General features: G+C 65.1%; 55 protein-coding genes, 2 pseudogenes and 2 riboswitches (2 of these 59 running past the window's edge). Of the genes and pseudogenes, 28 read left to right on the top strand and 29 right to left on the bottom strand.

Features of this window, described 5'->3' with window-relative positions:
• From MTX23_RS04010 to MTX23_RS04000, 3 genes are all read right to left on the bottom strand, one after another.
• Positions 1–617 carry the 5' portion of an electron transfer flavoprotein subunit beta/FixA family protein gene (locus MTX23_RS04010; protein WP_280975342.1) on the bottom strand. Its footprint begins 133 nt before the window's first position, so the window shows 617 of its 750 coding nt (coding positions 1–617); the start codon lies at positions 615–617; the stop codon falls past the left edge of the window.
• A gap of 117 nt (positions 618–734) precedes the next feature.
• Complete coding sequence (locus MTX23_RS04005; protein WP_280975341.1) at positions 735–1,307, bottom strand: cob(I)yrinic acid a,c-diamide adenosyltransferase; 573 nt, start codon at positions 1,305–1,307, stop codon at positions 735–737.
• Between the two features lie 159 nt (positions 1,308–1,466).
• A complete protein-coding gene (locus tag MTX23_RS04000) occupies positions 1,467–1,661 on the bottom strand; it encodes a twin transmembrane helix small protein (protein ID WP_280975340.1) in 195 nt (64 codons plus the stop codon).
• Positions 1,662–1,792: 131 nt separating this feature from the next.
• Here MTX23_RS04000 and MTX23_RS03995 point away from each other — a divergent pair, with 131 nt between their 5' ends.
• On the top strand, positions 1,793–2,686 hold the full coding sequence (locus MTX23_RS03995) for a YihY/virulence factor BrkB family protein (protein ID WP_280975339.1): 894 nt from the start codon (positions 1,793–1,795) through the stop codon (positions 2,684–2,686).
• Here MTX23_RS03995 and MTX23_RS03990 read toward each other — a convergent pair.
• Complete coding sequence (locus tag MTX23_RS03990; RefSeq protein WP_280975338.1) at positions 2,613–3,869, bottom strand: ATP-binding protein; 1,257 nt, start codon at positions 3,867–3,869, stop codon at positions 2,613–2,615. The two genes, MTX23_RS03995 and MTX23_RS03990, sit on opposite strands and share 74 nt — an antisense overlap.
• A gap of 194 nt (positions 3,870–4,063) precedes the next feature.
• On the bottom strand, positions 4,064–4,933 hold the full coding sequence (gluQRS, locus tag MTX23_RS03985) for a tRNA glutamyl-Q(34) synthetase GluQRS (protein ID WP_280977969.1): 870 nt from the start codon (positions 4,931–4,933) through the stop codon (positions 4,064–4,066).
• Positions 4,934–5,075: 142 nt separating this feature from the next.
• Here gluQRS and MTX23_RS03980 point away from each other — a divergent pair, with 142 nt between their 5' ends.
• Complete coding sequence (locus MTX23_RS03980; RefSeq protein WP_280975337.1) at positions 5,076–5,729, top strand: DNA-3-methyladenine glycosylase 2 family protein; 654 nt, start codon at positions 5,076–5,078, stop codon at positions 5,727–5,729.
• Positions 5,730–5,737: 8 nt separating this feature from the next.
• Here MTX23_RS03980 and MTX23_RS03975 read toward each other — a convergent pair whose 3' ends face one another.
• A complete protein-coding gene (locus MTX23_RS03975; RefSeq protein WP_280975336.1) occupies positions 5,738–6,625 on the bottom strand; it encodes a LysR family transcriptional regulator in 888 nt (295 codons plus the stop codon).
• Between the two features lie 182 nt (positions 6,626–6,807).
• On the opposite strand from MTX23_RS03975, the gene MTX23_RS03970 reads away from it, so the two are divergent.
• From MTX23_RS03970 to MTX23_RS03950, 5 genes and pseudogenes are all read left to right on the top strand, one after another.
• Entirely contained in the window at positions 6,808–7,779 is a 972-nt protein-coding gene (locus tag MTX23_RS03970) for a nitronate monooxygenase family protein (RefSeq protein ID WP_280975334.1), read from the top strand.
• A 30-nt stretch (positions 7,780–7,809) separates the two neighbouring features.
• Complete coding sequence (locus MTX23_RS03965; protein WP_280975333.1) at positions 7,810–9,336, top strand: acyl-CoA synthetase; 1,527 nt, start codon at positions 7,810–7,812, stop codon at positions 9,334–9,336.
• A gap of 95 nt (positions 9,337–9,431) precedes the next feature.
• Positions 9,432–10,521: pseudogene (locus MTX23_RS03960) on the top strand (DUF2855 family protein).
• Between the two features lie 97 nt (positions 10,522–10,618).
• A complete protein-coding gene (locus MTX23_RS03955; RefSeq protein ID WP_280975332.1) occupies positions 10,619–12,406 on the top strand; it encodes an NAD(P)/FAD-dependent oxidoreductase in 1,788 nt (595 codons plus the stop codon).
• A gap of 120 nt (positions 12,407–12,526) precedes the next feature.
• Positions 12,527–13,498, top strand: a complete 972-nt coding sequence (locus MTX23_RS03950; RefSeq protein ID WP_280975331.1) for a peptidyl-alpha-hydroxyglycine alpha-amidating lyase family protein — start codon at positions 12,527–12,529, stop codon at positions 13,496–13,498.
• Between the two features lie 24 nt (positions 13,499–13,522).
• Here the strand turns inward: MTX23_RS03950 and MTX23_RS03945 are convergent, their stop codons facing one another.
• Positions 13,523–15,286 (bottom strand): chloride channel protein, encoded by a 1,764-nt coding sequence (locus tag MTX23_RS03945; protein WP_280975330.1) that lies wholly within the window; start codon positions 15,284–15,286, stop codon positions 13,523–13,525.
• 193 nt (positions 15,287–15,479) lie between these two features.
• Between MTX23_RS03945 and MTX23_RS03940 the strand changes: the two genes are divergently transcribed.
• A complete protein-coding gene (locus tag MTX23_RS03940; RefSeq protein WP_280975329.1) occupies positions 15,480–16,037 on the top strand; it encodes an HNH endonuclease in 558 nt (185 codons plus the stop codon).
• A gap of 194 nt (positions 16,038–16,231) precedes the next feature.
• Here the strand turns inward: MTX23_RS03940 and MTX23_RS03935 are convergent, their stop codons facing one another.
• From MTX23_RS03935 to MTX23_RS03920, 4 genes are all read right to left on the bottom strand, one after another.
• Entirely contained in the window at positions 16,232–17,443 is a 1,212-nt protein-coding gene (locus tag MTX23_RS03935; RefSeq protein ID WP_280975328.1) for a trypsin-like peptidase domain-containing protein, read from the bottom strand.
• 178 nt (positions 17,444–17,621) lie between these two features.
• Positions 17,622–19,082 carry a PQQ-binding-like beta-propeller repeat protein gene (locus MTX23_RS03930; protein ID WP_280990750.1) on the bottom strand — a complete coding sequence of 487 codons (1,461 nt, stop codon included), beginning with the start codon at positions 19,080–19,082 and terminating at the stop codon, positions 17,622–17,624.
• A gap of 137 nt (positions 19,083–19,219) precedes the next feature.
• The gene (locus tag MTX23_RS03925; protein ID WP_280975326.1) at positions 19,220–19,546 is read right to left on the bottom strand and encodes an antibiotic biosynthesis monooxygenase family protein; all 327 of its coding nucleotides are present in this window, start codon (positions 19,544–19,546) and stop codon (positions 19,220–19,222) included.
• Between the two features lie 19 nt (positions 19,547–19,565).
• Positions 19,566–20,756, bottom strand: a complete 1,191-nt coding sequence (locus MTX23_RS03920) for an NADH-quinone oxidoreductase subunit D (RefSeq protein WP_280975325.1) — start codon at positions 20,754–20,756, stop codon at positions 19,566–19,568.
• A 584-nt stretch (positions 20,757–21,340) separates the two neighbouring features.
• Here MTX23_RS03920 and MTX23_RS03915 point away from each other — a divergent pair.
• Both MTX23_RS03915 and tal read left to right on the top strand, forming a co-directional pair.
• Positions 21,341–22,396 (top strand): NAD(P)-dependent oxidoreductase, encoded by a 1,056-nt coding sequence (locus tag MTX23_RS03915; protein ID WP_280975324.1) that lies wholly within the window; start codon positions 21,341–21,343, stop codon positions 22,394–22,396.
• Positions 22,397–22,448: 52 nt separating this feature from the next.
• Positions 22,449–23,573 carry a transaldolase gene (tal, locus tag MTX23_RS03910; protein WP_280975323.1) on the top strand — a complete coding sequence of 375 codons (1,125 nt, stop codon included), beginning with the start codon at positions 22,449–22,451 and terminating at the stop codon, positions 23,571–23,573.
• Between the two features lie 249 nt (positions 23,574–23,822).
• On the opposite strand, the gene MTX23_RS03905 is transcribed toward tal, so the two are convergent.
• Genes MTX23_RS03905 through MTX23_RS03885 form a run of 5 tightly spaced genes read right to left on the bottom strand, consistent with a single transcriptional unit; the run spans position 23,823 to position 25,451 of the window.
• Positions 23,823–24,044 carry a hypothetical protein gene (locus MTX23_RS03905; protein WP_280975322.1) on the bottom strand — a complete coding sequence of 74 codons (222 nt, stop codon included), beginning with the start codon at positions 24,042–24,044 and terminating at the stop codon, positions 23,823–23,825.
• 11 nt (positions 24,045–24,055) lie between these two features.
• On the bottom strand, positions 24,056–24,547 hold the full coding sequence (locus MTX23_RS03900; RefSeq protein WP_280990749.1) for a hypothetical protein: 492 nt from the start codon (positions 24,545–24,547) through the stop codon (positions 24,056–24,058).
• Positions 24,525–24,782 (bottom strand): hypothetical protein, encoded by a 258-nt coding sequence (locus MTX23_RS03895; RefSeq protein ID WP_280975321.1) that lies wholly within the window; start codon positions 24,780–24,782, stop codon positions 24,525–24,527. Before MTX23_RS03895 ends, MTX23_RS03900 begins: the two co-directional genes overlap by 23 nt.
• A gap of 2 nt (positions 24,783–24,784) precedes the next feature.
• A complete protein-coding gene (locus tag MTX23_RS03890; RefSeq protein ID WP_280975320.1) occupies positions 24,785–24,967 on the bottom strand; it encodes a hypothetical protein in 183 nt (60 codons plus the stop codon).
• A gap of 37 nt (positions 24,968–25,004) precedes the next feature.
• On the bottom strand, positions 25,005–25,451 hold the full coding sequence (locus tag MTX23_RS03885; RefSeq protein ID WP_280975319.1) for a DUF2267 domain-containing protein: 447 nt from the start codon (positions 25,449–25,451) through the stop codon (positions 25,005–25,007).
• Positions 25,452–25,818: 367 nt separating this feature from the next.
• On the opposite strand from MTX23_RS03885, the gene MTX23_RS03880 reads away from it, so the two are divergent.
• From MTX23_RS03880 to MTX23_RS03870, 3 genes are all read left to right on the top strand, one after another.
• Positions 25,819–26,253 carry a CBS domain-containing protein gene (locus tag MTX23_RS03880; protein ID WP_280975318.1) on the top strand — a complete coding sequence of 145 codons (435 nt, stop codon included), beginning with the start codon at positions 25,819–25,821 and terminating at the stop codon, positions 26,251–26,253.
• A gap of 66 nt (positions 26,254–26,319) precedes the next feature.
• Positions 26,320–26,784 (top strand): YbhB/YbcL family Raf kinase inhibitor-like protein, encoded by a 465-nt coding sequence (locus MTX23_RS03875; protein WP_280975317.1) that lies wholly within the window; start codon positions 26,320–26,322, stop codon positions 26,782–26,784.
• 259 nt (positions 26,785–27,043) lie between these two features.
• A complete protein-coding gene (locus tag MTX23_RS03870) occupies positions 27,044–27,235 on the top strand; it encodes a hypothetical protein (protein WP_280975316.1) in 192 nt (63 codons plus the stop codon).
• Positions 27,236–27,409: 174 nt separating this feature from the next.
• Here MTX23_RS03870 and MTX23_RS03865 read toward each other — a convergent pair.
• From MTX23_RS03865 to cobU, 8 genes and pseudogenes are all read right to left on the bottom strand, one after another.
• Positions 27,410–28,125, bottom strand: a pseudogene (locus MTX23_RS03865) (IS5 family transposase).
• A 239-nt stretch (positions 28,126–28,364) separates the two neighbouring features.
• Positions 28,365–29,846, bottom strand: coding sequence for a PepSY domain-containing protein (locus MTX23_RS03860; protein ID WP_280975315.1), 1,482 nt, complete (start codon positions 29,844–29,846; stop codon positions 28,365–28,367).
• Between the two features lie 2 nt (positions 29,847–29,848).
• A complete protein-coding gene (locus MTX23_RS03855; protein ID WP_280975314.1) occupies positions 29,849–32,116 on the bottom strand; it encodes a TonB-dependent siderophore receptor in 2,268 nt (755 codons plus the stop codon).
• A 106-nt stretch (positions 32,117–32,222) separates the two neighbouring features.
• Positions 32,223–32,421, bottom strand: a riboswitch (cobalamin riboswitch).
• A 77-nt stretch (positions 32,422–32,498) separates the two neighbouring features.
• Complete coding sequence (locus MTX23_RS03850) at positions 32,499–33,248, bottom strand: CbtA family protein (protein ID WP_280975313.1); 750 nt, start codon at positions 33,246–33,248, stop codon at positions 32,499–32,501.
• Positions 33,249–33,258: 10 nt separating this feature from the next.
• The gene (locus MTX23_RS03845) at positions 33,259–33,444 is read right to left on the bottom strand and encodes a CbtB-domain containing protein (protein WP_280975312.1); all 186 of its coding nucleotides are present in this window, start codon (positions 33,442–33,444) and stop codon (positions 33,259–33,261) included.
• A gap of 2 nt (positions 33,445–33,446) precedes the next feature.
• On the bottom strand, positions 33,447–33,737 hold the full coding sequence (locus MTX23_RS03840) for a hypothetical protein (protein ID WP_280975311.1): 291 nt from the start codon (positions 33,735–33,737) through the stop codon (positions 33,447–33,449).
• 74 nt (positions 33,738–33,811) lie between these two features.
• Positions 33,812–34,444 (bottom strand): 5,6-dimethylbenzimidazole synthase, encoded by a 633-nt coding sequence (gene bluB / locus MTX23_RS03835; protein WP_280975310.1) that lies wholly within the window; start codon positions 34,442–34,444, stop codon positions 33,812–33,814.
• Positions 34,445–34,571: 127 nt separating this feature from the next.
• Complete coding sequence (gene cobU / locus MTX23_RS03830; protein WP_280975309.1) at positions 34,572–35,075, bottom strand: bifunctional adenosylcobinamide kinase/adenosylcobinamide-phosphate guanylyltransferase; 504 nt, start codon at positions 35,073–35,075, stop codon at positions 34,572–34,574.
• 127 nt (positions 35,076–35,202) lie between these two features.
• On the opposite strand from cobU, the gene cbiB reads away from it, so the two are divergent.
• Both cbiB and cobD read left to right on the top strand, forming a co-directional pair.
• Complete coding sequence (gene cbiB / locus MTX23_RS03825; RefSeq protein WP_280975308.1) at positions 35,203–36,144, top strand: adenosylcobinamide-phosphate synthase CbiB; 942 nt, start codon at positions 35,203–35,205, stop codon at positions 36,142–36,144.
• A 12-nt stretch (positions 36,145–36,156) separates the two neighbouring features.
• Complete coding sequence (cobD, locus tag MTX23_RS03820; RefSeq protein ID WP_280975307.1) at positions 36,157–37,122, top strand: threonine-phosphate decarboxylase CobD; 966 nt, start codon at positions 36,157–36,159, stop codon at positions 37,120–37,122.
• 4 nt (positions 37,123–37,126) lie between these two features.
• On the opposite strand, the gene MTX23_RS03815 is transcribed toward cobD, so the two are convergent.
• Complete coding sequence (locus tag MTX23_RS03815) at positions 37,127–38,575, bottom strand: cobyric acid synthase (protein ID WP_280975306.1); 1,449 nt, start codon at positions 38,573–38,575, stop codon at positions 37,127–37,129.
• 25 nt (positions 38,576–38,600) lie between these two features.
• Positions 38,601–39,251, bottom strand: coding sequence for a cob(I)yrinic acid a,c-diamide adenosyltransferase (cobO, locus tag MTX23_RS03810; protein WP_280977968.1), 651 nt, complete (start codon positions 39,249–39,251; stop codon positions 38,601–38,603).
• A 42-nt stretch (positions 39,252–39,293) separates the two neighbouring features.
• A riboswitch (cobalamin riboswitch) is annotated at positions 39,294–39,503 on the top strand.
• Between the two features lie 90 nt (positions 39,504–39,593).
• On the opposite strand from cobO, the gene MTX23_RS03805 reads away from it, so the two are divergent.
• From MTX23_RS03805 to cobJ, 7 genes are read left to right on the top strand one after another with little or no spacing between them, the layout of a single operon-like run.
• Positions 39,594–39,968, top strand: coding sequence for a DUF1636 domain-containing protein (locus MTX23_RS03805; protein ID WP_280975305.1), 375 nt, complete (start codon positions 39,594–39,596; stop codon positions 39,966–39,968).
• Entirely contained in the window at positions 39,965–40,999 is a 1,035-nt protein-coding gene (gene cobW, locus MTX23_RS03800) for a cobalamin biosynthesis protein CobW (protein ID WP_280975304.1), read from the top strand. The genes MTX23_RS03805 and cobW overlap by 4 nt, the downstream gene beginning before the upstream one ends.
• Positions 40,999–44,247 carry a cobaltochelatase subunit CobN gene (cobN, locus tag MTX23_RS03795; protein ID WP_280975303.1) on the top strand — a complete coding sequence of 1,083 codons (3,249 nt, stop codon included), beginning with the start codon at positions 40,999–41,001 and terminating at the stop codon, positions 44,245–44,247. The genes cobW and cobN overlap by 1 nt, the downstream gene beginning before the upstream one ends.
• Positions 44,244–45,407, top strand: a complete 1,164-nt coding sequence (gene cobG, locus MTX23_RS03790; RefSeq protein ID WP_280975302.1) for a precorrin-3B synthase — start codon at positions 44,244–44,246, stop codon at positions 45,405–45,407. The genes cobN and cobG overlap by 4 nt, the downstream gene beginning before the upstream one ends.
• Positions 45,407–46,036 (top strand): precorrin-8X methylmutase, encoded by a 630-nt coding sequence (locus MTX23_RS03785; protein WP_280975301.1) that lies wholly within the window; start codon positions 45,407–45,409, stop codon positions 46,034–46,036. The genes cobG and MTX23_RS03785 overlap by 1 nt, the downstream gene beginning before the upstream one ends.
• 2 nt (positions 46,037–46,038) lie before the next feature.
• On the top strand, positions 46,039–46,770 hold the full coding sequence (locus MTX23_RS03780; RefSeq protein WP_280975300.1) for a precorrin-2 C(20)-methyltransferase: 732 nt from the start codon (positions 46,039–46,041) through the stop codon (positions 46,768–46,770).
• A complete protein-coding gene (gene cobJ, locus MTX23_RS03775; protein ID WP_280975299.1) occupies positions 46,767–47,501 on the top strand; it encodes a precorrin-3B C(17)-methyltransferase in 735 nt (244 codons plus the stop codon). The genes MTX23_RS03780 and cobJ overlap by 4 nt, the downstream gene beginning before the upstream one ends.
• Here the strand turns inward: cobJ and MTX23_RS03770 are convergent.
• Positions 47,477–48,226: a cobalt-precorrin-6A reductase gene (locus tag MTX23_RS03770; protein ID WP_280975298.1), complete on the bottom strand. Its 750-nt coding sequence runs from the start codon at positions 48,224–48,226 to the stop codon at positions 47,477–47,479. The genes cobJ and MTX23_RS03770 overlap by 25 nt on opposite strands.
• Here MTX23_RS03770 and cbiE point away from each other — a divergent pair.
• The 6 genes from cbiE to cobF are packed head-to-tail and all read left to right on the top strand — an operon-like array spanning position 48,225 to position 53,354.
• Complete coding sequence (cbiE, locus tag MTX23_RS03765; protein ID WP_280975297.1) at positions 48,225–49,418, top strand: precorrin-6y C5,15-methyltransferase (decarboxylating) subunit CbiE; 1,194 nt, start codon at positions 48,225–48,227, stop codon at positions 49,416–49,418. The two genes, MTX23_RS03770 and cbiE, sit on opposite strands and share 2 nt — an antisense overlap.
• Positions 49,415–49,783 carry a cobalamin biosynthesis protein gene (locus tag MTX23_RS03760; RefSeq protein ID WP_280975296.1) on the top strand — a complete coding sequence of 123 codons (369 nt, stop codon included), beginning with the start codon at positions 49,415–49,417 and terminating at the stop codon, positions 49,781–49,783. The genes cbiE and MTX23_RS03760 overlap by 4 nt, the downstream gene beginning before the upstream one ends.
• The gene (cobM, locus tag MTX23_RS03755) at positions 49,780–50,562 is read left to right on the top strand and encodes a precorrin-4 C(11)-methyltransferase (RefSeq protein WP_280975295.1); all 783 of its coding nucleotides are present in this window, start codon (positions 49,780–49,782) and stop codon (positions 50,560–50,562) included. The genes MTX23_RS03760 and cobM overlap by 4 nt, the downstream gene beginning before the upstream one ends.
• Positions 50,562–51,872, top strand: a complete 1,311-nt coding sequence (locus MTX23_RS03750) for a cobyrinate a,c-diamide synthase (protein WP_280975294.1) — start codon at positions 50,562–50,564, stop codon at positions 51,870–51,872. Before cobM ends, MTX23_RS03750 begins: the two co-directional genes overlap by 1 nt.
• Positions 51,869–52,597, top strand: a complete 729-nt coding sequence (gene cobA, locus MTX23_RS03745) for a uroporphyrinogen-III C-methyltransferase (protein WP_280975293.1) — start codon at positions 51,869–51,871, stop codon at positions 52,595–52,597. Before MTX23_RS03750 ends, cobA begins: the two co-directional genes overlap by 4 nt.
• 7 nt (positions 52,598–52,604) lie before the next feature.
• Positions 52,605–53,354, top strand: a complete 750-nt coding sequence (gene cobF / locus MTX23_RS03740; protein ID WP_280975292.1) for a precorrin-6A synthase (deacetylating) — start codon at positions 52,605–52,607, stop codon at positions 53,352–53,354.
• A 35-nt stretch (positions 53,355–53,389) separates the two neighbouring features.
• Here the strand turns inward: cobF and MTX23_RS03735 are convergent, their stop codons facing one another.
• Together MTX23_RS03735 and MTX23_RS03730 are read right to left on the bottom strand one after the other, a co-directional pair.
• On the bottom strand, positions 53,390–54,319 hold the full coding sequence (locus MTX23_RS03735) for a GTP-binding protein (RefSeq protein WP_280975291.1): 930 nt from the start codon (positions 54,317–54,319) through the stop codon (positions 53,390–53,392).
• A gap of 2 nt (positions 54,320–54,321) precedes the next feature.
• A protein-coding gene (locus tag MTX23_RS03730) for an amidohydrolase family protein (RefSeq protein ID WP_280975290.1) crosses the window boundary here: on the bottom strand, positions 54,322–55,539 show its 3' portion. 276 nt of this gene lie beyond the right edge of the window; the window shows 1,218 of its 1,494 coding nt (coding positions 277–1,494); its start codon lies off the right edge, out of view; the stop codon is at positions 54,322–54,324.

The following is a 55,539-nucleotide window of genomic DNA, read 5'->3' as shown; positions in this document are numbered from 1 at the left end:
TCAGCCGCCGCCTTCTCGTCGATCGGCTTCTTCTTCGCCTTCATGATGTTGGGCAGCGAGGCGTAGCGCGGCTCGTTGAGGCGCAGGTCGGTGGTGACGATCGCCGGACCCTTGAGCTTGATGGTCTGGAGGCCACCGTCGACCTCGCGCGTGACCTTGAAGTCGGAACCGTCGACCTCGAGCTTGGAGGCGAAGGTCGCCTGCGAACAGCCGAGCAGCGCGGCCAGCATCTGGCCGGTCTGGTTGGAATCGTCGTCGATCGCCTGTTTGCCGAGAATGACGAGGCCGGGCTTCTCTGCCTCGACCACCGACTTCAGGATCTTGGCGACCGCGAGCGGCTCGACATTACCCTCGGCCTTGACGAGGATGCCGCGGTCGGCGCCCATCGCAAGCCCGGTACGGATGGTCTCGGAGGCCTGCGCCGGTCCGATCGACACCACCACCACCTCGGTCGCCTTGCCGGCTTCCTTCAGCCGCAACGCTTCCTCGACGGCGATTTCGTCAAACGGGTTCATCGACATCTTGACGTTGGCGAGCTCGACGCCCGATCCGTCACTCTTGACGCGGACCTTGACGTTGTAGTCGACGACCCGCTTTACCGGCACAAGAACCTTCATCGATCCTCTTTCGCTTTGATTTTGTGGGTTTCGGTTGGCTGGCGCGGAACCTAAAGGTCCGGATACCCCCGGTCAACGCGCGAAAGCCAAAAAACCGGCCTCCCGATTTGAGGCAGTCTAACGGTTCTGGCCGGGCACCCACAACACGTCTCCCGCCCCCTTGTTGTTCTGGAAGCGGCTGGCAACGAACAGGAAATCCGACAGGCGGTTCATATACTGGATGCCAGCGGCGTTGACCGGTTCGTCGGGCCGGGCGGCGAGTTCCACCATCATGCGTTCCGTCCGGCGACATATCGTGCGAGCAAGATGCAGATATGCAGATGCGGCTGTCCCGCCGGGCAGCACGAACGAGGTCAGCGGCGCGAGTTGGTCGTTCAGGCTGTCGATGTCGCGCTCGAGCCGCTCGACCTGGCTCGCCCGCATCCGCAAGCGCTCGGCCTTGCCTTCGCGCTCGGGTACCGCGAGGTCGGCGCCGAGATCGAACAGATCGTTCTGGATCCGCCCGAGCATGGCGTCGAGTTCGGGACTATCAGCCAGATGCAGCCGCACTACGCCGATCGCGGCATTGGTCTCGTCGACGGTGCCATAGGCGGCGACGCGCAGATCGTATTTCGGACGGCGTTCGCCGGAGCCGAGCGCAGTGGTGCCGTCATCGCCGGTGCGCGTGTAGATCCGATTGAGAACGACCATGGCTAGCTCCAGCTTCGTGAACATCTCTCCCATGGGGAGAGGTCGCGAGCATCTTGCGAGCGGGTGAGGGGTTACGATCTCACGATAGCCTGAACCCCTCACCCGGGTCGCCGATGGCGATCCGACCTCTCCCAATGGGAGAGATACAGGTTAGCGCATCTATCGCCCCATCGCCCAGACCGCGAGCATGGCGATGACGATCGCGACGAACTGCAACAACACGCGCAGCCGCATCAGCCTCTGTGATGTGTTCGGCGAGCCGCCCTTCATCATATTGACGAGGCCGAGCAGCAGAACCAGCGCCACAGCGGCGACGGCGACGGGAAGGATGAACGAGCTCAGAAAGGATGCCATCGGCGGTACATAACACCGTGTGGGGCGGACTTCCACCGACCCCCGCGATGCAACCAACTGGCTTTTCACGGCGTAATATCAGAAGCTGGCCCCGTTTCGGGTCGAACCTGTTCGACAACGCCGGGTGGAATGTGAAACAGCTTCGTTACGTCTACCACGTCGTGATGGATGCCCTTTACACGTTCCTCGCCGACGACGGCTGGGCGATCGCAAGCCACATCGCGCTGTCGACGCTGATGGCGCTGTTTCCGTTCCTGATCGTGCTGACCTCGCTGGCCGGCTTCTTCGGCTCCAAGGAGCTTGCCGACCAGGCCGTCGGGCTGTTGTTGCAGGTTTGGCCGCAGCGGGTCGCCGACGCGCTGTCCGGCCAGATCCACGACGTGCTGACCACGACGCGCGGCGACATCCTGACCATCGGCGCGGTGCTTGCGGTCTACTTCGCCTCCAACGGCGTCGAGGCGCTGCGGGTGGCGCTGAACCGCGCCTATGCCGTGGCCGAACCGCGGCGCTGGTACTGGCTGCGGCTGGAATCGATCGGCTACACGCTGGTCGCAGCCTTCACCTCGCTCGCGATGGCATTCCTGATCGTGCTCGGGCCGCTGATCATCGAAGCTGGGCGCCGCTACATTCCATTTTTCGTCGAATCGAACGAGAGCCTGCTCGACACCGCCCGCTACGGCATCACGATCCTGGCCCTGATCATTGCGCTCTTCATCCTGCACGCCTGGCTGCCGGCGGGCCGCCGCAGCTTCCTGCAGATTCTGCCCGGCATCATCTTCACCATGGTGGCGTCGCTGATCTCGGGCATCGGGTTCGGCATGTATCTGGCGCGCTTCGCCAACAACTACGTCACGATGTATGCGGGACTGGCCTCGGTGATCATCGCGCTGGTGTTCCTGTATTTCATCGCCGCGATCTTCGTGTTTGGCGGCGAGCTGAACGCCGCGATCATCAAGTCGCGGTTGCCGCGCGGCGTGTCGCTGCAAGCAGCGCAGTCGCTAGAGCCCGCGGAGAGACAGGCTTGACCAGGAAGGCGTCGGCGCCGGCGGCGCGCGCGGCGGCCTCATCCTCGCTGCGGCCGGAAATCCCGATGATCGCGACGCTTCCGTGCGGCGGCGGCAGCGCGCGGATCCGCTTGATTGCCTCGACCCCGCCGATGCCTGGCAGCACCATGTCCATCAGCACCGCGTCGAACGCGCCCTGGCCGAGCCGATCGGCCGCGGCTTCGCCCTGACCGATGAATTCGGCGTGGTGACCGAGCTCGGTCAGGATGGTGTTGAGCACGACGCGGCCGAATGGATTGTCCTCCACGCTGAGCAGCCGCAGCCGCCGCGACGCGCGCGCCGCGGCGCCGTCGTCCGACATGGTGCTGATGGGCCCCTTGGCCGATGCGAGCACCACGCTCAGCGTGAAGGTGGTGCCGCCGCCCTCGCGCTGGGCTGCGACGATGTCGCCGCCCATGGCGCGGGCAAGCTGCTTGACCGAGGACAGGCCGAGCCCGGCGCCGCCGAATCGCGAGGCGATCGAGACATTGGCCTGCGAGAACGGCCGGAACAGGCGCTTCACCTCCTTGAGCGTGAGCCCGATGCCGCTGTCGGACACGGCAAACGCGACGCCGATCTTGCCCTTGGCTACGCGAACCGGTGCGACGTGCAGCGCGATGCCGCCGTGCTCGGTGAACTTGACGGCATTGTCGATCAGGTTCTCCAGTGCCGCCCGCAGGCGGACGGGATCACCGACCGCGAAGGCAGGCAGTTCGTCCGAAATCTCGACTGTGGCTTCCAGCCCCTTGGCCGCGGCACGGCCGGCCAGCGAATCGCCGGCGGTGCGCGCCAGCGTGCGCAGATCGAAGAAATCCTGCCGGACCGCGAGCCCCGGCCCCTCGCTGCGGGCGGCATCGACAAACAGGGTCGCAAGACTGGCCAGATGCTCCGCGCCCGCCTTGATGGTATCGATCCAACGCCGCTCGCGCTCGCCGAGATCGGAGGTCGCGAGCAGGTTGCTGATCGCCAGAATCCCGGTCAGCGGCGTCCGCACCTCATGGGCAAAGGCGGCCAGCGCGGTTTCGACCGTCCTGGGGCCGGCCTTCCGGGCCGGCTTGGGCGCAGCCCGCTTGCGGCGCGACTTGGCCGCCGCCTTGAGGGCCCTCTTGGCAGCACCAGTCTTGGAAGCGCCAGTCTTGGAAATGCGCGTTCGGGAGGCGCGCATTTTGGACGGCGCCCGCTTGGGTCGCCGCTTGTTGCGCCGTGCGCGCGATATCGCCGCCATGGTCTCCGTAATCCCCCTCCCGGGAGCCAGCATGGCATGCCTAGAGTGCCCGAGTCACGGCGCCGTTTGCGGCTCGCCACCGCAAAGCGCCATGATGGTAACCGGGTTTCCCCGCGACCGAACGCGGGCCAAGTCTACGGCAGGCCCACGAGGCGGCGGATGTCGGCCGGACTCGCGCCCTCCGCCCGCAACTCGCGCAGTCCCGTCGCTCGCGTCGATTTCGACAGCTTCTGGCCCGCCTCATCCCGAATCAGCCGGTGGTGCCGGTAGGCCGGTGGGGCCAGGCCGAGCAGTTCCTGCAACAGGCGATGGACGCTGGTCGACCAGAGCAGGTCGGCCCCCCGGACCACGTCGGTGACGCCCTGCAGCGCGTCGTCGATCACGACTGAGAGATGATAGCTGGTCGGGGTTTCCTTGCGCGCCAGGATGACGTCGCCCCAGTCCTCCGGCCGCGCGGCGACCTCTCCGGCCTCGCCGGCCGGCCCCTCACCCGATTCGCACCAGCGCAGATCGCCGGTGCGCATGCGCGCCGCAGCCATATCGAGCCGCAGCGCGAACGGTGCGCCCTGCCTGATCAGCCGATCGCGCTCCTCTGATGACAGCGATTTGGCCGTACCCGGATAGAGCGGCGCACCGTCCGGGTCACGCGGCCAGCCGCCCTCGGCTTCCTTTTCGGCGACCAGTCGCGCGATCTCCGCCCGGCTCTCGAAGCTTGGATAGACGAGCCCCTGCGCGGACAGGCGTTCGATTGCCTCGCGGTAGGCGGCAAAGTGCTCGGACTGCCGCCGCACCGGCGTCTCCCAGGCGATGCCGAGCCAGGCGAGGTCCTCGTAGATCGCCTGCTCGAATTCCGGCCGGCAGCGCGTAGCGTCGATGTCCTCGATCCGCAGCAGCAAGCGCCCGCCCGCCTGCCGCGCCAGATCGAAGTTGAGCAGCGCCGAGAAGGCATGGCCGAGATGCAGGTAGCCGTTCGGGCTTGGGGCAAAACGGAAAACGGGTGGCATGGCGATTGGTCGCGCGTCATTGCCGGGCTCGATCCGGCCATCCATCTGGGAGAGACTCTGTTACGATAGGAGATGGTGCGGGTCATCCCCAATCAAGTTAGAGACTCATCCCGATACGCCACACGTCGATGCCAATCCCACGATGCTGATCCATCTCGAAACCCAGGCCGACCTCGACGACGCGGTTCACAAGCTCGTCGATCAGGACCGCCGTCTGAGACCGATCCTCGAATTGACCGGCATGCCGGCGATCCGCCAGCGCGAGCCGGGCTTTGCCGGGCTTGCCGCGATCATCTGCGGCCAACAGCTCTCGACCGCGAGCGCCGCGGCGATCTGGGGGCGGGTCAGCGCAGCGTTCGATCCGTTTCACCACGATGCGATCCGAAAAGCCCGTGCCGACCGGCTTGGCCGACTCGGCCTGTCCGCCGCTAAGATCAAGACGCTGAAATACATCGCGCGCGAGCTCGCCGAGGAGCGGCTGAACCTCGAAGTGCTCGCCAATGAGGAGGCGGACGCCGCCCACAACACGCTGACCGCGCTGCCCGGCATCGGGCCGTGGACCGCCGACATCTATCTCCTGTTCTGCCTCGGCCATGGCGACGCCTGGCCCGCGGGCGACCTCGCCGTGCAGGAAGCGGTCAAGATCGGCCTCGGGCTGAAGGACCGGCCGACGCCGAAGCAGATGGCGCCGCTCGCCGAACCGTGGCGCCCGCTGCGCGGCGCCGCCGCGCACTTGTGGTGGGCCTATTATCGCGTGCTCAGGAAACGCGAGGGCGTCATCGCGGGCGCGAAGTAGAAGACGACCTACCCGCGCAGCCTCACGCGGTCCTCGCGCGCGCAGTCGGTGACGAAGGCGATCACGGCCCGCACCGCCGGCAACTCGACGAGATCGGGGTGGGCCAGCAGCCAGAGATCGGAGACGCTGCTGAGCTTTTGCGGCGCCACCCGCACCAGCTCGGGATAGTCGGCCGCCACCAGGCAGGACAGCGCTGAGATCCCGAGCCCGGCCCGCACCGCGGCGAGCATGTCGCCTTGCGAGGAGCAGCGCATCACCATCGTGCCCTGCCCCGTGATGAGATCGCTCCAGCGCGCCAGATGCGCATTCGAGGCCTGGTCGGCAAAGCCGATCACATGGTGGCCCTTCCACTCTTCCCGCCGCTCCGGCAGCTTGCGCCCTGCCGCATAGTCGCGCGAGGCATAGAAGCCGGTGCCGAGCCGGCCGATCTTGCGCCCGATCAGGTTCTCCTCCCCCGCATCGACCGGACGCAGCACCACGTCGGCCTCGCGGCGGCGGACGCTCGCCGGAAACGGATGGGTGATGATCTCGAGCTGGACATTGGCATGGTCGCGTAGGAACGGGCCGAGACGCGGCATCAGCCAGTGCGCGGCGAGCGTCGCGCCGATCGACAGCTTCACGACGCCGCGGGCCTGCTCGCCGGTGGCCGACGCCGCCGCCTCCGCACGCAGGGCCGCGGCCGCCATCGCCTCGGCGTGCTCGCGGAACTTGCGGCCCTGCGACGTCAGCGACAGGCCGTCGTTGGACCGGGCAAACAGGCGGGTGCCGAGCTGCTTCTCCAGCGCCGCCACGTTGCGGCCGATGGTCGGGTGGCTGATGCGCAGGCGGCGCGCCGCGCCGGCGAGGCTCCGCGTCTCCGCCACCGCGATGAAGGTCTTGCAAAGCTCCCAGTCCATGGCGCTCCCTGCAGCGACGCGCGTTCATTCCTGATGGAATGGTCGTTCAATATTGAACGTCATCGCGCGATCGTCCAGCCTTATATTGCCGGCAAAAGAGAGCTACCGCTCCAGCCATCACGACAAGCACGCGATCCGCCCGGCGGCCGGCCGGCTGGCATCCGCATGGAGGACCCCGAAAGATGCCACTGCCCGCTTCGCTCGCCAACAAGCTTGAACTGCCGGTCGTCGGCTCGCCGCTGTTCATCGTATCGGGGCCCGAGCTCGTGATCGCGCAATGCAGAGCCGGCATCGTCGGCTCGTTCCCGGCGCTGAACGCCCGCCCCGCCGAGAAGCTCGACGAGTGGCTGACGCAGATCGAGAATGAGCTCGGCGAGTACCAGGCGCTGCATCCGGAGAAGAAGGTCGCGCCCTACGCGGTCAACCAGATCTGCCACGCCTCCAACGACCGGCTGATGCGCGACATGGAAACCTGCGTGAAGCACAAGGTGCCCGTGATCATCACCTCGCTGCGCCCGCCATCCGAGATCGTCGAGGCCGCGCATTCCTACGGCGGCGTGGTGTTCCACGACGTCATCAATGTGAAGCACGCGCGCAAGGCCGCTGAGCAGGGCGTCGACGGACTGATCCTGGTCTGCGCCGGCGCAGGCGGGCACGCAGGCACGCTGTCGCCGTTCGCGCTGGTGCGCGAGGTCAAGCAATGGTTCAAGGGCACGATCCTGCTGTCGGGCGCAATCTCCGACGGCTGGAGCATTGCATCCGCGCTCGCGCTCGGCGCCGACCTCGCCTATATCGGCACCCGCTTCATCGCGACCGAGGAGGCCAACGCCGATGTCAGGTACAAGCAGGCGCTGACCGAGTACGCCGCGCACGACATCGTCTATTCGAACCTGTTCACCGGCGTGCACGGCAACTATCTCGGGCCGTCGATCGCGGCGGCAGGGCTTGATCCCGCCAATCTGCCGGTCGCCGACAAGTCCAAGATGAATTTCGGCTCCGGCGGCAACATGAAGGCCAAGGCCTGGCGCGACATCTGGGGCTCCGGCCAGGGCATCGGCCAGATCGCCGACACCCCGCCGGTCGCCGAGCTGGTGGCGCGGCTCAAGTCCGAGTTCGCCGCGGCGCGCAGCGATTTCCTGCGCGCCAGTGCCTGACGTCTCGCCAAGCGCCAAGAGAAACGCGACATGATCATCAGCGGCGACAGACAGATCAGCTACGCCGACATTCACGCCCGCATCGCGCGGGCGGCCAGCGGCTTCCGGGCGCTCGGCGTGCGCGACGGCAAACCTGTCGGCATGATGCTGCGCAACGATTTCACACTGTTCGAGGTGGTGGCCGCCTCGGCCGCGCTCGGCAGTCCGGTGGTGCCGATCAACTGGCATCTGAAGGCCGAGGAGGTCGCCTATATCCTCTCTGACAGCGGCGCCGACACGCTGGTCTGTCACGCCGACCTGTTGCCGCAGATCAGGGATGGCCTGCCGGCCGGGCTCAAGCTGCTGATCGTGGCAACGCCGCCGGAGATCGCCGACGCCTATGGCGTGACGCCGGCACTTGCAGAGGTGCCTGATGGCATGACCGACTGGGACAATTGGCGCGACACGCATCAGCCCTTGACCGACGCCCCGATCGGTGCCGCACCGATGTTCTACACGTCGGGCACCACGGGCCTGCCGAAGGGCGTGCGGCGCAAGCCGATGCGGCCCGAGCAGCAGGCGGCCGCGGCGCGGGTCGGCGCCATCAGCTACGGCATCAAGCCGAACGAGGATCAGGTGATCCTGATGAACGGGCCGATGTATCACTCGGCGCCGCACTCCTACGGCATGCTCGCCTTCCGCAACGGCTGCACCATCGTGCTCGAGCCGCGCTTCGATCCCGAGGACCTGCTGCAACTGACCGAGCGCCACGGCGTCACCCATATGCACATGGTGCCGACCATGTTCGTGCGGCTGTTGCGCCTGCCTGAGGAAACCCGGCGCCGCTACGATGTCTCGTCGCTGCGCTTCATCGTCCATGGCGCCGCGCCCTGCCCCGCGGAGGTCAAGCGCGCGATGATCGACTGGTGGGGGCCGGTGGTGAACGAATATTTCGGCTCGACCGAGACCGGCATCCCGGTCTGGCATTCGGCGGCGGAAGCGCTGGCAAAGCCCGGCACGGTGGGTCGCGCCATCGAGGGCGGCATCGTGAAGATCTTCCGCCCCGACGGCTCGCTGTGCGACGTTGGCGAGCCCGGCGAAATCTTCATGCGCCAGATGGCGACGTCGGATTTCGACTACCACGGCAACGCCAAGGCGCGCGCCGAGGCCGACCGCGACGGCCTGATCAGCGTCGGCGACGTCGGCTATCTCGACGCGGACGGCTATTTGTTCCTGTGCGACCGCAAGCGCGACATGGTGATCTCGGGCGGCGTCAACATCTATCCCGCCGAGATCGAGAATGCGCTGATCGGCATGGACGGCGTGCGCGACTGCGCGGTGTTCGGTGTTCCCGACTCCGAATATGGCGAGCGGCTGTTCGCCTGCATCGAACCGGAAGCGGGAGCCACGCTGTCGGTTTCCGCCGTGCAGGATTTCCTGCGCGGCAAGCTCGCCAATTTCAAGGTGCCGCGGGACATCCAGTTCATGGACGCGCTGCCGCGCGAAGCTACCGGCAAGATCTTCAAGCGCAAGCTGCGCGATCTCCACCGCGACGGACAGCTCCACGCCGCACGCTGACGGCGAAGCGAACAGCGTTTCAAACTTTGTTGCTGTTGCAAAAGGATCATCGCTCGACGCAATGATGAGGACGCATCCGGAGCCGGGAGCGCCCCATGAAATCCAGCGACTTCATCGTCATCCGCAACGATTTGCAGCATTGCAAGGTGATCGAGACACAACTGCCTGATCCCGCGGCGCTGCCCCCCCGACGCGCTGCTGGTGAAGGTCACACGCTTCGCATTCACCGCCAACAACATCACTTACGCAGCGGTCGGCGAGGAACTGAAGTACTGGCAATTGTTCCCGGCGCCGGAGGGCTATGGCAACATCCCGGTCTGGGGTTTCGGCGAGGTGATCGCCTCGCAACACCCGAATGTCGCGGCCGGCGAAACGCTGTTCGGCTATTTCCCGATGGCGACCCATCTCGTCATCGAGGCCGCCGACGTCAGCAAGCGCGGCCTGCGCGATGCCGCCGCGCACCGGCAGGGCGTGGCGCCGGTCTACAACGCCTATGCCCGCGTCAGCGGCGATCCCGCCTATGCCGGCCGCCTAGGCGACTACCAGGCGCTGCTGCGGCCATTGTTCATGCTGTCGTTCCTGGTCGATGATTTCCTGGCCGAGAACGCGTTCTTCGGCGCGCGCAGCGTCATCCTGTCGTCGGCCTCGAGCAAGACGGCGTTCGGTCTCGCCCACCTCCTGCACACGCAGCGCCCGGGCCTTCGCGTGATCGGACTGACTTCGCCGGGCAATGTCGATTTCGTTGCCTCGCTCGGCTGCTACGACGAGATCGTCACCTACGACCACGTCACCGCGATGCCGTCGGAGCCTGTCGCCTATGTCGACATGGCCGGCAGCAGCGCGCTGCGCGAGACGCTGCATCGGCACTTCGGCGTGCAGATGGTCTATTCCGGCCGGGTCGGGCTGACCCATCGCGCCAGCCATCCGGACGAACCCGCCCTGCCCGGTGCCAAGCCGGTCTGGTTCTTCGCCCCCGACCAGATCCGCAAGCGCGCCAAGGAATGGGGACCGGGCGGCATCGAGCAGCGGTTCGGCGCGGCCTGGGCCGGGCTGGTGCCGCAGCTGCCGGAGTGGCTCGAGGTGATCGAGCGGCGCGGGCCGGCCGCGGTGCGAGAGGCGTATCTCGATACCCTGCAGGGCCGCGTTCCGCCGAAGCAAGGTCTAATCCTGTCGCTGGCCGAATAGGCGGCATCCCGTCACGCGCGTTCTGCAAGGCGGCGAAATGGGTATAGGCTTTGGCTAAGTGAATGCCGCCCAGACGGCCGATGACGAGAAACGCCCGATGCTCGACAAGACGGACGACATTTCGGTTGCCGCCGACAACTGGCTTGTGCAGTTCGAGGACGCGCTGGCAAGCCCCGACGATGTGCTGCTGAAGCCACTGTTCCATCCCGACAGCTACTGGCGTGACGTGCTGGCGCTGAGCTGGAACATCCAGACCGTCAATCGCGCATTTGCGATCCTCGAGGAACTGCCCGCGCATGCGCGGCGCAGCGCGCCATACAACTTCCGCATCGACGCCGATCGTGCGGCGCCGCGGCGGGTGATGCGCGCCGGCACGCAGGCGATCGAGGCGATCTTCAAGTTCGAGACGTCCGTTGGCCGCGGTCACGGCATCGTGCGGCTGGTTCCCGATGCTGCCGACGACAACCGGCTGAAGGCCTGGACGCTGCTCACCGCGCTCGAGGAGCTCAAGGGTTTTGAGGAGCAGCAGGGCCACACGCGGCCGCGCGGGCAGGCCTATTCCCGCGACTTCCGCGGACCCAACTGGCTCGACCAGCGCAAGACGTCCGCCGAATATGCCGACCGCGACCCTGATGTGCTGGTGGTCGGTGGCGGACAGGCGGGGCTCGCGATCGCGGCACGGCTCAAACAGCTCGGCGTCGACACGCTGATCGTCGACCGCGAGGCGCGTATCGGCGACAATTGGCGCAAGCGCTATCACGCGCTGACCCTGCACAACCAGGTGCAGGTCAATCACCTGCCCTATATGCCGTTCCCGCCGAACTGGCCGGTCTATATTCCGAAGGACAAGCTCGCCAACTGGTTCGAAGCTTACGTCGACGCCATGGAGCTGAACTTCTGGACCGGAACCGAATTCGCGGGCGGCAGCTATGACGACGCAAAGGGACGCTGGAACATCGAACTGCGCCGCACGGACGGCACGACGCGCAGAATGCAACCGCGCCATGTCGTGATGGCGACCGGCGTCAGCGGCATTCCGAACCTGCCCGACATTCCCGCACTGAAGAACTTTGCCGGCAAGGTCATGCATTCCAGCCGCTATGAGGACGGCGAGGACTGGCATGGCAAGCGCGCGCTCGTGATTGGCACCGGCAACAGCGGCCACGACATCGCGCAGGATTTGCATTCGTCCGGCGCCGAGGTCACGCTGGTGCAGCGCTCCTCGACCCTGATCACCAATATCGAGCCGTCGGCGCAGCTCGCTTATGCCGCCTACAACGAGGGCACGCTCGAGGACAGCGATTTGATCGCGACCTCGATGCCGCTCGTGCTCGCCAGGCGCAGCCACGTGCTGATGACCGAGCGGTCGAAGGAGCTCGACAAGCCGCTGCTCGACGGCCTCGCCCGCGTCGGCTTCAAGCTCGATTTCGGCGACGGCGGCACCGGCTGGCAGTTCAAATACCTCACCCGCGGCGGCGGCTATTACTTCAATGTCGGCTGCTCCGATCTCGTCGCGAGCGGCGCGATCAGGCTCAAACAGTTTACCGACATCGAGACCTTCGTGCCCGAGGGCGCGCGGCTGAAGAGTGGCGAGACGGTTGCGGCCGACCTCATCGTGCTCGCGACCGGTTACCGGCCGCAGGAAGAGCTGGTGAAAAAACTGTTCGGCGAGGCGATGGCCGCGAAGGTCGGCCCGATCTGGGGCTTCGGCGACGGCCAGGAGCTTCGCAACATGTACACCCGCACGCCGCAGCCCGGTCTGTGGTTCATCGCCGGCAGCCTCGCGCAATGCCGCATCAACTCGCAATACCTCGCGCTGCAGATCAAGGCGATCGAGGCCGGCCTGTTGCCGCGCGACGTCGGGCCGCGCGCCGAGTTTCCCTAAACCCGCGACCGGTTCGGGAGGGTCGCGCAACGACGAACTATGGTGCGCACTTGCGCACCTGAGAATCTCGAGGTTCCGGGTTCGCTTCGCGCCCGGAACGAGGCCCCAGGGAGAAACGATATGACTGCCATCCTCGGCACCGGCGAGCATCGCTACCGCGTGGTGGAGAATTTCGCGAAGCTGCCCGACGGCTGGAGCTTGACCGACGTCGCGTCCGTCGCGGTCGACAGCAAGGACCGCATCTATGTCTTCAACCGCGGCGCCCATCCGATGGTGGTGCTCGACCGCGAAGGCAACTTCATCCGAAGTTGGGGCGAAGGCGTGTTCTCGCGCGCCCACGGCCTGCATATCGACGCCGCCGACAATCTCTATTGCACCGATGATGGCGACCACACCGTGCGCAAGTGCTCTGTTGACGGCAAGGTGCTGCTGACGATCGGCATCCCGAACAAGCCCGCGCCGTTCATGAGCGGCGAGCCGTTCCATCGTTGCACCCATACGGCCCTCTCGCCGAAGGGCGAGATCTATGTCTCGGACGGCTACGGCAACGCCTGCGTCCACAAATACACGCCGGACGGCAGGCTGATCAAAACCTGGGGCGAGCCCGGCACCGATCCCGGCCAATTCAACATCGTGCACAACATCGCGACCGACGCCGACGGCTGGGTCTATGTCGCCGACCGCGAGAACCACCGCGTGCAGGTGTTCGACGGCAACGGCAAATACGAGACGCAGTGGAACAATCTGCACCGGCCCTGCGCGCTGTGCTGCTGTGGGAGCGGCAAGCAGCCGAACTTCGTCATCGGCGAGCTCGGCCCCGGCATGGCCGTCAACCGCAAGGTGCCCAATCTCGGCCCGCGGCTGTCGATCGTCGATACCAAGGGCAACCGCATCGCCCGCCTCGGCGGCGAGCACGGTCCAGGCGTGGAGAGTGGAAAATTCCTGGCGCCGCACGGCATCGCGCTCGATTCGCGAGGCGACATCTATGTCGGCGAGGTCGGCGTCACCGACTGGAAGACCAGCTTTCCGGATGCCGAGATGCCGACGGCGGTGCGCGTGACGCGCTGCTTGCAGAAGCTGGAGAAGGTTTGAGCGCAATCGTCCCGCGCTGCTCCGTCAAACCTCGCCGATCACCTCGCGCCGGCGCTGCTCCGATTCTTCCGCATAACGCCGCATCGCGTGCGCCTCGGTGAGCAGGCCGATCGGCCGGCGGTCGCCGTCGCCCTCAACCACGGCAAGCGACTCCGCCTCGGCGGCATCGAACACCGCGATCGCCTCCTGGATGTTCATCACCGGATGCAGCACCACATCAGCGTAGCGCAGGATGGACGCAAGCCCCTTGTCGGCCGCTATATCGGGCGCATGAGCGTCCGCGACCAGGGCCAATCCCGCGTAACACCCCTGACCATCGACCGCGACGACCTGCGTCTTCGAGCCCGGCGGGAATTTCTCGCGGAACAGCTTGATCGGCATCGCGGCGTCCACCGTCGCCATGTCCTGCCGCATCATCTTGCCGACAGTGAGATCGCGGATCCAGCCGACATCGGCGGCGCTGCGAATGGTCTCGCCGCGCAGATGCAGCCGCCAGGTCGCGAACGAATAGCCGAACAGTTCGCGCGTGATCATGGTCGAGATGATGACCGCGGCCAGCACCGCGGCGGAGAGCCACAGATTGCCGGTCGATTCCAGCGCGATGAATGACATCGTCAGCGGACCGCCGATCACCGAGGCCGACAACGCACTCATGCCGATCACCGCATAGGCGTTGGGATCAAGGCTCAGTCCCGGCCACACGACGTCGACGCCGGCGGCGAACAGGCGGCCGCCCAGCGCACCCATGAACAGCGTGGCGAAGAACAATCCGCCGCGGAAGCCGGTGCCGAGCGAGACGATGGAAGCCATCGCCTTCAGCACGAAGATGCCGGCGATGACGGCGAGCGGCATCGCCACGATGCCCGCGACATGCAGCGCGCCGTGGCCGGACGACATCACCTGCGGCGTCACCAGCGCCATCGCGCCGACGGCAAGCCCGCCCAGCGCCGGCCGCAGCGGCGGCCAGAGCCGGATCTTCGTGAGCAGCCTCTCGCACAGCGTTACCCCGCGCATGATCGCAATGCCGGTCAGGGCTGCGATGATGCCGAGCAGCGTGGCGATCGCGATATCGCGCCCGAGCAGATCGCCGACGGTGCCGACGCCAACGCCGAGTGGCAGCAGCGCGAAGGCATGGGCGACGAAATAGCCGGTGACCGCGGCCACGCCGACCGGGGTCAGGCTGGCCGGCGTATAGCCGCCGATCACAAGTTCGAAAGCATAGAAGGCCCCCGCCAGCGGCGCGCCGAACGCGCCGGCGATCGCCGCCGCCGCGCCGCATCCGACCATGATTCGCTGGTCGTTGCGGCGGAGGTGGAAGCCGCGGCCGAGCGAGGCGGCTAGGCCGCTGGCGAGCTGGGTGTAGCCCGCCTCCAGCCCGACCGAGGCGCCGACACCGCTCGACCAGATCGTCTGCAGCGCCACGATCACGCTGCCGCGGAACGACATCCGCCCGCCATAGAGCGCGTTGGCCTCGATCGGGTCGATCTCGCGCGCTGGACGGACCCGGAGCAGCAGGAGAAACGCGATGCCCAACAACAGCCCGCCGACCCCTGGAACCACGATCGCCCGCAGCGGATCGATGCTCGGCTGGCTCGACAGCCGCTCACCCCACGGCAAATTGAACAGCACGGCATGCAGCATTGTGACCAGTCCGCTCATGGTCGCCACCACGAGCCCACCCACGGCCCCGATTAGCGCGGCCAGCACCACCAGGCTTGTTTCGTGCGCGCGCACGAATGCGCGCAGCCGGCGCGGCGCCTCTATATAGCTGGACGTCGTGGTCGTCATCGGCAGGATCCGTCGTGGCCCACAAAGGCCTCCTGGCTCCCTTTAGCGGGCCTGACGGGCCGGATGCAATCGGGGCAGGAACATGGCAAGCGCAGGGCGGATAAGCCGAGCAACGCTCTTCACAATCCCGTCACGCTGCCTGTAGTATGTGAGTGCATGCTGCTTCGCAGCTAATGGGAGTCAGGAGCGTTATTTGAACGCACATGTCTCGCAAGGCGGATGGCCGGTCCTGGTGCTGAACGCGGACTTCCGGCCGCTGAGTTACTACCCGCTGTCGCTCTGGTCCTGGCAGGACGCGATCAAGGCGGTGTTCCTCGATCGTGTCAACATCGTCGAGTATTACGACAGGGCGGTACGAAGTCCTTCCTTCGAAATCCAGCTGCCGAGCGTCGTATCCCTCAAGTCCTTCGTCAAGCCGTCCACCCACCCCGCCTTCACCCGCTTCAACGTCTTCCTCCGCGACCGCTTCGTCTGCCAATACTGTCTCTCGGCCGACGACCTCACCTTCGATCACATCATTCCGCGCAGCAAGGGTGGCCAGACCACCTGGGAGAACGTCGTCGCCGCCTGCTCGCCCTGCAATCTGCGCAAGGGGAATTTGACGCCGCAGCAGGCCAAGATGTTTCCGAAGCAGGCGCCCTACGCCCCGACGGTGCACCAGCTCCACCGCAACGGCCGGCTGTTTCCGCCGAACTATCTGCACGAAAGCTGGCTCGACTATCTCTACTGGGATACAGAGCTCGATCCGTAGTGCTTGGATCGAGGAGGCTATTGCTGACCCGTTCGCCCGCATCGAGACCTTGCTTGACCTCGACCTCTGGCAATGTGCCCAAGGGAACGCCCGGGAGCCCGCGGACAGGCGCCTCGCGATGCAGCGTTTAAGGTCATCGCGATGCACCGGGCCTGCACGGGAGAAGCGGGCCAATCAGATGCTTCGACCGCCGCTTATCGTGGATTGGCTGGCGAAGAATTGGATTGATCGGGCAGCCGGTCCAAGGTCACATTTAATGAACTCTCCTGCCCATCTCGAACCATCGCCAGTTGGACCGAGGAGCCGGGCGACATCGCATGGATCTTCCTTGTCAGATCGTTGGCAGTCTTGATCGGCTGCCCGTCGACTGACGTGATCACATCACCCCTCTTTAGTCCGACTTTCGCGGCAGGGCCGCCGTCGCGAACGTTCGCAACAATCGCACCATGGGGATTGCTCATGCCGAGACTGTCCGCAATGTCGGGAGTGACCGATTGAACCTCGGCCGCTATCGATCCGCGCGTTACGCTCCCCTTGTCCTTCAGTTGGGGTATCACTGATTTGGCGGTACCGGCCGGTATTGCAAAAGCCACTCCCGCCCAGCCTCCGGATGGCGAAACGATCATGCTGTTGACGCCGATGACCTCACCGCTGGTATTGAAGCTCGGTCCGCCCGAGTCACCGGTGTTGATAGGTGCGTCGATCTGGATGAATCCTTCGGTCGGGCCAGTCTCGATTTCACGCTCGCGCGCCGAAACGATACCCGCTGTGACTGTTCCGCCGAGCCCGAACGGGCTGCCTGCGGTGAGGACCCAATCCCCCACGCGAGGAGGCTGGTCGGCGAGCCGGACGTAGCTGAAGTCCGTGCGCCCATCGACCTTGATTAGGGCAAGATCGCTGAGCGAATCCGTCCCGACGACTCGCGCCTGATAGGTCTTGTCATCATTCGTCCGGATCTGGACGGTCTTGTTGTGTTCAATAACGTGGCTGTTCGTCACGGCATAGCCGTCTGATGAGATGAAGAAGCCTGATCCAACCGAAAGCGATTCGCGAGTATTCGGTGCCTCCCCTGGGCCCGACCCGTCAGGTTCCGGGACCTTTTCGTCCTTTGGAGCACGTTGACCGGGGACGCCAAACTGGAAGGGTTGACCGGGAAGCATCTTCCGCGTCGCTGTGGTCCTGGAGATAACGCCAATCACCGCGGGTTGCACTTTTTCCGCGAGTTCGGCAAAGCTAGGTAGGCCGTCACGCTTGGTATCCCCGGTATCCGCGACATGATGCATCCACGCCGGCGCCCCCGTGGATCCGGCGAAATCGGGTTGCGCCTGCGCGATACTTGCGCTCACCAGGATTGCAGGAGCGACAATGCTCCCTATGACCGATGCTCGGCGGTAGCTAAAGGACAAGTTTGGGTACTCCATTCTCATGTCCGTTTCTCGTTGCTGCCCAGCCGCCTACCATTGTTCCCGAGGTCCAACGATTTGCCGAGTGGGCTGTTCCTATGGCGCTCACTGAGACCAGTCGCGTGAGCGTGTGCAAAATGCGCGTGCCACACAGCGCCGCGAGGCTCAGAACGTGCGAGGCTCAGAACTTGAAAGCGTAAACGCGTTCATCGGCGGCGACGTACAGACGGTCCTTTGTCGCGATCGGCGTCTGGAAGCGTCTAAGACCGCGCAAGGTCTCGCTGGCATAAATCTGCTCGCCCGTATCGCCGCGGAACGCGTGCAGCCGATCGTCGCCTTCAGCGCCAAGTATCCACACGATCGGATTGGAATGCCCGTCCGTGGTGGTCACAATGGGGGAACCACGGCCGCGGAGCGCGCCGCACCACGCCGTGGCCACCGCCGGCCGAGCGTCAGCCGTGATCTTTAGCACCGTCAGTTCATGACCCCGATTCGACGGGCACTGCGCTCCTGAAGCCCGGAACGCAACAAAGACATCGTTGCCGGCGCGATAGGAGGCAGGCGAGGTGATGATCGATGACTGCGATACTTCCTTGACCGCCAACTGGCCACCAATGCCACCGAGATCATGTCGATCCAGAAGATAAGCCTTGCCGTCCTTGCCCAGCGCCAGGATCAGGGCTCGGTCGCCGCCCGCGCCGGGAACATCGAGAGGAAGCGGATTGCTACCTCCGAGATCGACATCGCCGGCATCGAGTGTTTTCCAGTCTGATGGAGCGAAATAATTCCTCTTGTCGTCACTGCGGCGCAGGTCTGCTCCGACATGAAACACAGCTTCGCCGTCGCTCCAGGTTTGCGCGCCCATCGTGTTGCCGGTCGTGAAATAGATGTCATGTCCGATCACGCTGAGCCCGCCAGGCGACCAGCTGCCACCTCCACGCGCCCGCGTCGCGAAGCTCGTCAGCTTGCCCGGGTCGCGCAGGGAAATTCCGACAATCCAGCCATGATAATTCCCGCAATCGCCGAAATGGCCGCCGAAGGCGACGTAGAGCGTGTCGTCAAGCAATGTGAGCGCCGCGCGCTGATTCTGCACGCGCGGATCGAAATGCCGCCCCGACCTTTGCAGCGCGCCGGCGACATCGACCGGCCAGCCCGGAAGAACGCTGCCATCCTTTGTCGAAAGCGCGAACACCTCATGGCTCGGCCCGCTTGCCCGCTCGACCGCCGCATCGAAATAGATGGCTTGCGTTGCAGGATCGATCACCGGTGTGCCGGTGATGCCAAGCGGATTGATATTCCCGCACGGCAATGACGACGCTCGTACGGGACGCCCGACCGCGCGTCTCCACAGTTCCTTTCCGGTCGTCGCGTCCAGGGCATATACGACGTTGTCCTCAGTCGCCACGAACAGCATCCCGGTGTTCGCTCCGGAAGGACGCCAGTAAAGCGGCTGGGCATACGTCGATCCCGCGATACTCGCCTTGAACGTCTCGTCGATCTGGACCGACTTGGCTTTCTCCCACGAGAGCGCCGGGACGACATAGTGGCCGCTTCGGCTGTTATCAGCGTGGTAGGTGAGGACTGAACTGTCTTGGGCGCGGGCCGATGGCGGTGGCGGCGCAAGCGAAAGTACCGCAGCCATCAGAGCAACTGAGATTGAGGGGGCGCGCAGGCTATTCGGGTGCGCGACCACCCCAGTGCTCCGCGTCCACCAACGTTGGGAGCCGTTCGCATCGTCCTGACGCGTCGCTCGTGCGTCCATGCCCGTGAAACGCGAGCTCACCGTCGATCACCAAGGACCTCGGCAATTTCATAGAGATGCGGATCGATCACGTCGGTCACGCTCTCGAACTGGCTCCAGGCTTTCCGAAATTCCGGCGATTGGTGCGCCGCTCGGAGCAGGTCGCGCGTTTCCCATTGAACATAGTTCACGATCCGGCGCCCATCGAGGCTTCGATGCAAGCTGATTGAAATGAACCCCGGCTGACGCTGCATGAACCGAGCGCGCTCCGTCATGACCGACAGTGCCTCGGCCTGCTTCTCCGGTTCAGCTTCGATGATGGTGATTTGCGTGACTGGCCGTTGCTTGATTGCGGGACGCGGCATGATGATCTCCTTTCCAGCATTAACGATCGATCTCTCCGAAAACGATATCCAGCGAGCCGATGATCGCCGCGACGTCGGCAAGCAAATGGCCGCGACAGAGCAGGTCCATCGCCTGCAGATGTGCGAACGAGGGCGCACGGATCTTGCACCGGTAAGGCTGGTTCGTCCCGTCCGAGACCAGGTAGACGCCGAATTCGCCCTTGGGGGCTTCTACGGCCGCATAGACCTCGCCGGCGGGCACGCGAAAACCCTCCGTGTAAAGCTTGAAGTGATGGATGAGGGCTTCCATCGAACGCTTCATCTCACCGCGGCGCGGGGGAAAGACCTTGTTGTCTTGCACGGCGACCGGCCCCTGCCCATCCGGCTCGCGGAGCTTGCTGATACACTGTCGCATGATGCGCACCGACTGACGCATCTCTTCCATGCGAACCAGATAGCGGTCATAGCAATCGCCGTTCTTGCCGATCGGAATGTCGAAATCCATTTCCGGATAGCACTCGTAGGGCTGCGCCTTACGCAGATCCCAGGCTGCGCCAGAGCCGCGCACCATGACACCCGAAAAGCCAAGCTCCCAGGCTTGCTTCAGCGTTACCCTGCCGACGTCGACATTGCGTTGCTTGAAGATGCGAAGTCCCGTCAACAAGCGATCCAGATCATCCACCACGTGCAAGAACGGTTCGCAAAATGCTTCAATGTCATCAATCAGCTTCGGTGGCAGGTCCTGATGCACACCACCGACGCGGAAATAGTTGGCGTGCATGCGCGCTCCAGATGCCCGTTCGTAGAACACCATCAGCTTTTCGCGCTCTTCAAATCCCCACAAGGGCGGGGTAAGCGCTCCGACATCCATCGCCTGGGTCGTGATGTTGAGAAGATGGGACAGCAGGCGTCCGATTTCACAGTAGAGCACGCGGATCAGCTGGCCACGGCGCGGCACTTCGAGGCCAAGCAGCCTTTCGGCAGCAAGGCAGAATGCATGTTCCTGGTTCATCGGTGCGACGTAATCGAGCCGGTCGAAATATCCGATCGCTTGCAGATAGGTCTTGTGCTCGATCAGCTTTTCGGTGCCACGATGAAGCAAGCCGATGTGAGGATCGACGCGACGGACCACCTCACCATCAAGCTCCAGCACGAGACGAAGCACTCCATGAGCTGAGGGGTGTTGCGGACCGAAATTGACGGTGAAATTGCGAAGGCCTGCTTCAGCCATGGCAAACTCGCGGTTATGACGCCGGCGGATCCGCGGACCGGCGTAGCTTGATGCATGGTACTGCTTGGCGCGGGAACCTCGGAGCACCTGGCGCCGCCATGTGCGTTTCAATGGCGCCGACGGCTAAAGGTCGCTTGCGGACCGTACAACGTAACCCCATCCGGACACGGGTCGTCGGATGAGCAGCATGCGTCGAACGCGGCCCAGCCCTGGTTGTTCCTAAAGCCACGCACGGCTCGCGCGGGAGTTGCGCAGCCTCACCACCCTCCAGATGGAACTCAGGAACGCCTGCACCTGCATTCCGTTAGCCGGGTGCAAGACGCACAAGATTTTGAGCACGATTGGCCGCGAGATGGTTTCTGTTGGACGCAGACGCGGCGGTCGTCAGGCTGAGGCTTCGGAGGACATCGTCGAAAAAGGCGACGTCTTTTTTGCCTACCGACCGCGGGTCGGGGAACACAGGGCCGAAGGTTCGGCTGACGTCCAGCGCTTTTACATGGTGATGAAACCGGAAAAGCAGCCGCGGCTTCGCGTGGCTGTGCTCGGTCGCAAGGGCTGCCCGAAGCCCGTGATCATGGGCGCATATGGGCTTCATCGAGGCGATCGAGACCGAGCACGAAACCGCCCGTACCGAGATCTTCCGGCAGCTCAAGATCGCGCCGCGCGAGCATCCGATCGGTCCACTGATCAGGGGTGAATGCGATAGCCGAGGCTCCTGCGGAGCGAGGACTTGCGGAGGAACAAGAATGGAAGTTGGCTTCATCGGGCTGGGGGCCATGGGATCCGCCATGGCGCATCGCCTCATCGAACTCGGTCACCATGTGCGGGTCTGGAATCGCTCGCCTGAGCCCATCGACAGCATCGTGCGAATGGGAGGGCATCGCGTCGACGCGCCGCAGGATGCGCTTTCCGCACCCGCCGCCATCACGATGCTGGCCAATGATGACGCCGTGCGCTCCGTGCTGCTGGAGAGCGGCGCGCTGCGCGCATCCCCGCGCGGGCTCGTCCACGTGGTGACCGCCACGATCTCGGTCGATCTGGCGAAGCAGCTGGAGAAGGTTCACACCGAGTGCGGGCTCGCTTATGTGGCGGCACCGGTGCTCGGCCGACCCGACGTTGCGGCGCAAGGCGGGCTGCATGTGCTTGCGGCGGGAGACGGATCGGCAATTGCATGCGCCCAACCGCTGCTCGATGCCATAGGCAAGAAGACCTGGCACGTGTCAGACCAGCCGCATAAGGCCAACGTTGCAAAGATCGCCGCCAACCTGCTGCTTGCATCCGCGATTGAGACAATGGCTGAGGCGATCACGCTTGCGGAGCGCCATCAGCTTGATCCAGCGCGCATGATGACGGCGCTCACGGGAAGCTTGTTCTCGGCTCCCGTGTATCGGACATACGGCGAGCTCATCCTGAATCGGACATTCGAACCGGCACTCTTCAAGGCGAGTCTCGGCCTCAAGGATGTGAACCTGGCCGTATCCGCGGGCGAGTCTGCCGGTGTTCCATTGCCGGTCGCCGGCCTGGTGCACGATTCTCTCCTCGACGCCATCGCACACGGCCACGGTGAATCCGACTGGGCCGCCTTGGCCACTGCGTCGTCCCGTCGGGCAGGTCTCGGCGGCAACACCAGACGAGATTGATGCAGGATGGTACGCCCGCCCCTGCTCGTGATCGAACTAGGAGAACGAACACATGAACCGAACGGTCGAGCTCTTGGCGCAGGGACAAAGCTGCTGGATGGATGATCTCACCCGGCGAATGATCCGCAGCGGCGAACTGGCGCGGCGGGTTGGCGAGCAAGGCCTGCGCGGCATTACATCGAACCCGGCGATCTTCGAGAAGGCGGTCGCGGAGGGTGCGGACTATGACGAGGACATCGCCCGGGCATCCGCTGCGGGCCAATCCCCGGCTGGCATCTACGAACGGCTGATTACCGCGGACGTCCGGGACGCCTGCGACATCCTGCTTCCGGTGTACGAGGAGACCGACGGCGTCGACGGCTTTGTCAGCCTGGAGGTGTCGCCTCACCTCGCTCACGACACCGAAACCTCGATGGAGGAGGCGCGCAGACTGTGGAAAGAGGTCGACCGGTCCAATCTCTTCATCAAGATCCCGGGCACTTCGGCAGGCGTTCCCGCCATAGAGCAGTTGCTGTTCGAAGGCATCAACATCAACATCACGCTCTTGTTCTCGATCGCGCGCTACGAAGCGGTGGCCGAGGCCTACCTGCGGGCGCTCGAACGGCGGCTGGCGGCCGGCCGATCGGTCAATCGCGTCGCGTCGGTCGCAAGCTTCTTCCTCAGTCGCATCGACGTGCTAGTGGATCGGCTGTTGCGGCAGCGCATCGTGCCGGACCGTCCTCCTCTTCATCCTGATCCACGCGCACTTCTGGGCAGGGTCGCGATCGCCAACGCCAAGCTCGCCTATCAGGCCTTCGTCCGTCACGTGACGAGCAACCGCTGGATGGCGCTTGCCGAGAACGGCGCGCGTCCCCAACGAATGCTGTGGGCGAGCACCAGTACCAAGAACCCGGGCTATCCGGATCTGATGTACGTCGAACCGTTGATCGGCCCGATGACCATCAATACGATGCCGCGCAAGACGATTGCGGCGTTCCAGGACCATGGCACGGTGCAGGCAACAGTTGAGCAGGGCGTGCCGGACGCGCAACGCGTGATGGCCGACCTCGAGCGACTCGGAGTGTCGTTCGATCTTGTTGCCGCACAACTCGAGAACGATGCGGTCCAGAAATTCATCGATCCCTTCGATTCGCTGCTCAAGCAGCTCGCCGCCAACAGCGAACGGGCCAGGGCCTAGCGATCAAGCCAGGGGCAAGGGTGAGGCGAGAAGCGATCGGATCTTCTGGCCTTGCTCAGCGCACTCGGCAATCAAACCAAGGATGCCCAAGCCAAGGATGCCGTGAATTCGACCGCTCCGCGCTACGCCGTCACATGGGACGAATCCCATATATCATCGTCGTAACAGCCAAGTTAAGCGATCTGGCGATTGACTCCGAGGACGAATTAATCGCCGCCTGGCGGCGCTGGCTTCGGCGCAATGCTCTCCCTAGCCGCGCCCCTTGTTGGCGACGTGGTCCTGCAGTTGCTCGGTCTCGATCCATTTCCTGTCCTGGCCCCGCTCACGCGAATGCTTAGCCTTGTCGCGATTGGACAGAACCGTGTTCTCACCGATCAGATCGTCCCGTAGATTGCTCAAACCTCCGCTCCCGGCTCCTTTGCCCTTGCTTGTTGCTCCGGATCCGAAATGCTTTCCCGCTTTGTTGGTCATGCGCTCGACCCTCACAGCTTCGGCCGTCCTTTCATCGTCCCGTTTCCCATTTTGGGGTGGTTGTGCTTGTTGTGCCGGCTCTCCTGATTGAGACCGCCGCGGCTCACCGGAAATTCAGACTGCCGCGCATTCCGTTTGGGACGCCGAGTAGCACTGTTTTCCTCCAGGCGGGCAATATCCTGCCCGACTTGCCGCGCATCAGGAATGTCAGGCTTACGTTCCAGAATCCGCAACTGCTGCTCGTGAGTAATCCTTCCCTGCAGCTCGATCGAGCGGGAAGGACCGCCATGGTCTGAGCCGCGACGCGAGCGGCCTGCGCGCCGTCGCCGTTTCTCGACACCACCTTGCGGATTGGTATCGTTCTCGACGTCGCCTTCGAAGGTATTTTCGCCTTCCAATGCATCGACATCGTCGGGCCGCGCCTGCGCCATTGTGACGCCCTTCGATCCGCCAATCAGCGGATTGCGATGGAGATCTGTATCAATCGGCTTCTTCAGTTTCACATGCCTGCTCATGAGACCCTCTTTGCGGTCGCCGCGTTCCTCCGCCCTTGTCCGAAGGGCGATGAGCATGATGGTGGTCGCGTTCGCCACCACCACCAGACACCTTACTACTGTGCCGCCGCAGAGGATCGTCCGCGGTCGGCTTCCTGATTTCGAATGCGGCCTTTGCGTTCTCGTGCGCGGCCCCAGGGCCGCCCTGCCGGATGCTCGCGCGTGTCTTCGTGGAAGTCGACATTGCTACCGGTCCTGCTGGTACCCTTGGTGGGTCGTGTTCTGCCTTGTGTTGCCCTGGTGCGCCTGTTGGTCGGGCTTTTCGATCTGCTTTTTTCCGGCTTGAGCCTGATGCGGATTTCCCGATTTCGGATCGCCGGGACCCTTGTGGCTTTGATTTTCATAGGGAACCGGAGGAGGCTTCGTCATCGTTAGCTCCCGGAGCTTTTCCTTGGCTTCGTGCGCGTCACGCGGCTGACGAAACACCTTGCGCCGGCCATAGCGCACGAACCTCCTCGGGCAGCGAATGCCGGACCTTCTCGGCCTGATTGGGATCGATGTGGTGGTTCAACACGCGGAACACCGCACGTGCCGCATCGGCCGCATTGACCGGCTTATCGGAATTCATTTGCGCCGTTATGAGCGCAAGGAACTCCTCTTGCGAGCGCCACGTTCGTGGCGTCTCGCTCGGCCGCCACTGTTCGAAGTAGGTACCGCGCACCAGGATCGGTAGTTGCGCTCCAAGATGAACAGCGAGATTGAGCGGGACGCGATCGCGCACCGTTCGCAATACCGCACCCAGGACATGCCATGCCAGCTGCTTGTCGCGAGGCAGCGACGCCATCATTTCATCCAACCATACGTTCGTGAGATGGATCGTTCTGTCGAATACATCGAGACCCGTCGCGCTCATCGGATTCATCCATCGTTGGTCCAACATGGGGCCAATACGACTTTCGCGAATAGGTTCCGAAGTGTTGATATTGGAGTGTCGATATTTGGGTGTTGATATTCGGGGGAGATGGACAAAATAGAAGTCGTAGCCAATCGATGTGCCAGTTCTTCATGGATTGCCGGCCTGCCCCATCCTTTGGTTCCTTCGAAGCACACTTTGCTCGTTCGAAAATTCGCGCCAATGCCGGAACGGCTCCCTGGAGGAGATCGAGTCACCTCACTTGACGCGCTCTTGGCGCGAGGGTCGGCGACAGAAACCGGGCGGCGCGCAGGACGTTGATTGGGCAACCGGAGAAAATCGTCGATGCAGGCTTGAGGAGACAGATATGCAGGTACACGAAATCATGCAGCGGAAAGTAGAGATTGCCGATCCGAACATGACGATTCGCGACGTTGCCCGAAAAATGCGCGCAGGGCATATTGGCTGCTTGCCCGTCGGTGAGAACGACCGACTGATCGGCATGATCACCGATCGCGACATCGCGGTACGGGCAGTCGCCGATGGCCGCGCGCCGGGAAATACGTCGGTTCGCGATGTTATGTCGGAAGGTGTCGGGTACTGCTTTGAAGATGATGATGCAGAAGCGGCGGGGCAGATCATGGCCAAGCATCAGGTCCGACGCTTGCCGGTACTCAATCACGACAAGCGGCTGGTGGGGGTGATCGCGCTTGCGGATCTCGGCCGATCTGAGGCGCGCTCGGCGCACGGCGCCTTGCACGGCGTCTCCCAGCCGACCGACAAGGAACGTCGCCACCTCTAGGGAGGTTAGCGGCGGCAAAGCCGTTGGCGACGGCGATACGATTGACTACAGCAGAAGGAGACGGTCATGACGTTCAGCTTGACAAGTCCTGCGTTCCGCGACGGCGATCAGATTCCGACGAAATACACCGCGGACGGCGAAAACGTCTCTCCGCCTCTGGAGTGGTCCGACCCGCCGGCGGAGACCAAAAGCTTTGTGCTGGTTGTCGAGGATCCCGATGCGCCGTCCGGTACGTTCCGCCATTGGGGTCTCTACAACATTATGGGCGAGCGATCGATGTTGCCGGAGGGCGTTGGCCACGGCGCGAAAACGGAGAAACTGGGAAAGGGTGTCAACGATTTCGGCGAACCGCGTTACCGCGGCCCCGCGCCGCCCAAGGGACACGGAACACATCACTACCATTTTAAGCTTGCCGCGCTGGATGTTGACGCGTTGTCACGAGCGCCCAAGATGTCCGTCGAAGACATCTGGAAAGCCGCCCAAAAGCACACACTCGCTCAAGCTGATCTGGTCGGGACTTACAGCCGCTGACGAGTCCTTATGGAGAGAGATGGTCGCCATAGAGAGAGAGAGAGAGAGAGAGAGAGAGAGAGAGACGGTTGGCACTGGTCTCTATTGGCCTTCGGACAACGATTCGCTCCAAGCTGCGGCGTGCGGGGATGTGCCAATCAGCTCTCGGCAGGGGGGTCGCGATGATAGGCGATCAGCCGCCGCAATTTCTGGCCGCCTGTCCTGCAACTCATCAGCGGGGCTGCGTCTCGATAGAGGCTTGGTGTGCCGGAGTGGGATTATGAATGCAAAACACGAGCGGAGTTTTGAAGAGGCCGCGGACCTTGTCCTGCATGCAGAAGCAGCGAACCGCTATTTGAATGAGCTCTGCGCGGCTTGTGCAGATGGCGACAAGTCCGCGGCGCGAAGGTATCTGCGCGAAGCGATCAGCGAGCTTGATATTGCCCGAGCCCTTCTACGCACCGGGCTCTAATGACTCTCCGCAACGCCTTCGGAACTTGTCTGCGCGTCGGATGACGGCCGAGCTCTGCGAGGTCCCCCCGATGGGGCCGGCAATTTATTCGTTGACGAGACTGCCGCCGCACAAGGGAAGCTCGGAGAGGGAACCTGTTCGCGACCGAAAATCGCGCCTAGGCAGTGTGGACACTTATCGCATCCATAGGACGATGGCAGCGAGAGTGACGACGGCTCGGTAATTTCGGGCGGTTTTTTCGAAGCGGGTAGCGACGCGACGGAACTGCTTGAGTTTGGAGAAGCAGCATTCCACGAGATGGCGCTGGGCATAGAGATGCTTGTCGAGCGGATATTTGAGCGCGCGTGACGGGTTGTTGGGGATGACGGCGAGCGCGTTTTTGGCGGCGATGTGTTTGCGCAAATGATCGGCGTCATAGGCCGTGTCGGCGATGACGACCTCGGCAGGCAGTCCCTCGATTAACGCAGCGGCTTGCGGTGCATCGCCCTTCTGGCCTGCGGTGAGCGTGAACCGGACAGGACATCCCAAGCCGCGAACGGCCATATGGATCTTCGTGCTCAGGCCGCCGCGCGAGCGGCCAAGCGCCTGATCTTCAGGCCCCCTTTTTTCGCGCCGGCGGCGTGCTGATGCGCCCGGACGATGGTGGAATCGACGATCAGGTATTCGAAGTCCGGATCATCGGACATCGCCTCGAAGATCCGCCACCAAACACCCTTGGCGCTCCATCGGCTGAAGCGCCGGAACACACTGTTCCAGTCCCCGAACACCTCCGGAAGATCACGCCAGGGAGAGCCCGTGCGCACGATCCAAAGCACACCTTCCACGAACATCCGGTTGTCTCGCCCGGTCGAGCCCTTCTGGTCGGGCCGGCCGATGATCAGCGGCGCCATGCGCTCCCAGGCCGCGTCGCTCAATACCAAACGATCCATCACACCCAAGACTGCCTCCCCAAAAGCAGCCTTGAATCTGATTTGCTCTCAAAAGGGAATCCTTAGAGTCCACACTGCCTAGAGCATGATCCGGAAAAGTGTGAAGTGGTTTTCCGAAAAGACCATGCTTAAACGAGAAGGTAAAGCGCGATGACGATTCAACGCAATCTCATCGCGCTTTAGGCGTCGCGCTGCATGCCTTACGGCCGGTCTCGATCGCCTGCGGGCGCCAGACGCCGTCGCAGCCGTCGGCAGCCGATCACAATGCCGCTGATCGACACGATCGTGCCGATCAGCGAGAGCAGCCAGACCACGATGTCGCGCGATGGGGCGCAGCGCAGCAGCAGCGGAAAATCGAGGCTGTGCAGCGCGTTGAAGAGCCAGCGATAGGTGCGGCGTCCATCATCGCTGCGATCGAGGATCTCGGCGGTGGCGGGAGAGATGTGCAGCCAGGTGTGGACGGGATCGGCGAAGCCGATCCGCAAGACGGGAAACTCGCGCTCATGGTGGAGCGTGTACCAGTAGGCGTCTGATACATCGATCCGACGCGAGAACGCCATCGTCGCGTCGGAGATTGCGCGGCGCGCGGCTTCGATGATCTGATCGTGCGATAATGTTGTCGGCGCGGCCGTCGTCGGCTCCGCAAGACTCCGACGGCCGTTGTTATCCTCGAGCACCATCAACGGCCGCCCACCGACCCAGACAAATTTCGCCTCCACGGCCGCCGTCGAGGTTGTCGATTGGAAGCTGGTGGCGATGTCAAGCGCGTCGTGCCCGCTATATCTGGCGGCGATATCCCTGGTGATGCCGCGGCGGGAGAATGCCTCTCCGGGATTGAGCGACAGCCAGCCGCTGAACATCCAGGTGAACACAAAGATGCCGCCGATCAGGCCGGCGATGTGGTGCGAGGCCATCCAGCCGCGATACGGCGAGACGGCGCGGCGCGCGTAACGGCGCGTCAGCCGCAGCCGGAGAATGCCGATCCAGAAGCCGGTGACCGCCACGACGAGGCATATGCCTGAGATCCACAGCACGACCTGCCGCCACAGCGGACCGTCCTTGCGCAGGACAGTCGGATAGATCCAGTGCGGGATCGCGCCGGGCCAGTTCCAGACGCGCTCCTGCCGCGTCGTGTCGAGCGCGATCTCGCCGGTGCGGGACGAGACGTAAAGCTCGGTGCCGTCACGATCGCCGAGCGCGATCAGATAGAACGGCCGCAAGGGATCGAACCGCACCGTGACGGACCATTGATCGCGCGTCACGGTGTCGAGCAAATGCGGCTGCGCCGCATGAGGGTGATGGCCGGCAATCGCAAGGGCCTGGTCCGCCGTGATCCGGTCAATGACGCTGCCATCGGTTGCTGAAATGGTGATCGGGTGCTGCCCCCACCCGGTCACCCGATAGATCGGCATGTCAGACATCATCGAGAGGCGCAGGTCGCGCGGATAATGCTCCATACCTGCGATCGCCATGGCGCGATCCGGTGCGATCTGCACCTTGTTCCAGGCAATGACGGGAAGCGCGGCGAGGCGCTCCCGGTCGGTGAGGCGCGGAAAGGCCACGTACATCATCACAAGGCCGGAGATGAACCACATCGCGAACAGCAGGCATGTCGCGATGCCGATCCAGCGATGGATGACATAGAGCCATCGCCGTCCGCGCCGGATCAACGCGCTGCGCATGCTCAGAACTTCAAGTTGACGGACAGTTCCGCGGTGCGCGGCATGCCCAGGAGCCACTGCCCTGTACCGTTCGAGGTCACCGCGTAAACCTTGTCGAACAGATTGTAGACACGAAACGCGACTGTGGTGCGGTCATCGGGCTTCCACCTGATACCACCGTTGACCACGTTGTAGCCCGGCCGCAACTGGGTGTTGGCAAGATCGGAGTACATCTGACCAACGAATTGCACGCCGCCATAGACCGACCAGTTGGGCGCGAAGTCCCAGGTGAGCCAGATGTTGGAGACCTGCTGCGGCACGTTGACCGGAAGATTGCCGTCATAGCTCACGATCCTCCCGCCGACCACCTGGCTGTTGTTGTCGTATCTGGCGCGCAGCAGCGCTAGGTTGGTGTCGAGGCGCCAGCCGTCGTTCAGCGCGAGCCCGATCGATCCCTCGATCCCGCGGGATGATTGCTGGCCGATCTGCAGCGCCAGGCCGGTGGGATTGCTTGGATCGGGAATCGTCAGGCCGGTCTTGACGATTTCATAGGCAGCCAACGTCCATTCGCCGCGGCCGCCCCAAAACGACTGCTTGACCCCGATCTCGGTCTGCTTGCCGGTGGCGAGCTGGAAGGTCTTTTGCGTGGTCGGCAGCGAGATGAGATTGGTGACGGGATCGACGCCGACCGCATATTGACCATAGAACGCGAGGTTCTTGATCGGCTCATACACGAGGCCGGCGCGCCAGCTGGTGCCCGACAGCGAAACGTCGAAGCTGTTCGATGGCACCTTGTCATCGGTGCGATCGACTTCGGGACGATCATACCGGACGCCAGTGACGAGTGACAACTGATTGGTCAGCGAGAGCCGGTCCTCGGCGAACAGCGCGTATTGATTGACGATCGCGTTGAAGCCCGGCGCGGTCGCCGTCGTTGTCGCGAAGAACGATCCGGGATCGAAGACATAAGGATTCACCGACGACGCACCGCCATAGGGCGAGTTGTTGGTGTGGGTGAAGTCGATCCGGTTGACGTCGAACCCGGCAACGAACTGGTTCGCGAGGCCGACGATGTGCCCGCTGAAGGTCGTGTCCATCCGGTTGCCGAGCTGCTTCTGGTCGTGGAAGATTTCGATATAGCTGGAGCGATCGATCAGCTGCGTCTTCGGGTTCCAGGTGTAGTTTTCGATGTCGCGCCAGTGCCGCTCGCTGGTCAGATAATAGAGCGTATTGTTGGCCTTTACGCCGTCGGCGACGTCCCATTCGGTCTTGAACTGGGTCCAGCTGTCCTGATAGCGGATGGTGCTGTCCGAGGCGTTGTAGTTCTTGAAGCGCAGCGCATCCCGGATTGTGCCGTTGATCAGCGGCGTGCCGAAATAGCGCGACGGGCTGCGGTCGCCATAGTCCTCGGAGAGCGTGAAGACGAGATTGTCGGACGCCTGCACCCGCACAGCGGCGGAGACCACCGCATTCGAGGTCTTGTCGCGATCGACCCAGCCGTCCGACATGTTGCCGGTGGCATTGACGCGGTACGATACATTGGGATTGATCGGACCGGTGCTGTCGACCGCAAGCCGCCGCGTCATGTTGCTGTCGAGCGAGACCTCGGCTTCGTTGTAGGGCGTCGCGAGCGGCTTTTTCGGGATCACGTTGATGACGCCGCCGATCGCGCCTTCGCCGTACAGCACCGAGGCCGGACCGCGCAGCACCTCGATGCGTTGCGTCGACCAGGTGTCGTATGGGAACGTCAGGGTTCCGGAGCCGATATAGAAGCGCGTGCCGTCATACAACGTCATCACCGAATTGCTGCCGGCGAAGCCGCGGGTGCTGAACGACAGGCCGCCATTGCCGGGAGCGGGCGTTGCGATGAAGCCGGCCGCGTTCTGAGTGACGGCATCGATCACATTATGCTGACCGCGTTCGGCGACGGTCTCCGACGAGATGACCTCGACACTGGCTGGCGTCTGCAGCGGCGTGAGATTGAGGCGGCTGCCAGTTCCCTCCGGCTTGGTGGCATTGAGCGTCGGTGATGCCCATGCGGACGACGCGGCTGATTCCGATGTCCCGTGCGCTCCCGGATTTGTTGCCGGCCTCGGCCGCGACCGCGCGGCGACGGTGCTGTTTCGCACAAAACGCTTCGGCTTTGCGGCGGCGGGAGGCGAGACCTCGATCGGATCCAGCCTGGTTGACGGAGCGGTCTGCGCCCAGCCTTCAGCCGGCAACAGCAGCGATGACAATGAGCAAACGAGGCCAAGGCGCCATCCAAGCGCGATGGAGGAAGATCCGGACATGAAAAGACTCGCGGTTAACGTGGCACGTCACCGCGAACGCGGACACCGCATACCCGAAAGGCAATGCGCCAACCCCCCACCAGGACGCCCCCGCCCGATGTGCTCGCGTGTGACCACGACTGACGGCAGGTCTCCTGGCTCACGGGTTATCGCCTGTCGACGCCTTCCCGGGCAGCTTGGCCCAGTGGCACATTGACGAAAGGCTCGCCGTTTACAGTTGCGGGGACAGCTGCGGCCTTGGGCTGACGCCCGCACCGCATTCCCTTTTGATCTCCCGAAGGAGAACCGTCAGCGAAGCGAATAAGAGCTCATAACCCAACTGTCAATTCAACGTGATTGCTGGATTGTCATGCGCGCCGACATGACGCGCGCTTCACTTCAGTCACGAGTCACGCAAATGGCCGGAGCGGTCGAAATAAGCAAACGCGACGCTCGTCAGACTCCCCAACATGGACCAAAAGAGCAGGCTCGTTAGTGTGACCGCGACCACAAACTGATGGGACAGCGAGGCTGGAACGTTCGTCTCGACGTGCTCCAGCTCGGGCGCGCCGATCAAGTGGGGTAACATGATCAGGATCACGCCCGCGATTGCGGCCGCGATGGACCGCCGAAAGACGATCAGCCCGAGGCCCGCGGCAGTCGCCAGCGCCGACGTCACCCACCAAATCTGACGCGAGAGCAGCGGAGCCGCGGGCACACCCGGCAATTCGGGTGGCAACCCAAGCCCTGGGGCAATCGTAAACACGGCAAAACCTGCCAGCCCCCACATCAACCCCTGGTGCCATGAGGTCGGCTCGCCGGTCGCGCCGCTGCGGACCGCAAAAAAGCCGCCGAGCAGAAGCGAAAAGCCGATCGCGGTCAGGATGTTCGCGGCAGCCGTGTAGGCGTTGCGCTCCAATCCGTCCCGCGGCTCCCATGCCGCTGCGCCGTGATCGTGATCCGCGTGATCGTGGCCAGCGGCCGCCTGCTGCGCCCCTGCAGCGGCCTCATGCTGGTGCTCCGCCGCCGTCTCGAAGACTTCGGCTCTTAATATCAGCGGCACCGTACCGAACTGCTGCGCGACCGTGACGATCAGACCAACGATGAAACCGGCAATGACCGACGAAAACACAATCGCGCGAAAGGTACTCATGCCACCCCAATCAGTGGCAGGGGAACGCGTTCGAATGGCGCACGTCGTGCGCGGCGTTGTGGATCACGTCGATATGCGAGAACCCGACAACCCCAACAATGAACAAGCCGAGCATCATCGCCATCAGGGATTGGGTGAGCCGTCCCACCTGCTGGCCGGCGGCGACCGGCAAATGCGTGACCTGGGACTGGCTCATGGCTATTCTCCGCGTTCGATGTGACCGCCTTCTAGCAGCTTTCGAGCGATGTCGCGACTAGTAAGATGCAAATTGGTGCCCGCCGGAACGCGCTTGCGTGCAATCTTGGCACTCGCCGCCGCTCTGAATGCATTTTCGAAGCGTTCGAAATAGCCGAGGCAGGCATCCGGCGTCGGATCCGTGCGGAGCAGTGTCCGGAACGCTCCCCGATGGACTGCGCAGATTGCGGCATGCTCCCGGATCGGGAAGACCAGGGACGCGATGTCGTCGCGCCAACAAACACCGCCGTCCATGGGAGGTCTCCTCGGTCGGGCATCTTAGTGCATCTCCACTGGCGAGAACAGTGTCGTGGCCTCGAAGCAGGATCTCAGCGTCGAACAGTGAACTCGCCCGAGCTTCGTCGCGATTCCCACTTCGCCTGTTCGAGCTCCGGCCGGTCACATTCTGCCTCGGGATAACCGATACAGAGATAGCCGATGAACTTCCAGGACTCCGGCACCTCGAGAATGTCGTTAACGCGCGCTGGATTGAGGATCGACACCCAGCCCAGCCCAATGCCTTCCGCACGGGCAGCAAGCCACATCGAGCAGATGGCAGCGACGACCGAATATTCGGTGGTTTCGGGCATCGTCGCGCGTCCGAGGCCCGAACCAATGCTGCTCGTCTTTTCCGCAAATACGGCCAGATGGCCCGGCGCCTCCTCCAGGCCCGACAGCTTGAGCGCCGCATACTTTGCTGCGCGCTCACCCGAATAGGATTGCAGGGCATCTGCATTGCAAGCCCTGAAGTCCTCGATCACCGCGCTGCGCCTCGGCTTGTCCTCGACGATGACGAACCGCCACGGCTGGCTCAGCCCGACCGACGGCGACAGGCAGGCCGTCTCGATCAGCCGCTCCAGGGTGCCGGCCGGCAGCGGATCTCGTCGAAAACGTCGCACGTCGCGGCGCCACACGAACAATTCGTGCAGTTGCCGGCGAAACGTATCGTCGAATGAGATCATCAGGATCGTCGTCCGGTCTTGAGGAGAGCAGCCAGCAGCGGGATTGTGATCCTGCCAAGCCGCGCGAACGCACCAAGCATATCACCGATCGGGCACGCCGGGCTTTTGCGAGGCGCGATGCGATGCCTCATTTGAGCTTCATCGGCAAGCCTGCCACGACAAATTCCACCTCGTCTGCCACGCCGGCAATGGTCTGATTCATGAGGCCGGCAGCATCGCGAAAGGCCCGCGCGAGCGCATTGTCGGGCACGATGCCGAGGCCGACCTCGTTGGTCACCATGACGACAGGGCTGTGCTGGCGCGGCAGCGCGGCAGCAAGGCGATCAATCTCCCGTGACCAGTCGCGCTCCGCATGAAGGAGGTTTGAGAGCCACAGCGTGAGGCAATCGATAAGCCTAGCGGCGCCACCGTCGGTCTCGACCAGTGCCTCGACGAGGTCGAGCGGCACCTCCCGTTCGATCCAGTCGTTGCCTCGCCGCGCGCGGTGGCTCGCGATGCGCTCAACCATCTCCGCATCGAGGGCTTCTGCCGTGGCAATATAAACGGGCTGCCCGGAAAACGAGCGCGCGCGGAGCTCGGCGCGCCGGCTTTTTCCCGATCGAGCTCCGCCCGTTATCAGAATGACGGCCATCATGATCTCCTGTCGGGCCAGCACTAATCACCAAACGCGGTGAAAGACAAAGCCGAAATCGGTCGCGCAGGGCTTGCGCTCACGCGGGGTCTTGCGCATCAGGAGAGGTCGAGGCGGGAGATGGTGCGTGAGCTTTGCGGGAGCGATGGCGGTGGCCATGGTTGTGGATGCTCTGATCGGCTGGCCGGCGTGGCTGTTCGCGCGCGTCGGCCATCCCGTGACCTGGCTTGGCCGGCTGATCAGCGCCGTCGACACCGGCTGGAACCGGACATCTGCTCCGCCCGCGCTGCGTCGCGCGGCAGGTATCGCGGCCGCAACTCTGGTGATCGCGGCGGCAGCGGGACTCGCTTGGGCGATTGAGATCGTGCTCCCCACTGGCTGGACCCGCATTGTCCTGGTCGGAATTCTGGCATGGCCGCTGGTTGCCTTGCGCTCGCTTCACGACCATGTCGCTGCGGTCGCAAGTCCGCTCGAATCCGGCGATGTTGCCGGTGCGCGTGCGGCGGTTTCGCGCATCGTCGGACGCGATCCCGCAACGCTTGATGATGCCGGCATTGCGCGCGCGACGATCGAGAGCCTGGCCGAGAATGCGTCCGACGGCATCGTCGCGCCGATGTTTTGGGGCGCGCTGTTCGGGCTGCCCGGCATTGTCGGCTACAAGGCGATCAACACGCTCGATTCCATGATCGGCCACCGCACCGCGCGGCACGAGGCTTTTGGCTGGGCCGCGGCCCGCATCGACGATCTCGCCAATCTCATCCCGGCGCGCCTCACCGGCCTGATGTTCGTGCTGCTCGCTCCGCGGCCCGCGCAGGCGTGGTCATGCATGTTGCGAGACGCGAGCCGCCATCGCTCGCCGAACGCCGGCTGGCCGGAAGCCGCCATGGCCGGCGCGCTCCGCGTACGGCTCAGCGGTCCGCGCATCTACCACGGCAGCACGGCGAACGAGCCCTGGCTGAACGAAGCGGCGCACGATCCCGGCGCCACCGACATCCGCCGGGGACTGAAACTCTATCGTCGCGCCATGCTGCTGTTGACGGGCGCGCTCGCGATCCTGGCTTTCGTGTGAGGGAGCGGCTCGATGCCTGAGCATGGCGGAAATCTTGATGTCGCGCAGCGACGTTTCGGTGGCCGGCCGGAGGACTGGATCGACCTGTCGACCGGGATCAACCGGCAGCCCTATCCCTCGCTCGACGTAGAGCCGCGACTGTGGAGCGCGTTGCCGTCGCGGACCGACATCGAATCGCTCTGTGACGCGGCACGATACGCCTACGCCACCGATGCGCCGATCGTGGCGCTGGGTGGTGCGCAAGCCGCCATTCAGTTGCTGCCGCATGTGTCGTCTAACGGCCGGGCGCGCATACTTGCGCCGACGTATAATGAGTACGCCGCAGTTCTTTCGGCCTCCAGCTGGGACGTCACCGAGGTGTCCGATCTCGAAGCGCTCGCGGGTGCCGATCTCGCCGTGGTCGTCAATCCTAACAATCCGGACGGAAGACGTCGCGGTAGCGGCGAGTTGCTGGCGCTGCTGCCGCGCGTCGGCCGGCTCGTGATCGACGAGAGTTTCGCCGACGCCGTTCCCGGCCTGTCGCTTGCATCAGAGGCTGGGCGCGAGGGACTCCTGATCCTGCGTTCGTTCGGAAAATTCTACGGGCTCGCCGGCCTGCGGCTCGGCTTCGCGATTGGCGGCGAGCGGGAGATTGCAGCGCTTGCGGCGATGGCCGGCCCATGGCCGGTGTCGGGTGCCGCGATTGCTATCGGCCGGCGCGCGTTGCGCGACAATGCGTGGAAAATGGCGACGTCGACGCGTCTGGCGAGCGATTGCCTCAGGCTCGATGCGATGGTCCAATCGCAGGGCTGGACATTGGTCGGCGGCACGCCCCTGTTCCGGCTCTACGAGACCGGCGACGCCCTGGCCGCGCAGGAGAAGCTGGCGCGCGGGCAAATCTGGTCACGCGTCTTCGAACAACGTCCGGGATGGCTGCGTCTCGGCCTGCCCGGAAGTGAAGCGGAATGGTCCCGACTTGCCGCGATCTTGTCGCGCTGACGATTCACCGCGCCAATGCAAGCAGCCCGTCGACGTCGAGATGGGCTTCGATGTGATCGGCGAGCGCATCGAGCGCGCCGTCGACCCTGGCGCCGTACGCCTGATCCGCGGCGGGAATGTCGAGTTGCGCGAGGAAAGCCTTGCGGAAATCGTCTGACGCGAACAGGCCGTGCAGATAGCTGCCGTGGACGCGTCCATCGCCGGACACAGCGCCTTCCGGCGCGCCGTCAACAAACGCGAACGGCCGGGCCCGATCCGGGCCGTCGGTTCGCCCAATGTGGATCTCATAGGCGCTGATCGGTTGACCGGTGGCGGCACGGACGCCGTCGACGCGCGTCAGCGTCTTCTGCTCGGTCATGACGGTCGCAACATCAAGAAGTCCGAGGCCGCGCGTTTCGCCGGCGGAGCCTTCGATCCCGTCGGGGTCGGCCACGCTCTGTCCGAGCATCTGGTATCCGCCGCACAGCCCCAACACATGCCCGCCGCGGCGATGATGTGCCAGAAGATCGATGTCCCAGCCCTGTGCGCGCAGGAAGGCGAGATCGCCGCGCGTCGATTTCGAGCCGGGCACGATGACGAGCCTGGCGTCGCCCGGAATGGCGTCGCCGGGACGCACCATCACGAGATCGACGCCCGGTTCGAGCTTCAGCGGATCGAGATCGTCGAAATTGGCGATGCGTGACAGCGCAAGAAACGCGATCTTGCACTGGCCGGGCTTGCGCGCCTCGCGGAGCCCAAGCGCATCTTCGGCCGGAAGCTCGCCAGCGCGGACGAAGTAAGGCAGCACGCCAAACCCGCGCCATGACGTGCGGGCTTCGATCAGCCGGTAGCCGTCATCGAACAGCGTTGGATCGCCGCGAAACTTGTTGATGACGAAGCCACGGATCATCGCGGCGTCCTCAGGATCGATCACCGCCTTGATGCCGACGAGTTGCGCAATGACGCCGCCGCGATCAATGTCGCCGATCAGCACGACCGGGACCTCGGCCTTGCGGGCAAAGCCCATATTCGCGATGTCGGCCTTGCGCAGGTTGACTTCCGCAGGACTGCCGGCCCCTTCGACCAGCACGAGATCGGCGCGATCCTTCAGCCGCGCGAAACTCTCCAGCACGGCATCCATCAATGAGGGCTTCATCGCGGCATATTCCCGGGCGCGCGCCGTTGCGGCGCGCTTGCCCTGCACGATGATCTGGGCGCCGACATCGCTCTCCGGCTTCAGCAGCACCGGGTTCATGTCGGTATGCGGTTCGACGCCGGCGGCAAGTGCCTGCAGCGCCTGCGCGCGTCCGATCTCGCCGCCATCGACGGTCACGGCCGCGTTGTTCGACATGTTCTGCGGCTTGAAGGGCAGCACGCGCAGGCCGCGCCGCTTCGCCGCGCGCGCGAGGCCCGCAACGATCAGCGACTTGCCGACGTCCGAGCCCGCCCCCTGGATCATCAATGTGCGCGCCATCGCCTTTGCGTGCCCGGCTATGCTGTCAGAACTCGACGCCCGGTTGGGCCTTGATGCCGGACCGGAACGGATGCTTCACAAGCGTCATCTCGGTGACGAGGTCGGCGATCTCGATCAACTCCTCCTTGGCGTTGCGCCCGGTGAGCACGACATGCGTCATCGGCGGCTTTGACGTCTTCAGAAAATCGACGACATCGGCGATCGCCAGATAATCGTAACGGAGCGCGATGTTGATCTCGTCGAGCACGACCATACGCAAGCTTGGATCGGAAATCAGTTGCTTGGCCTTCTCCCAGCCGGCTTGCGCGGCGGCAATATCGCGCGCACGATCCTGCGTTTCCCAGGTGAAGCCTTCACCCATCGCGTGGAATTGACAGAGGTCGCCGAAATGCCCGGTCAGCAGGCGGCGTTCGCCGGTATCCCAGGCGCCCTTGATGAATTGCACCACGGCGCAGGGAAAGCCGTGTGCCACGCAGCGGACGATCATGCCGAAGGCGGAGGATGATTTTCCCTTCCCGGCCCCGGTATGAACGATGATCAGTCCCTTCTCACCGCTCTTGGTGGCCATGATTCGATCACGGGCGACCTTCTTCTTGGCCATCTTGGCGGCATGGCGGGCTTCCAGCGCGGCCTCGGAGCCACCGGCTTCGTCCTCGGCGGCGTCTCGTTCAGACATCATCTGACGTTCCTTCGGCTTGACAAGTTCCGGGCTTGGACGAATGGTGGGCCCTGCGTTGGTGCCTGTCCTACGACAGGCGAAGAGGGAATGCGATAGGGCTCAAGTCGGCCCAAAGCGCAGCCGCCCCCGCGACCGTGACCGGAGAGATGCCCAAAGCCACTGATTCCCAACGGAATCGGGAAGGCGGGGATCGAAGGGAAGCCCCCTGCTCCGCAAGCCGGGAGACCTGCCAGCGCAGCAGTTGAGACCAGCGGACGGGGTGTTCCGCGACGGGGAACGAACCTTTCCATCGATCGGTTCGTGTGCCTCATCGCCTCCCGCTGTCAGTCAGGAAGGGCGATGAGCGTTACACTTCATGTCTGCATCACCTGCCGTGCCGGCCAGACGCTCGCGGAAGGTGAGACCACGCCCGGCGCGCGGCTGCATGCGGCGATTCTCGACGCCGGCGTGCCTGATGGCGTCAATCTGGTTCCGGTCGAATGTCTGTCGGCGTGCAGCCAGGGTTGCTCGGTCGCGCTCAGTGCGCCGGGGCGTTGGTCCTATGTCTATGGCCGCCTGTCCGCGGCAAATGCGACGGATGTGATCGCGGGTGCGTCCGCCTATGCCGCGGCACCCGACGGCATCGTGCCGTGGCGCAGCCGTCCGGAAATCTTTCGCAAGCAATCGCTCGCCCGCATTCCACCCGTAGCCGTTGTGCCAGAGGCCGCAGAATGAACACGCTTACCAAGGTGCCCGTCACCGTCGTCACCGGCTTTCTCGGATCTGGCAAGACGACGCTGATCCAGCATCTGATCAAGAACGCCAACGGCAAGAAGCTGGCGGTGCTGGTGAACGAGTTCGGCCGCGAAGGCGTCGACGGGGAAATCCTGAAGTCGTGTGCCGACGCCAATTGTCCGAGCGAGAACATCGTCGAACTCGCCAATGGCTGCATCTGCTGCACTGTCGCCGACGATTTTATCCCGGCGATGGAGCAATTGCTCGCGCGCCGCGTGAGACCCGACCACATCGTGATCGAGACATCGGGGCTCGCGCTGCCGAAGCCGCTGCTTAAAGCGTTCGACTGGCCGGAGATCCGTTCGCGGATCACGGTCGACGGCGTGATCGCACTGGCCGATGCGGAGGCCGTCGCCGCCGGCCGCTTTGCGCCCGACCCGGTCGCGGTCGACGCGCAGCGCGCGGCTGACAACAGTCTCGACCACGAGACACCGCTGTCTGAGGTGTTCGAGGATCAGATCGCCTGCGCCGACATCGTGCTGCTGACCAAGGCGGATCTCGCTGGCTCCGAGGGCCTCGAAGCCGCCAGGCTGGCGATCGCGGCCGAAATGCCGCGGCAGGTGCCGATGTTGCCCGTCGTCGACGGCGCGGTCGACGCCCGCGTGATCCTGGGTCTCGAGGCCGCGGCGGAGGACGACTTGGCGGCGCGTCCATCCCACCACGATGGCGAGGACGAGCACGAACACAATGATTTCAATTCCGTGGTGATCGACCTCCCGGAAGTCTCCGATGTCGATGCGCTGGTCGCATCGATCAAGGGACTGGCGCGCGAGCAGAATGTGCTGCGCGCCAAGGGCTATATCGCGATCGCGGGCAAGCCTATGCGCCTGCTGGTGCAATCGGTCGGCGAACGCGTGAGGCATCAGTTCGACGTGCCCTGGGGCGTGCGGCCGAGGCAGTCGAAGCTGGTCGTGATCGGCGAACACGGCGATATCGATGAGGCCGCCATCAGGGCGCGACTTGGTGTCTGATGCACGTCGTCTTCCGCGAGAGCCGCGGTCTTGACGAGACCGCGACACCAAGGGACCTCGGCCAGGATCCGGCCGAGCTCGCGGTGCTCTCGTTTTCCGACAGCGATCTTGCCGCGTTCGCATCCGGCTGGCGGCGCGGCTGCGGGTCGCTGCCGTCGTTGCGGCTCGCGAATCTGGCGGACCTGCGCCACCCCCTGTCGGTCGACACCTATATCGAACGGACATTGTCGCAGGCGCGCGGCATTCTCGTGCGCCTGATCGGCGGCGAACCCTACTGGTCATATGGGCTGGCCGCGCTGCATCGCCTGGCAAGAGAGCGCAACATCGCATTTGCGGTGCTGCCGGCGGATGGCCGGGATGACCTGCGGCTGGATGAATTCTCTACCCTGCCGGTCTCCACGCTGCGACGGCTCAAGGTGCTCTGCGACAAGGGTGGTCCCGTTGCGGCGCAGGCCGTGATCTCCCAGCTCGCGCTGGCGTCGGGGCTCTATGCCGGCCCGGTCGTCGGCGAGATCGATCTTCCGGAGATCGGAGTCTACGATCCCGGGCTCGGTGCCGTCGCGACACTGCCGGCGCCAGACAACCGGCCGCGGGCGCTGGTGACCTTCTATCGTTCCTATCTCGCGGCCGGTGACACGGCGCCGGTCGACGCGTTGATCGGCGCGCTGCGGCAGAAGGGCTTTGATGCTTACGGCGTGTTCGTCAGCTCGCTGAAGGCAGCGGGCGTCGCCGATTGGGTGCGCACCCAGTTTGCACAGTGCCCTCCCGCCGCCATCGTCAACGCGACCGCCTTCTCCGCGGTCGGCGACGACGGTACGACGCCGTTCGATTCCGCATCCTGCCCGGTGTTCCAGGTCGCCCTGTCGACAGCGCGGCGCGACGATTGGGCGGAGTCACTTCGCGGTCTTTCCCCCGGCGATCTGGCGATGCACGTGGTGCTGCCGGAGGTCGACGGCCGCGTGTTTGCGGGCGTCGTGAGCTTCAAGTCTCCCGGCGAGCGCGATCCCGATCTCCAGTTTGCGCGTCTTGCGCACCGGCCGGACGACGAGCGTGTCACCGCTGTGGCCGCGCGCGTCGCCGCCTGGCACCGGCTCGCGAATAAGCCGACGCACGAGAAACGGCTCGCTGTCGTGCTCTCGAACTATCCTGGCCGCCCCCACCAGATCGCGCATGCGGTCGGCCTCGATGCCCTCGCCTCCGTCGATGTGCTGCTGTCCGATCTCGCGGTCGCCGGGTTCGACGTCGAGGCGGTGGAGTCACTCGGCGAGGTTCTGCCGCAGCAGAAATTGACATGGAGCGTCGCCGACTATCGCGCGTCGCTGGCCGGCCTTCCGCGCCAGCTTCAGGACGACCTCGCGAACGCCTGGGGCGCGCCGGAGCATGATCCCGATTGCCACAGCGGCGAATTTCAATTCGCGGCGATACGATGCGGTAAATCCTTCATCGCCGTTCAGCCGGAGCGCGGCGACGTCGGCAAGCGTGACGCCGACTATCACGATCTCTCGCGTACGCCACGCCACGCCTATGTCGCGTTTTACCTCTGGCTCAGGCAGCAGGGTATCGACGCCATCGTGCACATGGGCGCGCATGGGACGCTCGAATGGCTGCCGGGCAAATCGGTCGCATTGTCATCCTGCTGCTGGCCGGAGGCGCTGATCGGCGATCTGCCGGTGATCTATCCTTTCATCGTCAACGATCCCGGCGAAGCGGCTCAGGCCAAGCGGAGGATCGGCGCGGTCACGATCGGCCACCTGCCGCCGCCGCTAACGAACGCCGCATTGCCGGAGAGCCTGCGCCGGCTCGAACAGTTGCTTGATGAATATTCGACCGCCGACGGCCTCGATCCCACGCGGCGCCAGCGCCTGATTGCTGATATCCGCGAGGAAGCGCGGCTCGCCGGGCTGGAGGACGATCTCGGTCTCGCCGCATCGGTCTCGGCGGCCGAAGCCATTCCACAGATCGATCGCTTCGTCTGCGATCTCAAGGAAAGCCAGTTCGGCGACGGCCTGCATGTGTTCGGCCAGGGCGCGTGCGGCGAGGCGGAGAAGCGTGCGCTGCGCGATGCGCTTTCCGGCCGGCGCGTTGCGCCGGGGCCTTCGGGCTCGCCGTATCGCGGGCGCGGCGACGTGCTGCCGACCGGACGCAATTTGTATGCGGTCGACCCGCGCGCGGTGCCGACGCCGTCGGCGCATGCGCAAGGCGTCAAGCTTGCCGAGGAATTGTTGCGCCGTCATCTGCAAGACCACGGCGACTGGCCGAAAGGCCTCGTCGTCGATCTCTGGGGTTCGTCGACGATGCGCACCGCCGGCGAGGATTTCGCGATGGCCCTGCGTCTCGCCGGGCTCGCGCCGCGCTGGGATCACGCCTCGGGCCGGGTCTCGGGCTACGACATCATCGCGCCGGCAGAGCTCGGCCGGCCGCGCATCGACGTCACGCTGCGCGTGTCGGGGCTGTTCCGCGACGTCTTCTCAGGTCTCGCCCAGTTGTTCGAGGCCGCGGCCGAGGCGCTGTCCGAGCGCCGCGAGGAAGGCGACGAAAATCCCTATACGCGGCGCGTCTCGCGCGTGTTCGGACCTCGTCCGGGGCAATATGGGGTTGGGGCCGGTTCGACGCTGGATGTCTTCACACAGGAATCCCGCGAAGCCGCCGGGGAAGCCTGGCTGTCGGCATCATCCTTTGCATTCGCCGCCGATGGCGAAATGCGGCCGGACCGCGCCGGCATCGAGGCCAGGCTCGCCGCGGCCGATGCCTTTGTCCATACCCAGGATCTGCCGGAGACCGATCTGCTGCTTGCGGCGGACTATGCCGCGCATGAGGCCGGCGTCGCCGCGGCGGCCCAGCGCGTCGGCGCGAAGGCTCCATCGCTCTATCACCTCGACGCGACGCGGCCGGATCAGCCGCATGCCCGGTTGCTGACCGAGGAGATCTCGCGGGTGGTGCGCGCGCGCGCCGCCGACCCGGCCTGGATCGCGGGGATGATGCGTCACGGCTTTCGCGGCGCGGCCGAGATCACCGCGACGCTCGAACACATGGCGGCCTTTGCCCACCTTGCCGGCGCGGTGCCGCCGCATCTGTTCGATCTCTATTATGATGCGACGCTGGGCAACGGCGACGTTCGCGCATTCATGGCGCGCGAGAATCCAGCAGCGTTGGCCGCGATGGAAACATGTTTTACGCGATTGCATGAGGCCGCACTCTGGAAGACGCGGCGCAATTCGATCGCGGCCGCGCTGCGGGAGGCCTCATGAGCGCCATGGCCATCAAAGGATGGTGCCCTGGCGCGCTGCGACCGATGCAGTCGGGCGACGGGCTCGTGCTACGCATTCGCCCGCGCGGTGGACGGCTGGACGCTACGCAGGCAGCGGGGATCGCTGACCTAGCCAGGCAATATGGCAACGGGCTGATCGATCTGACCAGCCGCGCCAACCTCCAGATCCGCGGCGTCGGCGATCGCGGCCACCCGCCCTTGCTCGACGGGCTCGCGCGGCTCGGATTGCTCGATCCTGATGCCGAGACCGAAGCGCAGCGTAATGTTCTGGTGACGCCGTTCTGGACCGAAGGTGATGATAGTTGCGCGCTCGCAGCCGAACTCGAGCTCGCTCTTGTCGGCGCTTCGCTCGAGCTTCCGACCAAGTTTGGCTTTGCAGTCGATGACGGCCACGCGCGGGTGCTGGCCGGAGCGTCTGCTGACGTCCGGATCGAGCGCGATCCCGCCGGCAAGCTGTTGGTGCGCGCCGATGGTGCTAGGTTCGGCCGTTGTGTCACACGGAGCGAGGCCGTGCCGGTCGCACTCGCGCTGGCCGAATGGTTCGTCGCCTCGGGCGGCGCCAACGGCGACAGGCGGCGGATGGCAGCCCATATTGCCACGGGCGCACGCCTGCCCGATGCGCTTGGCGGCGATGCCGAACCGGCGCCTCGCGCGGCCGACCCGTCTCCCGGTCTTTATGCGCCGGGCACGATGGTCGGGGTTGCATTCGGTCAAATGCCGCATGGAACGCTGCGCCGTCTCGCTGCTAACGCACAAGCGCTTCGCTTGACGCCGTGGCGGATGCTGCTGGCGGAAGGGATGCGCGACATGCCCCACGATACTGACCTCATCACACGGGCCGACGATCCGGCGCTGCGCGCGATCACCTGCAGCGGTGCGCCGCGCTGCCGTGAGGCCCATGCCGATACGCGCACTTTGGCATCTGCGCTTGCACCCCATATCCCGCCCGACGCCCGGCTCCACGTCTCCGGCTGCGCCAAGGGTTGTGCGCATTCCGGTCCGGCCACGATCACGCTCGTTGCAACACGCGAGGGTTTTGACCTTGTCCGAAACGGCTCGACGCGAGATGCGCCTGTGAGGCGCGGACTGAGCGGCGCGAGCATCGTCGCCGATCCCTCCGCATTGGTGGGAGGCTGCTGATGCCACACACCTATGAGACCGACGGGGCCGCGATCTATCGGCAATCCTTTGCCACCATCCGGTCCGAGACCGACCTCGCCCGCTTCACGTCGGACGAGGAGCCGGTGGTTGTGCGCATGATCCATGCTGCCGGCATGGTGGGGCTTGAGGCGCATATCCGCTTCACGCCCGGCATGGCCATCGCCGCGCGAGCCGCCCTGCAGAACGGCGCGCCGATCCTGTGCGACGCACGGATGGTGTCGGAAGGAATTACGCGCGCACGCCTGCCGGCCGGCAACGCCGTCATCTGCACGCTTGGTGACCCAGCCGTTGCTGCGCTCGCGCAATCCATGCGCAACACGCGCTCCGCGGCGGCGCTCGAGCTGTGGCGGCCGCATCTGGTCGGCGCCATCGTCGCCATCGGCAACGCGCCGACCGCCCTGTTCCATCTGCTCAACATGCTGGAGCAGCGGGATTGCCCAAGGCCGGCGGCAATCATCGGCTGCCCGGTCGGCTTTGTCGGCGCCGCCGAATCCAAGGCTGCGTTGATGGCCGATCCGCCCGCACCCGCCCTGACGGTCGAGGGACGCCTCGGCGGCTCGGCGATCACGGTTGCCGCGGTCAATGCATTGGCGAGCCGGAGCGAATAGCGATGGGGCGCATCATCTGCTGCGGCCTTGGGCCAGGCGATCCGGACCTGATGAGCGTACGCGCCGACCGCACAGTGCGCGCGGCGAGGCATGTCGCCTATTTCCGCAAAAAGGGCCATCCCGGCCAGGCCCGCCGCATCGTCGAAGGGCTGCTCGCTAGGGATGTCTGCGAGTACCCGATGGAATATCCGGTCACCACGGAGATCGCGTTCGACAGCCCGGACTATGCCCGCCTGCTCGGATCCTTCTATGACGAATGGACGGAGCGCCTTGCGCGGCTGGCGCGCGCGGTCGACATCGTCGTGCTCTGCGAAGGCGATCCCTATTTCTACGGTTCGTTCATGCACCTGCATTCGCGCTTGCAGAGCCGCGTCGAAATCGAGGTGATCGCCGGCATTCCCGGAATGGCGGGCTGCTGGAATGCCGTCGGCCAGCCGATCGCGCTCGGCGACGACGTCACGACCGTCCTGATGGGCACGCTGCCGGAAGCGGAGCTCGAGCAGCGGATGCGCAATTCCGACGCGCTGGTCATCATGAAGACCGGACGCAATCTGACCAAGGTTCGCCGCGCGCTAGCGTCCGCCGGCCGCCTTAATGAGGCATGGCTGGTCGAACGCGGCACCATGCCGGATCAGCGCGTCGCGCGACTCGTGGATGTCGACGCGGCCGACTGCCCATATTTTGCGATCGTACTGGTGCACGGGCAGGGCCGCCGCGGGGGATCAGCGGAATGACCGGGACCTTGACCATCGCGGGACTGGGACCGGGCGACGAGGCCCTGATCACGCCGGAAGTCTCCGCGGCGCTTGCGGCTGCGACTGACATCGTTGGCTATGCGCCCTATGTCGCGCGCGTGCGCCCGCGCGACGGGCTGACACTGCATCCGTCCGACAACCGCGTGGAGTTGCAGCGCGCCGGCGAAGCGCTGCGACTCGCGTCCGAAGGGCGCCATGTCGTCGTGGTGTCGTCGGGCGATCCCGGTATCTTTGCGATGGCGTCCGCCGTGTTCGAGGCACTCGAGGCGGCCCCGCAATGGCGCGACCTGCCCATTCGGGTTCTGCCCGGCGTGACGGCGATGCTGGCGGCGGCGGCGGGCGCGGGCGCACCGCTTGGCCATGACTTTTGCGCGATCAATCTCTCCGACAATCTGAAGCCGTGGCCGATGATCGAGAAACGCCTGCGGCTCGCCGCGGAAGCCGATTTCGCGATCGCGATGTACAATCCACGCTCGGCGAGCCGGCCCGAGGGCTTCGGCCGCGCGCTCGAGATTTTGCGAGAAGCCGGTTGCGGCGAGCGCATCGTGGTGTTCGCGCGGGCGGTGAGCACGCCCGATCAGCGGATCGAGACGGTCAGGCTGCATGAGGCGAGGCCCGAGATGGCCGACATGCGGACGCTGGTGATCGTCGGCAATTCAGCGACGCGCCGCGTCGGCCGCTGGGTCTATGCGCCGAGGCATGCGCGATGACCGAGCCATTCCATGACCTCAGCGACACTTTCCACCCGCGGTCTGTCGGGCAGTTGCGGCCGCGCGAGCATGATCACGGGAAGGCCGAGCGCGCGGGCGGCATCGATCTTGGCACGCGCGCCCCCTCCGCCGGAATTGCGGGCGACGATCCATTCGATCGCGCGCGAGCGCATCGTCTCCAGTTCACCGTCGAGCGTGAACGGGCCGCGCGACACGATGACGTCGGCATCGGGCAGTGGCAGCGCGCCCTTGGGAGGATCGACGAACCGCAACGTATAGGCGTGCTGCGGCCTCTCACTGAAAGGCGAGATATGCTGACGGCCGATGGCGAGGAACACGCGGGCGCGGCGCTCGGGCAAGGCCGCGACGGCGGAGGTGATGTCCGCGACCTCGGTCCAGTTGTCGCCGGCGGCCCTGACCCAAGGCGCGCGCTCGAGCGCGAGCAGCGGCATGCCGGTCTCCGCACACGCGGTCACTGCATTCCGACTGATCTCGGCCGCGAAGGGATGGGTCGCGTCGATCACATGGGTAATGCCCTCGCGGCGAAGATAGTCCGCGAGACCTGTGACGCCGCCGAAGCCGCCGATCCGGGTCGGCAGCTTCTGGCCAGCAGGCGCGCGGGTGCGGCCGCCATAGGAGTAGATCGCCTCGAGCCCTGCTTGCGCGATTTTCTCGGCGAGCAGATTGGCGTCGGCCGTTCCGCCCAGAATCAGGGCGCGCATCATGGGTAATCCCTGGTTGACCATCATCGGCATCGGCGAAGATGGCCTTGCCGGCCTCTCCGAAGCAAGTCGAAAGGCACTCCGCGACGCCGAGACGGTGTTCGGCGGCGAACGGCATCTTGCTCTGGCCGGGATCACCGAGCGCGGCCGTGTGTGGCCCGTCCCGTTCGATGCGAAGGTCGTGCTGAGCTGCCGCGGCCGTCCGACCGCGGTGCTCGCCTCGTGCGATCCGTTCTGGCATGGCGTGGGCGGCAGCCTGACGGAGAAGCTCGAGGCCGGCGAATGGATCGCCTACTCCGCACCATCGACGTTCTCGCTTGCGGCGGCGCGTCTGGGCTGGCGCCTCGAGAACGTCGTCTGCCTTGGTCTTCACGCCGCGCCGTTCGAACGGCTGTTGCCGCATCTGGCGCGCGGCGCACGGATCATCTGCCTGGTGCGCGACGGCAGGGCGGCGGGCGATCTCGCGCGCTGGCTCTCGGAACGTGCTTGGGGATCTTCGACGATGTGGGCGCTTTCGGCGCTGGGTGGTCCGCGCGAACGCATCACGCAACATCGCGCGGACCGCTACGCCGCCGATCCGGACGAGAGCCTGGTCGCGATTGCGCTGGAGGCAGCGGGATCCCAGGGGATCGCGCGCAGCTCGGGTCTTCCGGATACACTCTTCGTGCATGATGGGGTGCATGATGGGCAGCTCACCAAGCGGCCGATCCGCGCGCTTGCGCTGTCGGCACTTGCACCACGGTCCGGCGAGAGATTGTGGGACATCGGCGCGGGCTCCGGTTCGATCTCGATCGAATGGGCTTTCTGCGGCGGGACGGCGATCGCCATTGAGGCACGCGGCGATCGCGCTGCGAACATCCGCAGCAACGCCGAAAGCTTTGGATTGACGCACCGGATCACCGTGATCGAGGGAGCGGCGCCTGAGATCCTGCCGAGCCTCGCGACGCCGGACGCCGTCTTCCTCGGCGGCGGCCTCGATGCCGCGATGTTCGATGCGGTCTGGTCGCGCATCGCGCCGGGAACCCGGCTGGTTGCGCATGCCGTGACCCTGGAGACGCAGGCCCTGCTCGCCGACCTGCATCAGCGCCATGGCGGCGAGTTGATGCGGGTCGAGATCGCTCATGCAGATCCGCTCGGCAAGTATCGCTCCTGGAAGGCCGCCCGGCCGATCGTACAATGGAGCGCGGTCAAATGAAGGTCGCAGGACTCGGATTCAGGCGCGATACCACGCTCGCCTCGCTGCGCGAAGCACTCCGCGCGGCCGGCGGCTTCGAAGGCCTTGCGGCCGTCGCGACGGTGAGTGACAAGGCCGACGCGCCCGTGCTGAAGTCGCTGGCGCACGAACTGGGTCTACCGATCAGGAGTATTCCCGCAGGCATGTTGGCCGAGATCGTCACCGTGACACAGTCCGACTTCATCAAGGAAAAGTTCGGCACGGGATCCGTCGCCGAAGCTGCGGCGGTCGCCGCCGCGGGGCGCGGGGCGCGCCTGATTGCGGCGCGGACCGTTTCACAGGACCGGATGGCGACCGCGGCGATCGCGGAAGGAGACGGCAAATGACGGTGCATTTCATCGGAGCAGGACCCGGCGCTGCCGATTTGCTGACCTTGCGCGGGCGCGATCTCATCGCCTCCTGTCCGGTCTGCCTCTATGCCGGCTCGCTGGTGCCCGAAGGCGTCCTGGCGCATTGCCCGCCGAATGCGCGCATCGTCAACACCGCGCCGCTGTCGCTCGACGCGATCATCGCGGAGATCGCTGCCGCGCGCGCGGACGGCAAGGATGTCGCGCGGCTGCATTCCGGCGATCTCTCGATCTGGTCGGCGATGGGCGAGCAATTACGCCGCCTGCGCGCGCTGCAGATTCCCTATACGATCACGCCCGGCGTGCCCGCCTTCTCCGCCGCGGCGGCCGCGCTCGAGACGGAGCTCACGCTGCCCGGCCTTGCGCAATCCGTGGTGTTGACGCGCACGCCTGGCAGGGCCAGCGCGATGCCGGAGGGTGAAACGCTCGCGGCCTTTGCCGCGACCGGCGCGGTGCTCGCCATCCATCTCTCGATCCATCTGCTCGACAAACTTATCGCCGAGCTCACGCCGCACTATGGTGCGGACTGCCCGGTGGCGATCGTCTGGCGCGCGAGCTGGCCGGATCAACGTATTGTGCGCGCAACGCTCGGCACGCTCGATGCCGCCGTCGGTCCGAAGCTTGAGCGGACCGCGCTCATCCTGGTCGGCAGAACGCTGGGCGCGGAAGAGTTCGCCGAGAGCCGGCTCTACGCCGCCGATTATGACCGCCGCTACCGGCCTCTGGGTCCGGCGCCGCGCTTTCCCGAGGCATCGTGATGGCTGCGGGGCTTGTCATCTCGGCGCCCGCATCCAGCGTCGGCAAAACGACGCTGACGCTGGCGCTGGCCCGCGCCTATCGAAATTGCGGACTCAAGGTGCAATGCCTCAAGAGCGGACCCGACTATATTGATCCCGCCTTTCATGCGGTCGCCACCGGACGTGTCTCGGTCAACGTCGACAGCTGGGCCATGGCGAGCGATGCGATCCGGCATCTGGCGAGCCGTGGCGCGGATGCGGATCTCGTCCTAGCCGAAGGCTCCATGGGCCTGTTCGACGGCGTCGCGATGCGTGGTGCCTCCGGCACCGGCGCCACCGCCGATATCGCCGAGATGACGGGTTGGCCGGTATTGCTGGTGCTCGATCCGACCGGCCAGGCGCAGACGGCGGCCGCGGTCGCCGCTGGCCTCCGCGGCTTCCGTGCCGGCGTGACGCTTGCCGGCGTCGTGCTCAACCGCGTCGCGAGCCCGCGCCACGAAGACCTGGTGCGCCATGCCATGGCGGGCGCCGGCATTTCCGTGTTCGGTGCGCTGCCCCGCCACGCCGAGATCACCCTGCCGAAGCGGCATCTGGGCCTGGTGCAGGCCGAGGAGCAAACGGAGGTGGATGGCTTGATCGCGGAGGCCGCGCGCTTCGTCGCCGAGCATGTCGATCTGGATGCCGTGCTGCAGTCGGCCCGCGCCTGGTCGCCGCAACCAGCCGTCCACGGATTCGCGATCAATCCGCCCGGACAGCGCATCGCCTTGGCGCGCGACGCCGCATTCTCGTTCATCTATCCGCACATGCTGGAAGCCTGGCGCAACGCCGGCGCCGAGATCACTATGTTCTCGCCGCTGGCCGACGAAGGCCCCGATGCGAGCGCCGATGTGTGCTGTTTGCCGGGCGGCTATCCCGAACTGCACGCCGGCAGAATCGCGGCCAACACGCGATTTCTCGCAAGCCTGCGGGCCTTTGCCGAGACGCGGCCCGTGCATGGCGAATGCGGAGGCTATATGGTGCTGGGCAGTGCCTTGACCGATGCCGACGGCGTACGCCACGCGATGGCGGGCCTGCTCGGCCTGGAGACCAGTTATGCCAAGCGTCGCATGCATCTGGGCTACCGGCTCGCCGAGCTTGCCGAACCGACGCCGGGGCATCGCCCGGGCACGCGCCTGCGCGGCCACGAATTCCACTACTCCACGATCATCTCGCAGCCCGACACGCCCCTGGCGGTGGTCCGCGATGCGACCGGCACGATCGTTGCGGAAACCGGCTCGCGGCGCGGTCATGCGACCGGGACATTCTTCCATCTGATAGCGGAGGACCGGTGAGCGGCTTCGTCTCCTTTGTTTCGGCCGGCCCCGGCGACCCCGAGCTTCTGACGGTGAAGGGTGCCGCGCGTCTGCGCGACGCCGACGTCGTACTTTATGACGACCTCGCGTCGGGCGCGATCCTCGACCTTGCGCGGTCCGGCGCCAACCTTGTCGCGGTCGGCAAGCGCGCCGGCCGTCGATCGACCAATCAGCAGCATCTCAACCGGCTGCTGATCGATTACGCCGCCACCGGCGCCCGCGTGGTGCGCCTGAAATCGGGAGATGCGGGAATCTTTGGCCGGCTCGAAGAAGAGATCGAGGCGCTGCGCGCGGCAGGCATCGGTTACGAGATCGTTCCCGGCGTCACCTCCGCCTGCGTCGCGGCCGCGCAGGCCGGCATTCCGTTGACGCGACGTCATACCTCGCGCCGGGTCCAGTTCGTGACCGGGGCCGATGTCACCGGCGAGCTGCCGGCGAACCTGAACTTGATGGCGCTGGCCGACCCGGAGGCGACGACCGTTGTCTACATGGGGCGACGCACGTTCCCGGCCCTGGCCAAGAAGCTGATCGCGCGCGGCCTCTCGCCCGATACGCCCGCGCTGTTTGGCGAATCGCTGGGCCGTGCCGACCAGCAGCTTGCCCGCACCACGATCGCAGAACTCGCCGAGCAGCTCACAAATGCGGGCCCAGCGACTGCGGCAACGGTCATTCTGTTCGGTCCGCTGGCCGGCGATCACGCGTGATGCGGTCATGTTGAAGCTTTCCCTGATCGGCATCGGTTGCGGCGATCCCGCCCAGCTCACACGCGCGGCGATCGGCGCCATCAACGCCGCCGATCTGATCCTGATCCCGCGCAAGGGCAGCGCGAAATCCGACCTTGCCGAGTTGCGCCGGACCATTTGCGCCGAGGTGCTGACCAATGACCGGACGCGCATTGCGGAGTTCGACCTGCCGGTGCGCGACGCCGGCGAGGAGGACTACCGCAAAGGCGTGGACGATTGGCACGATGCGGTCGCGGCAGCGTGGTCGCGGGAAATCGCTGACCATCTCGGACGCAAGGGGCGCGTTGCCCTGCTGATCTGGGGCGATCCGTCGTTATACGATTCCAGTCTGCGGATCGCGCAACGGCTCGATCCGCTGCCCAAGATCGACGTTGTGCCGGGCATCACATCGATCCAGGCGCTGTGCGCGGCGCATGCGCTGCCGCTCAACGAGATCGGCGAGCCGTTCCTAGTCACGACCGGGCGGCGGCTGCGCGACGGCGGCTGGCCCTCCGGCGTGGATACTGTCGTTGTGATGCTCGATGGCGGCGCGGCCTTCCAGACGCTGGATCCTGCAGGAATGCAGATCTGGTGGGGCGCCTATCTCGGCATGCCCGATCAGATCACCATCGCAGGTAAGCTCGCCGAAGTGGGCTCTCGCATCGTCGCCGCGCGACGCGCGGCACGCGAGCGACATGGCTGGATCATGGACAGCTACATCCTTAAGCGGCGCTCGTGATCCAACGATTGATGCACCGATCCGCCCGCCTGACGTCAGCCGGGCTCGACGCACCCTTCCATGATCGCGTCGATCTCGGCGCGCGACAGAACGCCCATCTCGGCGATGAACACAATTCGTGTGCGCGGCACGCCCGGCGCCGGCGCCTCGCCCGCCGCCAGCGTGGCGCGTCCGCCGGCAAGCTGAAACACCATCAAGCGTCCGGGCTGCTCCACCGTCTCGAACAATCCCTTCGCCCGCGCGAGCTTTGGCGCCAGCCGGCTGATGGCCTGCTGCAATCGCGGCAACCGCACCGGCCGTTCCGACATCCAGCTCAACGTCTCGAACCGATCAACCACGGGCCGGCGCGGTTCCGCCTCGCGCGGCGGCGGCGGGCGATCGACATCCGCAGGGAACAGCAGCGCCGCGGGCACTTCGCCATTGATAGCATCGACCACCACCGCTGCGGGACGTAGCGCCCGGACCGCATCGCGAATCTGCGCACGCTGCTCCGCGCTCGCCAGATCGACCTTGCTCAGCGCCACCACGTCGGCCGCGCGCAGTTGCGATCGCAGCAGCGCGTCGTCGAGCTTGGCCGCGGGCTGCGTCGCGTCCACCACGCACAGCACGGTTTCCAGCGGCGCCTCCCGCCAGATCACCGGGTCCATCAGATTGCGCACGACGTCGGAAGGATCAGCCACGCCGCTGGTTTCGATCACGATGAACTCGGGGCGCGGATCTCGCCGCAACAGCGTGGCGAGCGTGCGAATGAGATCACCTTCCAGCGAGCAACAGATGCAGCCATTGCTCAGGCTCACCACGCCGTCGCTGGCGCCGGCGACCAGCTCGGCGTCGATGTTGATCGCGCCGAAATCGTTGACCACGGCAGCGATCCGCCGGCCCTCGGCATGCGCCAGCAGATGGTTCACGACCGTGGTCTTGCCCGCCCCCAGAAAGCCCGCAACCAGCAGGATCGGGACCGGCACGATCAGCTCTCGGCAGTGACGGGCCGGCGCACCGGCCGGCCGGGCCGCGCCGTCACATCGAGAACGCCGTCGGAGATCAACGGCTGGCCGCTGACCACCAGGTGGCGCACGCCTTCGGCCGGGCGGTTCATCGCAGTGAAGGTCGCGCGATCGCTTAAGCTCTCATAGTCGAACACCACGATATCGGCATCCGCGCCCACCTGCAGCCTGCCCTTCGCCCGCATCGCCGGCGTGCTGGCGGCCAGGATCTCCGCCGGGATCAGCGCGCATTTGCGGATGCCTTCGAGCAGCGACACCGCCCGCCGCTCGCGCACCCACTCGCGGATGAAGCGCGTGAAGCAGCCCGCCGATCGCGGATGCGACGTTGCATCATCCGGCAACGGCCAGGCATCGCCGGTGTAGACCTTGCCGTTCGACAACGTCCATGGCATCGCGTCGGACGCGATTGCGCCGCCGGGATACAGCACCGAGATGTCCAGGAGGTCGCGGTGGTGCGGATTGTTCTCGATGTCGAGCACATGCCACAGCACCAGCGTGGAGGGTTCTTCGGCCTGCGCCGCCAGCAGCTCCTCGCGGCTGCCGAAGCGGTGGCCGTCGGTCACCCGCTGCACCGAATCGTAGCCGAGGCCGTTGCGTTCCTCGAACTGGGGATCGCTGAAGAAGGTCGCCGCCAGCACGGTCGAGCCGGTGCCGTAGGGATAGGCCTCCACCGTAATCGGCAAGCCTTGCGCCTGCGCCTTCGCGATCAGCGCCGCGCAGCGCTCGACGTCCGTCTTGCTGGATGAGTTGAAGTGGCAGATGTGCATATGCGCGCCGGTGGCGCCGGCATAGCCGATCAGCCGGATATAGGCCTCGGCCGCGCTTTCCGGGTCGATGCGGGACATGTAGGCGACATGGGTGAAGGTCGGCACGCCATGCGTCGCCGCCAGTTGGCACACCGCCGTCAGCTCCTGCACACCGGCGCCCGGGGCATAGGCGTTGAGAATGCCGATCCCGATGCCGCCCTCGTTCAGCCCGTTGCCGAGGCGGTCGAGAATACCGGCCACCTCAGTCTCGCTCGCCACGTTCTCTATCCAACGGCGGTCGCGCATGGCGCTGCCGAACGACTCCAGCGAGCTTTCCTCATTGGAGCCGGTCATCGCCCCGATGCGCGCGAAGGCCCAGTTGGCGGCAGCGCCATAGTTCAGCACCCGTCCTTTCTCGGCCTGGCGGCGGTACCA

Origin of the sequence: Bradyrhizobium sp. ISRA436 (genome assembly GCF_029910015.1) — a bacterium.
Classification (GTDB): domain Bacteria; phylum Pseudomonadota; class Alphaproteobacteria; order Rhizobiales; family Xanthobacteraceae; genus Bradyrhizobium.
Note: the sequence above shows the minus strand (reverse complement) of the source record. Positions and strands in the feature narration are given on the sequence as shown.

What these genes read in the sequence shown, in the direction of transcription:
- MTX23_RS04005 (WP_280975341.1), bottom strand. Translation starts at nt 1,307, where the DNA reads ATGGTCGTTCTCAATCGGATCTACACGCGCACCGGCGATGACGGCACC.
- MTX23_RS04000 (WP_280975340.1), bottom strand. Translation starts at nt 1,661, where the DNA reads ATGGCATCCTTTCTGAGCTCGTTCATCCTTCCCGTCGCCGTCGCCGCT.
- MTX23_RS03990 (WP_280975338.1), bottom strand. Translation starts at nt 3,869, where the DNA reads ATGCGCGCCTCCCGAACGCGCATTTCCAAGACTGGCGCTTCCAAGACT.
- gluQRS (WP_280977969.1), bottom strand. Translation starts at nt 4,933, where the DNA reads ATGCCACCCGTTTTCCGTTTTGCCCCAAGCCCGAACGGCTACCTGCAT.
- MTX23_RS03980 (WP_280975337.1), top strand. Translation starts at nt 5,076, where the DNA reads ATGCTGATCCATCTCGAAACCCAGGCCGACCTCGACGACGCGGTTCAC.
- MTX23_RS03975 (WP_280975336.1), bottom strand. Translation starts at nt 6,625, where the DNA reads ATGGACTGGGAGCTTTGCAAGACCTTCATCGCGGTGGCGGAGACGCGG.
- MTX23_RS03970 (WP_280975334.1), top strand. Translation starts at nt 6,808, where the DNA reads ATGCCACTGCCCGCTTCGCTCGCCAACAAGCTTGAACTGCCGGTCGTC.
- MTX23_RS03965 (WP_280975333.1), top strand. Translation starts at nt 7,810, where the DNA reads ATGATCATCAGCGGCGACAGACAGATCAGCTACGCCGACATTCACGCC.
- MTX23_RS03955 (WP_280975332.1), top strand. Translation starts at nt 10,619, where the DNA reads ATGCTCGACAAGACGGACGACATTTCGGTTGCCGCCGACAACTGGCTT.
- MTX23_RS03950 (WP_280975331.1), top strand. Translation starts at nt 12,527, where the DNA reads ATGACTGCCATCCTCGGCACCGGCGAGCATCGCTACCGCGTGGTGGAG.
- MTX23_RS03945 (WP_280975330.1), bottom strand. Translation starts at nt 15,286, where the DNA reads ATGACGACCACGACGTCCAGCTATATAGAGGCGCCGCGCCGGCTGCGC.
- MTX23_RS03930 (WP_280990750.1), bottom strand. Translation starts at nt 19,082, where the DNA reads ATGGCTGCGGTACTTTCGCTTGCGCCGCCACCGCCATCGGCCCGCGCC.
- MTX23_RS03925 (WP_280975326.1), bottom strand. Translation starts at nt 19,546, where the DNA reads ATGCCGCGTCCCGCAATCAAGCAACGGCCAGTCACGCAAATCACCATC.
- MTX23_RS03920 (WP_280975325.1), bottom strand. Translation starts at nt 20,756, where the DNA reads ATGGCTGAAGCAGGCCTTCGCAATTTCACCGTCAATTTCGGTCCGCAA.
- MTX23_RS03915 (WP_280975324.1), top strand. Translation starts at nt 21,341, where the DNA reads ATGGGCTTCATCGAGGCGATCGAGACCGAGCACGAAACCGCCCGTACC.
- tal (WP_280975323.1), top strand. Translation starts at nt 22,449, where the DNA reads ATGAACCGAACGGTCGAGCTCTTGGCGCAGGGACAAAGCTGCTGGATG.
- MTX23_RS03905 (WP_280975322.1), bottom strand. Translation starts at nt 24,044, where the DNA reads ATGACCAACAAAGCGGGAAAGCATTTCGGATCCGGAGCAACAAGCAAG.
- MTX23_RS03895 (WP_280975321.1), bottom strand. Translation starts at nt 24,782, where the DNA reads ATGTCGACTTCCACGAAGACACGCGCGAGCATCCGGCAGGGCGGCCCT.
- MTX23_RS03890 (WP_280975320.1), bottom strand. Translation starts at nt 24,967, where the DNA reads ATGACGAAGCCTCCTCCGGTTCCCTATGAAAATCAAAGCCACAAGGGT.
- MTX23_RS03885 (WP_280975319.1), bottom strand. Translation starts at nt 25,451, where the DNA reads ATGAGCGCGACGGGTCTCGATGTATTCGACAGAACGATCCATCTCACG.
- MTX23_RS03880 (WP_280975318.1), top strand. Translation starts at nt 25,819, where the DNA reads ATGCAGGTACACGAAATCATGCAGCGGAAAGTAGAGATTGCCGATCCG.
- MTX23_RS03875 (WP_280975317.1), top strand. Translation starts at nt 26,320, where the DNA reads ATGACGTTCAGCTTGACAAGTCCTGCGTTCCGCGACGGCGATCAGATT.
- MTX23_RS03870 (WP_280975316.1), top strand. Translation starts at nt 27,044, where the DNA reads ATGAATGCAAAACACGAGCGGAGTTTTGAAGAGGCCGCGGACCTTGTC.
- MTX23_RS03860 (WP_280975315.1), bottom strand. Translation starts at nt 29,846, where the DNA reads ATGCGCAGCGCGTTGATCCGGCGCGGACGGCGATGGCTCTATGTCATC.
- MTX23_RS03855 (WP_280975314.1), bottom strand. Translation starts at nt 32,116, where the DNA reads ATGTCCGGATCTTCCTCCATCGCGCTTGGATGGCGCCTTGGCCTCGTT.
- MTX23_RS03850 (WP_280975313.1), bottom strand. Translation starts at nt 33,248, where the DNA reads ATGAGTACCTTTCGCGCGATTGTGTTTTCGTCGGTCATTGCCGGTTTC.
- MTX23_RS03845 (WP_280975312.1), bottom strand. Translation starts at nt 33,444, where the DNA reads ATGAGCCAGTCCCAGGTCACGCATTTGCCGGTCGCCGCCGGCCAGCAG.
- MTX23_RS03840 (WP_280975311.1), bottom strand. Translation starts at nt 33,737, where the DNA reads ATGGACGGCGGTGTTTGTTGGCGCGACGACATCGCGTCCCTGGTCTTC.
- bluB (WP_280975310.1), bottom strand. Translation starts at nt 34,444, where the DNA reads ATGATCTCATTCGACGATACGTTTCGCCGGCAACTGCACGAATTGTTC.
- cobU (WP_280975309.1), bottom strand. Translation starts at nt 35,075, where the DNA reads ATGGCCGTCATTCTGATAACGGGCGGAGCTCGATCGGGAAAAAGCCGG.
- cobD (WP_280975307.1), top strand. Translation starts at nt 36,157, where the DNA reads ATGCCTGAGCATGGCGGAAATCTTGATGTCGCGCAGCGACGTTTCGGT.
- MTX23_RS03815 (WP_280975306.1), bottom strand. Translation starts at nt 38,575, where the DNA reads ATGGCGCGCACATTGATGATCCAGGGGGCGGGCTCGGACGTCGGCAAG.
- cobO (WP_280977968.1), bottom strand. Translation starts at nt 39,251, where the DNA reads ATGTCTGAACGAGACGCCGCCGAGGACGAAGCCGGTGGCTCCGAGGCC.
- MTX23_RS03805 (WP_280975305.1), top strand. Translation starts at nt 39,594, where the DNA reads ATGAGCGTTACACTTCATGTCTGCATCACCTGCCGTGCCGGCCAGACG.
- cobW (WP_280975304.1), top strand. Translation starts at nt 39,965, where the DNA reads ATGAACACGCTTACCAAGGTGCCCGTCACCGTCGTCACCGGCTTTCTC.
- cobN (WP_280975303.1), top strand. Translation starts at nt 40,999, where the DNA reads ATGCACGTCGTCTTCCGCGAGAGCCGCGGTCTTGACGAGACCGCGACA.
- cobG (WP_280975302.1), top strand. Translation starts at nt 44,244, where the DNA reads ATGAGCGCCATGGCCATCAAAGGATGGTGCCCTGGCGCGCTGCGACCG.
- MTX23_RS03785 (WP_280975301.1), top strand. Translation starts at nt 45,407, where the DNA reads ATGCCACACACCTATGAGACCGACGGGGCCGCGATCTATCGGCAATCC.
- MTX23_RS03780 (WP_280975300.1), top strand. Translation starts at nt 46,039, where the DNA reads ATGGGGCGCATCATCTGCTGCGGCCTTGGGCCAGGCGATCCGGACCTG.
- cobJ (WP_280975299.1), top strand. Translation starts at nt 46,767, where the DNA reads ATGACCGGGACCTTGACCATCGCGGGACTGGGACCGGGCGACGAGGCC.
- cbiE (WP_280975297.1), top strand. Translation starts at nt 48,225, where the DNA reads ATGGGTAATCCCTGGTTGACCATCATCGGCATCGGCGAAGATGGCCTT.
- MTX23_RS03770 (WP_280975298.1), bottom strand. Translation starts at nt 48,226, where the DNA reads ATGATGCGCGCCCTGATTCTGGGCGGAACGGCCGACGCCAATCTGCTC.
- MTX23_RS03760 (WP_280975296.1), top strand. Translation starts at nt 49,415, where the DNA reads ATGAAGGTCGCAGGACTCGGATTCAGGCGCGATACCACGCTCGCCTCG.
- cobM (WP_280975295.1), top strand. Translation starts at nt 49,780, where the DNA reads ATGACGGTGCATTTCATCGGAGCAGGACCCGGCGCTGCCGATTTGCTG.
- MTX23_RS03750 (WP_280975294.1), top strand. Translation starts at nt 50,562, where the DNA reads ATGGCTGCGGGGCTTGTCATCTCGGCGCCCGCATCCAGCGTCGGCAAA.
- cobF (WP_280975292.1), top strand. Translation starts at nt 52,605, where the DNA reads ATGTTGAAGCTTTCCCTGATCGGCATCGGTTGCGGCGATCCCGCCCAG.